Here is a 56,417-nt window from a genome sequence, read left to right as displayed (position 1 = left end):
GGAGATGGCGTCGAGGTCCAGCTCGGTGTCCGCGACGACGCTGACCGCGACCAGGCCGCCGCCGACCGTCACGGTGATCCGGGCCTCGCCCCGGGCCGCCGCGAGGGCCGCGATCGGCGCCTCGGTCAGCGCGCGGCGCACCGGTACCGGCAGCGGCGGCACCTCCCCGGCGGTGACGAGGTCGACGATGACGCCCTTGCGTTCGGCGATGTCGGCACAGGCGCGCAGTTCATGAACCAGCGGATCGGAGATGTCGTCGGTCTCCACCACCAGGCGGCGCAGCCGGGCCGCCTCCGCCGCGCAGCGGTGCTGGATGCGCACGTCCGTCGGGTCGGCGCCGTAGCCCAGTTCGGCCAGCACGTCGGCGGCTCCCTTGCGGAGCACCTCGTAGCGCTGGCGGCGGGCCAGGTGCAGCTCGTCGGCCGCGGCCCGGCGGGTGGCGGTCGCCGCCTGCGCGGCCGAGGCCCGGGCGGACCATCCGGCGGCGGTACGCAGCGCCCGTACCGCACCGGACAGCCCCAGCTGCAAAGCAGCGGTACCCACGACGATCATCAGCCACCGCGACACCCCGACCCGGCCGAACTCCCGGTCGGGTACCAGCACCACGAACGCCACCGCGGCATTGACCGCGAGGAACAGCGCCATTCCCCGGATCGGCTTGCGCCAGAACACAATGAGTACGAGCCAGCCCACCGCGCCCCAGGCCCAGTTGGACTGCGTCAGCATCCGGCCGGGGCTGCACAGGTCGACCGCCAGCGAGTCGGCCAGCAGGATGCCCAGCACCAGCCCGGGCAGCGGCAGGTGGCCGTCGCGGCGCAGCAGGTACCAGGCGCACACGCCGGTCAGCGCCGAGAAGACCAGCCAGCAGGCGGCGACCACGCCCGGCCACCGGTACGTGGACCAGCCGGTCAGTGTGGTGGGCAGGTCGTTGCCGATGTGCCAGATGATGACGATCACCACGACGGCGATCGCGGTGCCCCGGGTGTAGCCGCGTTCGACGAGTTCGGCGGGCTCGTCAGCCATTCGGGCCTCCGTTGCCATCCGGGCCTCCATGGTCCGCACCCTGGACGGTCGCGGTACGGGTGACGGCGCCGTTGCCATGGGGCATGGCGGCGGGCCAGGTCAGCGTGATCCGGGTGCCGTGCCCCGGGGACGAATCGATGGCCGCCTCGCCGCCGACCGCCCGCATCCGGCCGCGGATCGCTTCCCGCAGCCCGTAGCGGTGCGCCGGTACCCGGCCCGGATCGAACCCACGCCCGGAGTCGACGACTTCCACGAGGATCTCGTCGCCCCGGCGCCCCAGCCGGACCTCGGCGGCGTTCACCCCGGCGTGCCGTACCACGTTGGCCAACGCCTGGCCGGCGGCCCCGGCGAACGCCTCGGCGACCTCGCCGGGCACCACGCACGGCAGCAGGCTCAGCTCCACGTCGAGTTCGACGGGAGCCTGCGCGGCGACGTCGCGCAGGCGTTGGTCGAGCCGGCCGTGGTCGGCGTCGGCCTGTGCCGCCCGGCCCAGGGCGTCGATCACCGCGAGGTCGGCCACCGCCCGCTCGCGCAGGGTCGCGGAGCCCCGATCGATCGCGCCGGTGCCCACGATGGTCAGCGTGGCCAGCACGGTGTCGTGCAGGCGGCGGTTCTCCTCGCGTTCGTGCGCGCGCCGCGCGGAGGCCACGTCGGCGGCCCGGCGCACCCGCTCGTACCCGTCGAGAGCCCGGTCCGCCTGGGCGGTGGCGCGGCGGATCAGCGCCATCAGCACAGCGGCCAACGCCACCTGCACCACGAGGATCGCCGCCTGGACAAGGCCGTGGTCGGGCAGGTCCGCCAGCGCCGCACCGATCAGGTATCCGGCGACCACGACCAGCCCCGCCGGTACGGCGACCGGCAGCGGCCAGGCGAAGTTGGCGATCACGACGGTCATCGAGGCGAGTACCGTGACCCACCCGGCTCCGGCCGGCAGCGCGTCGGCGGCGGTCAGGTGACCGTGCAGCACGCACAGCGTGGTGGTCAGCAGCACCTCGACGGCCACGAGCCAGGCACGCAGTCCGCGGGTGAGCGCGACCCAGGTGAACAGCGCGGCCCAGCCGATGTTGAGCGCGACGGCCGGCAGCACCCAGGGCAGTGACCCCGGCCGGGCGACACCGACGAGCGCGGCGACGCTGCCGACGAACGCGACCGCGTCACGAAGCGCGCAGGCGAACCAGGCGGTGAGCTTTCGCAGCGCGTACGTCGCGGGCTTCTGCGAAGACGAGCCGGGTGTGTGCTCCGGGGCGTCCGGCGCCTGCGCGCCGGGCAGCAACGCGGTCGGCAGCAGGGCCGAGGGCAGCAGCCGTTCGGGCACCCGCCACCGGGGCCGGGGAGCGCGGACCGGGGCAGCGGATCCGGCCGAGGTCAACTCGGTCGCCATCGAAGCCTCCCGGTACTTGTACGCGAGGGAACCCGCTCTGACACTATGGCGCAAACCGGGGCGACTCGACAATCATCAATCAGGTCGAACCGCCCGGACGGATACCGTACGCCATCGGTTCGGTCCAGAATGGACCAGTGGTGCGGAGAGGAGCGCTCGGGTGACGGAGAGCCAGGCCAAGGTGCGGGTGGCGGTCATCGACGATCACCCGGTGGTGCTGGAGGGCATCCAGTCCTGGATCCGGACCGACGATGCGCGGCGCGTGGAGGTCATCGCCGTGGGCGGCAGCATCGACGAGGTGCTCGACGGGCCGGGCGGTAGCTGCGATGTCGTGCTGCTCGACCTCAACCTGGGCGACGGCCCGGTCATCGACCGGATCGAGGGGCTGACCGCGACCGGGCGGCGCATCGTGGTGTTCTCCCAGAGCAGCGATCCGGACACCATCCTGAAGGTGCTCGACGCAGGGGCGTGCGCCTACCTGGCCAAGCACGAGGGTCGCGACCACTGCGTGGAGACGCTGGTCGCGGTCGCGGCGGACCGGCCATATGTGACGCCCAGCGTGGCCGGTGCGATGGTCACCGACCAGCGCCCGGCCAGTCCCCGGTTGTCCGGGCAGGAGCAGGAGGCGCTGCGCCTGTGGTTCCAGGGCATGTCGAAGGCGTCCGTCGCCCGCCGGATGAGCATCCAGGAAAACACCGTGAAGCAGTACATCGACCGGGCCCGGATGAAGTACATCAAGGCGGGCCGGGCGGCGCCGACGACGTTCGCCCTGCTGGCCCGCGCGATCGAGGACGGCCTGATCGATTCCCGGGAGGTCGGGGAATACCGGTCGTTCGCCGCCGCGCCGGAGCGGGCCGGCCGGGACGAGATCGACGCCTGAGGAGCGGTCGTGGACGCCATTCGGCTGGACGTCGCCCGGCTGCTCGACGGCCTCGACCGTGATCTGGCCCGGCTGCGGGCGGTCGTGGCCGGCAACCCGGGGGCACCGGTACCCACATGTCCACAGTGGACGCTAGCCGACCTCGCCCGGCACGTCGCGGACCTGTACCAGAACGTCGTCGTACGGCGGCTGCGGATGCACGCGGCCACACCGCGCCAGGATCTCGCGGCCGAGGAGCCGGTGGCCGCGCTGGACCGCTGCTACGCGGCGATGACCACCGAGTTCGCCGACCGCGACCCGGATGAGCACGTCGGGCGCGAGCCGCACGAGACGGTACGGTTCTGGATCCGGCGGATGGCACACGAGACCGCCATCCACCGGGTGGACGCGGAGTTGGCCGGGGGCCGGGCGGTGACCCCGATCCCCCAGGATCTGGCCACGGACGGGCTCGACGAGTTGCTGATCGAATTCCTGGAGACGGTGACCCGGCTGTTTCCGGAGGAGTTCGCCGACCGGTTGAGCGACTGGGCCGGTCGCCAGGTGCTGGTGGCGGCGGGCGATGTCGCGTGGCGGGTCACGGTACGCCCGGACGGCGCCGAGGTGACTTCGGAAGTCGGATTCGTTGCGGCCGCCGCCACCGTCCGCGCCGCACCGGACGTCCTGCTGCGGTGGCTCTACAACCGCGACGGCGGGGACGGCGTGAGGATCGACGGCGACGGGGATCTCGTCGTCCGGTTGCGGCGCCTGCTCACCGCGGTTACCAACACCGCCTGACGGCCGCCGCGGTCGCCACCTGCCGGCGGGTCTCCGGCCGCGGTCGCCGGCCGTCGGCGGGGCGCCCGCCGGCAGTGGCGGGCGCCCCCGAGCGTTCTAGAACTTCAACTTCTGGCCCGGAAGGATGAAATTCGGGTCCGCGCCGATGACGCCCTGGTTCTGCTGGTACAGCCGCTGCCAGCCGCCATCGAGGCCGTGCTGTGCGGCGATGCCGGACAACGTGTCACCGGCCAGCACGGTGTAGTCGGCACCGGCCGGCGCGGCACCGCCGGTGGACGAGCCGCCGGTCGACGCACCACTGTGCGACGAGCCACCGGTCGACGAGCCACCGCCGGTCGACGAGCCGCTGTGCGACGAACCGCCGGACGAACCCGAACCCGAGCCGGTGGAGTGCGACGAGCCGTACCGGCCGCACACCGGCCAGGCGCCGATGCCCTGCCCGGCCAGGACCTTCTCGGCGACGGTGATCTGCTGCTGCCGGCTGGCCAGGTCGGCGCGCGAGGCGTACCGCTTGCCGCCGTAACCGGCCCAGGTGCTCTGGGTGAACTGGAGGCCCCCGTAGAAGCCGTTACCGGTGTTGATGCTCCAGTTGCCGCCGGACTCACACTTCGCGATCGCGTCCCAGTTCACGCTCGGCGCGGCACCGGCCGCGCCGCCGGTGCCGAGTAGTGTCGCCACGCCGGCCGCGCCGGACAGCGCGATCGCGGCAATGATTCCACCACGACGGCGGGCCCGGCGGTTGGCCGGATCGTGGCAGTAGTTGTTTTTGGACAATGCCATGGCAGTCTCCTCCACGCCTGCGGGGTGAGCTGTCGGGTTCGGGCCGAGGGTGTGCCCGGCCGCACGGAAGTGCCGGCCCTTCTCGCCAGTCCGCACGCGCGGAATCAGGCTCTATTGAGGGTCAACGAGGCGGCTTCACCCCAAGACGCGCGCCGTGGCGCGCCGGAGAACGTGGGTCCCCCGCTCCTGCCGTATTTCTGGTTGCGCCGACCGGTGGCAGGACTCGGCGTGCCGGCGGCGTGGTCCACGGATGCGGACCACGCGACGCTAGGCCCGTAGACCGCCTCCGTACAAACGGAATCGGGAAGTTGGTGAGACTGCTCACGAGATTCACCCGGTCGAGTGCGGTCGAGCCGGGGCGGAGGCCGATATTTACGACATTCAGGAAGCACGAGGTATTCACATGGCAGGATGGCGGTCGACCGGGTCGGGTCGGGTCGTGGCGCGGCGCCAGACGCGCCAGGCCTGCCTGGTCGGCGACTGGTCTGGGTCGTGGCGCGGCGCCAGACGCGCCGAGCCAGACCAGTCGAAGCGGAGTTCGCGCGGGACAAGGATTCCGGAGGCACTCGGCCGGATGACGCCCGGCCGGCGGTCGCTGTGTCCACTGTGGACGGACAGTGGACGCAACGGTGAGCAGGCCGTGGTGGGACGCGGCGACCGCTCAGGAACACTCCAGTACCCGCTGGAACGCCCGCAGGTAGCGGCTGTCCCCGCCGCGCTCGCGGAGCAGCCAGTACTCCGCGCCCCAGAACAGGTACGCGGACACCGGCGAGCGCGCCTCGCGGCTCCACCGCATGCACTGGTTGAAGTTGCCGATCACGTGCTCCGGCAGGCAGCTGTACATCCCGGCATGGTCCGGGCTGGGCGGGTCGGTCACCGCCTCCCACGGTTCCGCCTGCCCCTCCGAGACCATGACCTGCTTGCCGGTGGCCGCGGCACGGGCGAACAGCCGCCGGCGCCGGCGTTGCTGCCACGGCGTGCGGCTGCCGTCGAGGTACACGCTGCGCCCGGCCGCGGCGACCAGCGCGTGGCGCGGATAGAAGTCCACGCCGACGATGTCGGCCAGCCGCTGCGCCACCGACAGCGAGTCACCCTGGTCCCGGGTGCGCCAGCCCTGCTGCACGGCGACTGGAAGCGAGGTGGGTAGGAAGCCGTTCATCAGCACCGGCCGGGTCGGGTCGGCCGCGCGTACCGCGTCGACCTCGCGGCGCACGAAGTCCTCCGACAGGCGCCACGAGTGTTCCATGCCGAGCGGGTCGACGGCCTCGTGCTCGACCTGCCACGCCACGATCGCCGGCCGGTCCCGGTACCGCCGCACGATCTGGGTGACGAATCCGGTCGCCGCGCCCAGCAGTGCCGGGTGGTGTCCGGGTTCCACCAGGCGTCCCTCGCGCAGCGGCTGGGGCAGGTGATGGCCGGGTACGAAGAACTCGGGGTAGCCGAACGCCTTGACCGCGCCGACACAGACGATGATGTCCTTGCCGGCCTGCTCGGCGGCGTCGATCTGCCGGTCCAGTTCGTCTGGCTGGAAGCTGCCCGGCGCCGGCTCGATCCGATCCCAGTACGCGGCGAGCCGGATCACCTGGAACGGGTACGCCAGAAGTGTGCGTAGGCACGCATCGGATTCCAGTCCCATCGCCTCGGCCTGTCTCGGCCGGAAACTGAGGCCGAGCCTGGTCGCGCCGCGGCCGGCCACCGGCATGCCCGACCACCCGTCGGTCAGTGGCCGGGCCGCCCGAGCGATGCGTACCTGTGCCGCCACCGGAGCCACCAGCGCGGCGGCGATCGCGCCGGCTGTCGCGACACCGGCGGTCACCATCGCGGCTGTCATCGGATACCTCCACTGTTGCGACCGGTCAGGCTCGACGCGCCTGCTGCCGCGCGACGACCCAGACCAGTCAGGCTCGGCGTGCCTTCCGCCCCGCGGCGGTCCAGACCGGTCGGGACGGCGGGTGCGGGTACGCCGACGAGGTCGGCCAGCAGCGCCGCGATTTCGGACGCGGCACCGGGACGGCCCAGCCGCGCCGAGGCGGTACGCATCCGGTCGACGGCCGCTGGATCCCGGCGCAGCAGGCCGATCTCGCGCACCAGCCGCCGTACCGTCGGGACATGCCTGCCGGCCCCGGCGCCGACGACGAACTCGATGTTCCCGCTCTCCTGTCCCGGCAGGTGCGAGGTCAGCAGCAGCGGGGTGCCGCAGCAGGTGGCTTCCGCGATCGTGCCCGGGCCCGCCTTCCCGGCGAGGACGTCGGCGCACCGCAGCCAGTCCGCCATGTTGTCGACGAACCCGCGGACGGTCAACCGCCCGCCCCACCGGCCGGCGAGGCTGGCGAGCCGGTCGTGCAGCCGGCGATTGCGGCCGCTCAGCACGACCACGCCGACGTCGTCGAAGTGCCGCAGGATCGCCGTCGCCCGGGAGGCGATGCCGCCGCTACCCTCGCCTCCGCCGGTCAGCAGTACCAGGAACCGGTGCTCGTCCAGGCCCAACGACCGGCGCAGGGCCGCCCGCTCTGCCGGGCGCGGCGGACCCGCGGCGAACGCCGCCGCCACCGGCGGGCCGATGTCCACCCGCGCGCGCCCCGGGCGCCCGCCCGGAACCCACGCGGCGCTGGGTGGCACGACGATCCGGTCCGCGTCGCCGTCCCGCCACGTCGCGTGGATGCTCACCAGATCGGTGACGATCGTGACCACCGGGGCCCGCGGCGCCGCGACGTCCCGGATCCGGATCGCGGCCGAGCCGGTCAGCGGGTGGAACGACACGATCGCGGCCGGCCGGTGGCGTGCCACCGCGTCGGCGACCGGCCGGTCGGCGAGGGTGAGCAGCGTCGACCGCAGAATGCGTGCGGACGCACGGAAGTCGCAGCCGTGGTAGACCGCGCCCCAGGCCCAGGGCGCCAGCCGGATCGACGGGCCGTACAGGCCGGTGAGACGGCGCAGCACGGCGGCCGAACCCGGGCCGCCGAGCGGGTCGCACAGCACCGGCGCGAACGCGCCCGGGTAGTCGTGACGCAGCGCCTGCGCGACCGCGTCCGCCGCCGCCCGGTGGCCGCCGCCGGTGTCCGCGACGAGGAACAGCAGTGTCGCCGTCACCGGGTGCGCTCCCGGTACTCGAACACCGCCGCGCCGGCCGCCATCAGCACCACGAACAGGCCGGCGACCACGGCGACGTCGACCCGAGGATCGCCGGTTACGGCGGCGGCGTACCCGTGGCGGCCCGCGTAGAACGCCGCCCGGTTGAGGTCGACCGCGTACCGCACCGGCATCGCCGCCGCCACCACGTTCAGGTACCCGGACAGCCCGCGCAGCGGCGCCAGCACGCCGCCGAGCACGTACTGCGGGATGATGAGGAACTGGAACACCTGCATCGCGGCCCGCTGGTTGGGCAGGACGGCGACGGTGACCAATCCGAACGCGCCACCGAGCAGGCAGCACGCCAGACACACCGGGGCCATCCGCGCCACCTGCCCCGGGCCGAACCGCACGCCGACGGCGAGCGCGAATCCGACGACGCACACGCCCTGGATCAGTGCCACGGCCGTCTCGCCGAGCACCTTCCCGGCGACCAGCGCCAGCCGCGCGACCGGAGCGACGAACAGTTCCCGGGAGAAGTCGTTCTCGCGGTCCTCGACGATCGAGATCATGCCGGCCGCGGCCGACTGGAACAGCGTCGCCGCGAGCACCCCGCTGAACGCGAGCGTCACCGCGTCCAACCCGGTGACCTCGCCCACTGTGGACTGCAGGACGCTGCCCAGCCCGGCGATCAGCAGGACCGGGAAGGCGAGGTTCACGGCCATCCGGGGACGGTCCCGGAGCAGCTTCACGACGTCGCGCCAGGCGATGACGAGGACGGCCGTCAGCTGATGCCCGATCCGGGACACGGCCGCCGGCCGCGTCGGTCGCCCGGGATCCGTCGGCCGGCCGGGACCGGCCGGTCGGCCGGTGACCGCCGAGCCGCCCGGCGGGACGGTGTCGCGGGCCGCCGCGGACCGGCGGGTGGCCGCTGGGTTCACCGGTCGGCGCCTGTCCGCGCCGCGTGGCCGATCAGCCGCAGGTACGCGTCCTCCAGCGTCGGCTGCGCGATGTGCAGCCGGGTCAGTTCGGACTCCAGGCTCCGGACGATGTCCTGAGCGCTGCGCCCGTCCAGCGGGACGCGCAACGCCGCCCCGTCGCCCACCGCCCCGCCGTCGGGCGCTCCGGCGCCATCCGCTGAGGTGCCGGGCGTAGCCGGGCCGCCGCTCACCGGGTCGCCACTCACAGCGCCGTCGCTTGCCGGGCCGTCGCTTGGAGGGACGTCGCTTGCCGGGCCCGAGCGGACCGGCAGGCCGAGCCGCAGCAGCTCGCGGCGCAGCGCGTCCCGGTCGCGCGCGTCGAGCACCAGCTCCGGCCTCGTGTGGCGGGCCTTCAGGTCGGCGGGTCGCCCGCGCTCGACGACCCGGCCGCCGGCCAGGACGCAGACCGCGCCGGCGCTTTCCGCCTCCTGCAGGTAATGGGTGGTGAGGAAAATGGTCGTACCATCCTGCCGCCGAACCTGCTCGAGGTAGGACCAGACCGCGCGCCGGCTGTCCGGGTCGAGGCCCACGGTCGGTTCGTCGAGGAACAGCACCCGGGGCCGGTGGGTCAGCGCACGGGCGATCTCCAGCCGCCGGCGCATGCCTCCGGACAGGATCCGGGTGCGCCGGTGGAGGACGCCGGTCAGGCCGAGGACGGCTGCCAGGTCGCTGACCTGCCGGCGGTACGCGGCCGGCATCATCCGGTACAGCGGGCGCCACGGGTACCGGCCGTACAGCACCGCGTGCAGGCGGATGTTCTCCTCCGCGGTCAGGTTGAGGTCCAGCGACGGCTGCTGGAAGACGATCCCGATGTTCCGGCGCACCAGCGACTGCCGAGTCGCCAGGTCGTGGCCGGCGATGCGGGCCTGGCCGCCGGACGGGATGAGCGTCGTGGTGAGAATCGAGACCACGGTGGTCTTCCCGGCGCCGTTCGGGCCGAGGAGACAGAAGAACTCGCCGTACGGGACGTCGAACGACACTCCGCCGACCGCGTCAGCGGTGCCGCCCCGGTACCGCTTCACCAGGTCGCGGACCTCGATGGCGTTCACCGCGGAGCCGTCACGCGCCATCACGCGCCGGCGCGCAGCCGGCGGTACCGGGAGTCCCGGCCTCCCACCCTCGCCAGCCGGGCCACCGCGCGCATCGCCAGCCGTACCAACCCGACCGGCAGGTACGGCGCGCGGACCTCACGCTCGAAGTCGGACATGAACAGCGCCAGGTCGAACAGGTGCGGCAACCACCGCCCGGCGGCGTGTTGTTCCCGGGCCATCGCGGCGGCGGTCTCCAGGAGTTCCCGCATCTGGAGCGCGGGCGTGGTGGTGACGAGCACCCGGGCCGTCTCCGGGCCGGCGTTGGCAAAGCTGTGCACGGTTTCCGGCGGTACCACCACGGTGGCCCCCGGCCCGGCGAGGATCGGGTGACCGCCGACCCGGAACCGCATCCGTCCGGACACGACCGTGAACCGCTCCTCCTGCGCGGGGTGAGCGTGGCTGCTCGGCACCCGCCCGCCCGGGGCGAGCATCAGCTCCCAGGCCAGTTGCGACTCGCCGGACCCGGATCCGGTCTCGTGGATCACGATCCGCTCGCCGCTGATCGGGTTGGTGATGACGTGCGTGTCGAGGACCATGGTTGCCTCCCCCCTCAGGTCGACCCCGGCGCCCGCGCCGGCCGCGGCCACGCGGTATCGCGCGTTTCGACCGGTCTGGCTCGGCGCGTCTTTCGCCGCGCCACGACCCAGACCAGTCGACTACCGGCCAGCGTAGGTGCGTCGCGCCGGTCGGCCATCCCTCAGCGCACGTATCGCCCTCTACTCCCCGGGTCGGTCGTGGCGCCGCGGGCCTACCCCCAGCGGCGTACGGCGGCCGGCGGCCGGGACGGGTGAAACATTCTCGGGAGCGACGCCTTCCGCGCCGAGCACCCGGCAGCCGTCGGCCGGCGGGTCGGTGTCGCCGCCTCACCGGCGCACCGCCGCCGTCGCGCTGGCCGGCCGGTCGGTGTCACCGCCTTCGACGCCGGTGGGTGGCTCGTCTACTCCCCCTGACGTAGGCGGGGGCGGCCGTCAGGCCGGTGCGTCGGCCGCGTGGGCGCGTGCCTGGTCGGCGTCCCGGTAGAGCCAGCACCTGGCGGTGTGCGTGGCGTCGACCGCGAACACCGGTACCGGTTGGCGGCAGACCTCCATCGCGTGCGGGCACCGGTTGCGGAACAGGCAACCGCCGTCCGGCGCCGGCCGCCCGGAGCGGTTGCCCGCACCGCCGTTCGGTCCGCTACCCGCCGCGGCGAGGTCGCGGGGTGCGGTCGTCGCGCGGCGTGCGGTCGGGTCCGGGGCCGCGCTGGCCAGCAGCTGAGTGTACGGGTGCGCCGGGCGCAGGATGACGTCGTCGCTGGAGCCGGACTCCACGACCTGGCCCCGGTACATCACCATCGCCTCGGTGGCGAAGTAGCGCGCGGTGGCCAGGTCGTGCGTCACGTAGAGGACGGCCAGGTCGTCTTCCCGCTTCAGCCGTTCGATCAGGTTGAGGATCTCCAGCCGGATCGACACGTCCAACATGGACACCGGCTCGTCGGCGAGCAGCACGCGCGGCCGGGGCGCAAGTGCGCGGGCGATCGCGACCCGCTGCCGTTGCCCGCCGGACAGCTCGTGCGGGTACTTGCCGGCCATCAGCTCCGCGGGGCTCAGGTTGACCCGGGCGAGCAGACCGTACATGGCTTCCTGGGCGGCAGGCCGGTCCTCGGCGACATCGTGCAGGCGCAGCGGCCGGCGCAGGTGATACCCGACGGTGTGAGTCGGATTGAGCGAGGCGAACGGATCCTGGAAGATCATCTGTACGGTGCCCCGGTACCGGCGGACCGCCCGGTACCCGCCCGGCACCGGTACTCCGTCCAGCCGGATCTCGCCCGAAGTCGGCCGGACCAGCCGGGCCAGCATCCGTGCGATCGTCGACTTGCCGCTGCCGCTCTCCCCCACGAGCGCCACGGTGTGGCCGGAGCGCAGGACGAACGACACGTCGTCCACCGCGCGCAAGGGGACGCGCCGGCCCCGGTCGTGCGTCACGAAGGTCTTGCTGAGGTGGCTGACCGCGAGCTCCGTCATGACGCCGGCTCCACGGGCGAGTCCGCCGCTGAGCCCGCCGGCACCGACGCCGATGCCGACCCCAGCGCGTCGTCCGGGCCGTCCGGCCGCAGCGCCGGATCGTACTGGGCGCAGGCGGTCAGCGTACCGACGTCGAGCAGCGGCGGGACGGCGGCGCCGCAGGCACCGAACGCGTACCGGCAGCGCGGCGTGAACGGGCACCCGGACGGCGGGTCGGCCAGGTCCGGTGGGGTGCCCGGGATGCCGTGCAACACCCTGCGGTCCCCGCGCAGCGTGGGGATCGACCCGAGCATCCCGAGCGTGTACGGGTGGTGCGCTCCGGCCTGGATCTCAGTCGCCCGGCCCTGTTCCACGATCAGCCCGCCGTACATGATGATGAGCCGGTCGCTGATCTCCAGCAGCAGCGACAGGTCATGGGTGATGAAGATGACCGCGAACCCGAACACCGACCGCAGCCGGTCGATCTCCTCCAGGATCTCCCGCTGGACGACCACGTCGAGGGCGGTGGTCGGCTCGTCCAGGATCACCACGTCCGGGCGCAGCGCCATGGCCATCGCTATCATCACCCGCTGCCGCATCCCGCCGGACAGCTCGTGCGGGTACCCGGACATCCACCGCGCCTCGATGCCCACCAGGTCGAGCAGTTCGCGGCAGCGGTCCTCGCGCTCGCGGCGGGTCAGGTCCGGCAGGTGTGCCCGCAGGACGTCGCCGAGCTGCGCGCGCACCGACAGCACCGGATTCAGCGCGTTCATCGCGCCCTGGAACACCATCGCCACCCGCCGCCAGCGGAACGTCCGCAGCGCCTCGCCGGACAGCGCGGTCACGTCGATGGCGGTGCCGTCGGTGTCGTGGAACACCACGCTGCCGGCGGTCATCCGGGCCGGTGGACGCAGGAGGCGGGCGATCGCGTACGCGAGGGTGGACTTCCCGCATCCGCTCTCGCCGGCGATGCCCAGCACCTCGGAGCGGCCGAGGTCGAAGCTGACCCCGCGGACCGCGTGGACGGTTCTCGGACCGGCGTAGTCGACGGCGATGTCGCGCACCGACAGCACCGGAGCCGCGCCGCCCCCACCCGAACTCATGGCGTACCCGCCGTCGCTGGACGGTTCGCCTTGTCCCGAGGCACGCGCAGCCGTGGGTTGATCAGCTCGTCGAGGCTGAAGTTGATGAGTGCCAGGCCGGCACCCAGCACCGCGATGCACAGTCCCGGCGGGACGAACCACCACCACGCGCCCAGCGACAGCGCCTGGGCGTTCTGCGCGAAGTACAGCATGGTCCCCCAGGATCCGGAGCCGCCGAGCCCGAGGAACGCCAGCGCGGCCTCGGTCAGGATGCCGCCGAGCACCGCGAAGATGAACTGCGCGGCGATGATGGGCAGCAGGTTCGGCAGCACTTCAAAGCCGATGATGCGCCAGGCCGGTTCGCCGCTGACCCGGGCGGCGTCGACGTAGTCCCGGCCGCGTACCGACATGGTCTGCGCCCGCAGCACCCGCGCGGGCCCGGCCCAACTGGTCAGCGCGATGATGACCGCGATCATCGCGGCCCCCCGGCTGCCCAGGTAGTCGGTGACCAGAATGACCAGCGGCAGGCCCGGCAGGACCAGGAACACGTTGCTGAACAGGGACAGCCCCTCGTCCCAGCGGTTGCCCACGTACGCGCCGACCACACCGATGACGATGGAGATAAGGGTGGCCAGTACCCCGGTCACCAGCCCGACGGTCAGCGAGCCGCGGCTACTGACCACGAGGAGCTTGAACACGTCCTGCCCGGTGTTCGTCGTGCCCAGCAGGTGCGCCGCGGACGGGCCGAACAACTGGTCGTCGCTGACCCGTTCCGGGTCGTGCACGAACAGCGGCCCGATCAGGCCGGCAAGCGCGAAGAACAGCACGATGCCGAGCCCCGCCCGGAGTTTTCCGCTGCGCAGCAACCCCCTCCAGCCGGGCCGGCGGGTGCGCGGCACGACGACGGGCACGGTCTCACCGGTCACGTCCGCCTGCGTCTCGATGGTCACGCCGGCTCCCTCACGCCGCCTGCCGGGTACGCGGGTCGATGACCGCGTACAGCAGGTCCACGATGAAGTTCGCGCCGAGCACGGACAGCGCGATGACCAGGAAGAGGCCCTGCATGAGCGGGTAGTCGGCGTTGGAGACGGCGGCCACCAGCGTGGTGCCGACGCCCGGATAGGAGAACACGATCTCGGTGGCGATCGAGCCGCTGACCACGAAACCCAGCGAGATCGCGAACCCCGCCACACTGGGCAGCACCGCGTTGCGGGCGGCGTACTGCAGCATGACGCGAGCCGGCCGCAGCCCCTTGGCCTCGGCGGTGACCACGTAGTCCTCGGCCATGGTGGACACCATCATGTTGCGCATGCCCAGCATCCAGCCGGCGATCGATGCGACCACAATGGACAGCGCCGGCAGGATTCCGTGGTACAGGGCGCTTCCGATGAACGGGCCGTTGAATCCGATGGCCGTGGTGTCCACGTCGTACCCGCTGTTGAGCGGAAGCCAGTGCAGCAGGCCACCGAACAGGTACAGCAGCACCAGGGCCAGCCAGAAGTACGGGATGGCGGCCAGGAAGGTGGTGCTCGGGATCAGCGCGTCCGGCCAGGTGCCCCGGCGCCAGCCGGCGAGCATGCCCAGCCCCACCCCGATCAGGACGGCAAGTATGGTGGCCGTGCCGACCAGCGCCACGGTCCACGGCAGGCTCTGCTCGATGACCTTCGACACCGGCGCCGGGTAGTAGCTGACCGACAGGCCGAGCCTGCCATGCGCCAGGTTGCCGAGGTATTGCAGGTACTGCTTCCAGATCGGGTCGTGGGTGACCCCGAACTGCACCTCCAGGGCGTGCCGGGCGTCGGCCGACATCGGCGTCATGTTCTGCGTCTTGGCCAGGATGGCGTCGACCGGGTTGCCCTTCATCAGCTTCGGGATGAGGAAGTTGAGGGTCACCGCCGCCCACACCGCGATCAGGTAGAAGACGAGCTTCCGCCGCAGGTACCGCATGGGCCGGTTATCCCACCGGCTCCAGGTTCTTCGCCACGATGCCGATGTCCGGACCGTTGAACGGGGTGGCCAGAGCGTAGTGGTTCTGCTCGGTCGGGAAGTTGGTGAAGTTGTTCGTGCGGTACTCGATGAGCGCCGACGACTGCTGGATCGGAATGTACGGCTGCTGCGCCACGATGACGTCTTCGGCCTTGAACAGTTGGGCCTTGATGGCGTCCTTCTGGTCCGGTGGAAGCGCCTGGATAGCGGTCAGCGCCTGGTCCACTGTGGAGTCGCGGAACCGGCCGTAGTTGGAGCCCGCCTCCTGGCCCAGCGGCTTCGTCGTCCAACCCGCGAACGCTCGCTCGTACCAGCTGTACGGGTTGGGGCCGTCGGCGTACAGGTTCGTGATGATGACGTCGAAGTTGCCGGTCTGCTGGTCGGTGGAGAAGGCCGTGAAGGATTCCTGCTGCGTCTTGAGCTCGATGCCGGCCGACTTCAGCTCCTGCGTCATGATCTGCAGGGCGCTGATGTAGTCGCTGTAGCCCTGCACCACCTTGACGGTGAAGGACAGGCGCTTGCCACCCTTGGCGTAGAAGCCGTCCGCGCCCTTGGTGTAGCCGGCCTGCTGCAGGGTCTGCTCGGCCTGCTGCTGGTTGTAGGGCAGCGTCAGGTTCTGGTACTCCGGCTTGATGTAGTCGTCGTACAGCGGCCGGGGCAGTTCCACCGGGCTGGCCGGCTTGCCGTAGCCGGAGAAGGCCAACTTGATGAGCTGGTCCCGGTCGATGGCCAGGCTGACCGCCTTGCGGACGGCCGGGTCGTTGAACGGCGCCTTGGCCAGGTTGGGGATCAGGTTCGTGACGTACAGCTGGGACTCGTTGAGGTACTTGTTGTCCTTCGAGTCCTTGGCCACGTACTGCTTGTCGATGTCGGCGATGAACAGGCCGGTCCAGTCCAGCTGGCCGGCGGCCAGCGCGGCGATGGCGCTGTCGTTTCCGTTGTACTGGTGGAAGCGGATCCCCGCGATCTTCGGTTTGCCGGCGTCCCAGTAGTGCGGGTTGCGCGCGTACAGGTAGCTCTGCGGGCTCACCGACTTGACCACGAACGGGCCGGTCCCCACCGGCTTGTCGTTGGTGTACGCGGAGGCGTCGGTCACCTTCGACCAGATGTGTTCGGGCACGATCCAGGTGCGGCCGGCGATCAGCATCAGCCGGGTGTAGACCGGCTGGCTGAACGTGACGGTGACGTGGGTCTGGTCGGTGGCGGTCGCGCCGGTGACCGGCAGGCCCTGCAGGTTCGTCTTCGTGTTGTCCTTCAACAGGTTGAAGGTGAAGGCCACATCCTGCGCACTGAACGGCTGCCCGTCGCTCCACTTCACCCCGTCCCGCAGGGTGAAGGTCAGCGACTTGCCGCTGTCGCCGAAGGTGTACGCGGTGGCCAGCTGTGGCTGCACGTCGTCGGCCTTGCCGCCGTTGAAGTACATCAGGGCCTCGTAGAGCATGCTGTCCGTGCCGACCAGCGAGTTCTGCGAGAACGGGTTGAAGTTGGCCACGAATCCGGTGTTGGCCCCGGAGAACACGTTCAGGATCCGGTCGGCGGCCGCGGTCGAGGACTTGCCGCCGCCGCACGCCACCGTCGAACCGAGCAGGATGCCCGCCGCGCCGAGCGCGAGCAGCCGACGCGAGACGCGTCCACCCATCACCGTCACCCCGGGAAAGTTGGCCATCGAAGAATGTGACAGCGATAAGACCACTGAAACGGTTAAGTGTCAACCCTTGCATTCTTCGATGCGAATAGGTAAATGAGTAGCCTGTCGCGGTCGGGCAGCCACTCCCCGGGGTCCGGTTGACGCGCTGAAGCGTTCAAGCGGTGTCGTCGCGGGTGACGCGTGCCGGCCCGGGCCCGGTCACGTCCGCGACGATGCCGGCGGTCTCGCTCAGGAAGCGGTGGACGACGGCCAGCTCCGTTTCGCCGTACCCGTCGAGCATGCCGACCACCCGGGACATCAGCGGTCCGAAGAACGCCCAACCGAGCGCCTTCGCCTCGGGCGAGACGACCAGGCGCACCCGTCGCCGGTCGTGCGGATGGGGTTCGCGCCGGACCTGGCCCGCGCGTTCCAGCCGGTCGACCAGCGCGGTCACCGACGCGGAGTTGAGGCTCAGCCGCTCGCCGAGCCATCCGGGCGTGGCCATCACACTGGCGCGCTCGGCGTCGAGCAGGTCGATGATCGCCCGCAGGTCGGTGGGGTGCAGCCCGTTGGCGGCGGCGAACCGGGCGCCGAACGCGTCCAGGCTCACGGTCACCGCCCGCAGCAGGTGCACGATCCGCATGCCCGATGCCGATTCCGGGATCGGCGCCGGGTCCGCGGGGGGCGCCGAGTCCGCGGAAGGGGCCGGGCCCGGAGACAGTGCCGAGTCCGGGGAATGGGTCGGGCCGGGAGGCAGCGGCGGGTCCGGGGGTGGCGCCGGTGGCGTCGCGGGGCTCACCGCGCGTACCCCCGCCGTTGCCCGGCCGGGAGCGGCCAGATAGCTTGATGGTCGAGATACTTCATGACCGAGATACTAGATGAGGTGCCGATGTCTCACCAGAACGGGTCTCCCCAGGTCAACGACGCGTTCCTCGCCCGGTACGACGCGATGCTCGCCCGGTGGCCTGTGCCGCACGAGTCCGTCGACGTTCCGGGGCGCCACGGCACCACGCGGGTCAACGTGTGCGGCGTACCCGACGGGCCGGCGGTCCTGCTGCTGCACGGTGGCGGCTCGACGTCCACGGTGTGGTGGCGCACGGTGGGCGCGCTCGCCGGTACCCACCGGGTCGTCGCCGTGGACGTCATCGGCGACTCGGGACGCAGCGTCTACGACGGAGAACCGATCACCGGCCTGCCCGACCTCATGCGGTGGCTCGACGACACGCTCGACTCGCTCGGGGTCTCCGACGCCGTGGTCGTGGCCCACTCGTACGGCGGCTGGCTCGCCACGCAGTTTGCCCTGCACGCACCGCGGCGCGTCGGCGGACTCGTGCTGCTCGACCCGACCGAGTGCCTGTGCACCGAGAAGCTGAGCTTCCGGCTGCGCGCGATCCCGCTGTTCCTCAGCCCCAGCGACGCCCGACGGCGCTCGTTCATCCGGTGGGAGACGGGTGGACGCGAGCTGGACCAGCAGTGGCTCGAGCTGTGGTCGATGTCCTTCGGCGGCCCCACGAAACTGGTCTGGCCGAAGCTGATCCGGGGCGACCGGCTGGCCACGCTCGCCGCCCCGGTGTTGCTGGTCCTCGCCGGTGCGTCGCGGCAGAACCCGACCCAGAAGATGGCAAACGTGGCCAGCCGAGTCCTTCCCGCGGCGCGGGTCGTCACGCTTCCGGACGCCACCCACTTCACCCTGCCGCAACAGCATCCCGACGAGATCAACGCGCTGCTCCGCGAATTCCTCGACGAGCGGGCGGGCGCCCGGAAGCGGTGAAGGCCGTCAGGCGCTCGGGGCAGCGATGTTGACCATCCAGGAGATGCCGAAGCCGTCCTTGCACTGGCCGAACTCGTCGCCCCACATCTGCTTTTCCAGCGGTACGGAGATCGAGCCCCCGGCGGACAGCTTGTCCCAGTAGCCGCGCAACCGGTCGGCGTCGTCGCCGCTGAGGCTGATGGTGATGCTGTCGCCGTAGGTCCGGGACATCCCCGGCGGCGTGTCGGACGCCATCAGGGTGTATCCGTCGTCGGTTTCCAGCATCGCGTGCATGACCTTGTCGGCGATCGAGGCGTCCGGAGAACCGGCCTCGCCGAACGTGGCGATGGTGAGTTTGCCACCGAAGACCCCGTGGTAGAACTCCATGGCCGCGCGGGCGTTGTCGGTGAAGGCGATGTAGGGATTGAGGCGGGACGTCACAAGAGTCCTCCTTGACAGACGCGAACATACATCGGTGAGAACAACCTCCGCAGACTAACGCCGGGCACCGACGATTTCAGCGGTTGCCGCGCCGGCACCCCGCGCCCCGGCAAATCGACCTCCTCCGGCGATGGTGGGCCAGACCCGTACCAATAGATGATGTTCCCGAGTACGGTCGGACCGTGCCGGAGGAGGCTCACGAGTGAAGCGCGTCCCGGTGCTGCGATCGCTTGCCAGACTCCGCCGCCGCGCCCGTGATCTGCTGGGTGCCCTGCACCCGTACCGCCTCGTCATCGCGGGCGTCGCCGGTGCTCTCGGAGCCGTGCTCGGCACGATCTACGACCAGATCGACAACCGGCTGAAAATCGTGACGATCGCCGTGATCGGTGCGCTCACGGCGTTGTCCGTGATCCTCACGGAGCCCGGACGCGAAGGCCCGGACGAGCGCCCGACCCCGGAACGCAAGCCGGCGAGGCGCCCCGAGGGGGATGGGCTGCCTCGGGTCGTGGATGAGGTGGTCGAGGAGGTACTCGGGCTTCCCGAGACGGTCGCGTACCTGGGTGCCGATCCGCTCCGGGAGCGGCGCGCCGAGGTGGTCGACCTGGTGCGTGAGGCAATCGCCGACAACACCGACGCGGTACAGGAGACCAGCGAACAGCAGTACGTCAGATTTCAGGACGCGCTCGAACGGATGAGGCGCGGCTACGTCCGTCCCGTCTGGGCACGGCTCATCCCGGCGTACCGCGCGATCGTGTGGATGACACCGGGCGTCGCCCTGGGTCTGGCCATCGAGGAGGTGTCTCTCACCGCGATCGCGGCGGGGTTGAACGTTCTCCTCGTCGGCGTCGTCCTGCTGGAACGCAGCCACCGGACGTCATCCGCCGGCGGATCCCGGTGGTCGGCGATCGCGACAATCCCTTACTACGCTTGGGCGGCGGGCGCCGCCGGCGCAACCGCCTTCACGCCGGGGCTCACCGGGCACACGATCGGGATCGTCATGCGGTGGGACGCGCTCGCCTTTCCGGTGGCACTCATCCTGCTGGTCTTCTCTCTGCCCTATGCCGGGGATCTGGAACGGCTGCGCTCCGATCGCCCCACGGACTGGCCCGACCGGGTCGGCATCACAAGCTACCGGGACGCCGCGAGACAGGCCAGATCCGACTGGCTGGCGGCGCTCGCTCGCGACGGTGTGATGCCGTTGATCCGCGCCGACCTGATCCGGGATCGGGACGAGTACTCGCTCGTCCTGCCGGACGTCGATCCGGCGCGGCTGGGCGGGCTGCGGCGCTCCGATCAGTTGGTCAGAACGGCGGCAGCCGACCGGATCGAGTGGTTGCTCGGCCGGTTGGACAGCGCGAGCATCGGCTTGAGTGGCTCACGCGGGGCCGGGAAGAGCACCCTGTTGCGACAGTTCTGCACGCGGCAGTTCGCCACCGGAAGCGCGGATCTGCGGGTACTCGTGGAGGCCCCGGTCTCCTACGATCGACGGGACTTCCTGGTGTACCTGTTCGCCGAGGTGTGCCGGCGGGTGATAGACCGCGCGCCACCGGGTGGTGAGCGCGTCGCCCACCGGAGAAGCGGGATGCCGCGGGTGCTGCCCGCGGCCGTCACGGTGCTCGGCGTCATCGCCGTCGTCGGCTACATCATCGGCCCGTCGCTCGCGTCGCTGGCCAACCACGGGCATGCCGACCTACGCACGCTGCTGCTGGTGGTGGGCATCGTGCTGATCGTCGGCGGGACTGTGTGGACCGTCTGGGCTGGCCGCCCCTCCGTCGACCGGGCCTCGGCGATGAGCGGTGCCGCGATCGCCGCCAGCCACCAGCTCGACTCGCTGCGGTACCAGTCGACGCTGTCCCGGTCGCGGGACGGGAAGGTGCAACTGCCTGGCGCCCTCGAACTGTCGGCGTCGCGGCAGGTGCAGCGCGTGGAGTACGTGCCCACCTATCCGGAGTTGGTGGCGCAGTTCAGGAACCTCCTGGACCTCACCGGGCTGGAACACCGCGCCGCGGGTGGACGGGTCATCGTCGGGATCGATGAACTGGACAAGATCGCCTCGGCCGACGAGGCGGAACAGTTCCTCAACGACCTCAAGGCCATGTTCGGGGTGCGGGGCTGTTACTTCCTCGTGGCGGTCTCCGAAGACGCCCTCGCCGCGTTCGACCGCCGGGCCATGGGCGTCCGGACGATGCTCGACAGCGCGTTCGACGGCGTCGTCGCGGTGCGGCCGCTCCTGCTGACCGGCGCGGGAACGCTGCTGGGGCTGCGCGGCATCTGGCTTCCCCGGCCGTACCTGTTGTTGTGTCACGCGCTCTCGGGCGGCCTGCCACGGGAGCTGATCCGCGTTGTGCTGAGCCTGGCCGAGCTGATTTCCGAGGGGCTGCGTGGTGAGTTCCCGGTTCTGGCCCAGAGCCTGATCAGACGCGACATCGCAGCGGTCCTCAACGCGCAGATCCGCTACGCCGCGCAGGCAGCGGTCGCGCCCGCCGTCATCGATTGGCTCGCGCTCGCCGCGGAGACGACCAACGCCGGCGAGCTCGAACGGTTGGCGGTCGAGACTCCGCAGGCGTCCGGTCCCGGAACAGGCCGCACCGCGGCGGAGTCACTGCTCGTCGAGACGACGCGGGCCTACCTGTATCACACCGCCACGCTGATCCGCGCGTTCGCCGAAGACGTCGACGCCACCGTCAGGCTGCTGCGGTCCGGCACAACCGTGGCACAGCTCAGCGGTCTCGGATCCGCGAGGAACCAGATCATGACGGAGCCGAAGCTGGCCTGGCACGCCACGAGCCGGTTCCGGTCCCTGGGCGCCATGCCGCCGCTCGACCCGTCGGCGTGATCCTCAGACCGGTGGCGACTTCAGACCGGTGGTGACTGCGGGTACAGGCTGGCGTCCGCGCCGGAGAGCAGCCAGCCGGTGGCGCTCGTGACGATCGACTCCGGCACCTCGTGACCGCCGGTGAACTCGTCGTAGGTCACGCCGTACTCGAGCGTCCGCAACCATGGCACGATCCGGCGGCTGCAACGGTCGATGGGCAGCACGGAATCCCCGGTGCCGTGCGAGACGAACACGCGCGGCTGGCCGTGGGTGAGCAGCGGCGCGGCGAATCCGGGGGAAAAGGCCAGCACGCTGTCGAAGAAGTCGCCGTTGGTCAGCCCGAGGGACAGGGCGTACGAGGCGCCGTCGGAGAACCCGCCGATCGTCACGTGTTCCACCGGGTACGAGTCGACGACCTCCTCCAGCAGCCGGTCGATCCGGCGCACGTCGGGTCCGTAGCCGTCGAGGATGAGGTCCCAGGTGCTCGCCGACGACTGGGGAGCCAGCAGCAGGAACCGGTTCTGGTCGGCGACCGGCAGCAGGAGGTCGAGTGCCTGGCGGGGCGCGCCACCGGCGCCGTGCAGCAGCAGCACCAGACGATAGGGGCCGCCGTCCACCGGCGCGGGTACGTAGCTGGCCGCGAGCAGGTCGCCGGTCGGCCCCTCGTGGTGCCGCAACCCGGTCCGGGCGTCGCCGGCGACCGGTGGGCGCAGCCGTACCGAGAGGCGACCGTGCCGCGAGTTCTCCTCCGGCCGCACATGGGGCGACCCGGGTTCCTCGCTCACCGGCGCCTCATCCCTGAGCGTTGTCGCTGGGTGTCATCGCTGGTGGCTACCGCTGGGTGTTCAGGTGCTCCAGCAGTTCGCGGGATACCAGCTCGGGGTTGTCGAGCATGGAGTAGTGACTGCAGTCAGGCAGGATCTTCAGAGTCGCGTTCGGGATGGATTCCTGGAGTTTCTGACCCCAGAACGGCGTGGTGTAGGGGTCGTGCTGTCCCCACAGGAGGGTCACCGGAACCGACACGTTCGGCAGGTCCGGCACGATGTCTTCGGTCTGGTGGTGGTCGAGCGCGGACGCGGCGCGCGTGAGCTCCTCCGGACCGGAGGGAGAGGCGAACGGCGCGGTGAACGCCTCCAGCACCGCCGGAGTCACGACTTCGGGGTTGTAGACCCCGCCACGGATCATCTGCCCGATCAACGTGGTGCTCGGCTCGAACTCGGGTGCGGTGGGCCAGAGCATCGCGGAGACCTTCGGCAGCGGCCAGTTGGCGAAGCAGACCGCGTCGGCCGCGACCATGCTCAACACACGTTCCGGATGCTTGACCGACAGGATCTGGACGATCCCGCCGCCGAGGTCGTGACCGACGAAGTGCGCTTGCTGGATGCCGAGGGCGTCGAGCAGCTTCACCACGTGCTCCGCCTGGTTGGGCAGCGCCAACTCGTCCTGCGGCGCCCGGTCGGACGATCCGTAGCCGAGCAGGTCGGGCGCGATCACCGTGTAGGTCTGGCTCAGGTGGGGGATGACGCCGTGCCACAGAAAGGAATTGGTCGGGATGCCGTGCAGGAGAACGACGGCCTGCGCCCCCGAACCCGCCTGCTTGTAGTGAATCTGGTAGTCACCGACAGAGGCAGACTTGTCTTCCCATTGCATTCTGTCGATTCCCTTCCCTCGCCCGTCGCGGACATCTACCCCGAAAGGGGTACCCCAAACGGCCGCGACGTCCGGACCAAAACCCGGTCAACCGGTCGCGGCCGTCGAATTCAGGACAACTCCCCCGGGCCACGCTCCGGTCTCGCCGCGCGGCCAGACGGTGATCGCCGATGGATCGAGTCCGATCCGGCAGGCGTCGCCGGCCCGGAGGTCCCCGACTCCGCCCGAGCCGCCCGCTGACCCGCCGGCCGCACCGCCCAGCGCAGCGCCAGCCCCGCCGGAGCCACCGACCCCGCCGACCCCGGCCACGGTACGGACCGTCAGCGCCGGGCCACCGGCCAGTTCCACCGTCAGCAGCAGCGTGGTACCCGTGTCGGCACAGTCGAGGACCGTCGCCGGGTAGCCGCCCGATCCGCCGATCGTCACGTGCTCCGGCCGGACACACCACAGCACCTCGGTACCCGTCGGCAGGTCCCCGGCCTCGACCGCGATGGCCGTACCCGCGGCGGTCAGCTCGGCCGGTCCGGTGACCGTACCGTGGTGCAGGTTCTGGATCCCCAGCAGCCGCGCGACCTGCGGGGAGGCCGGCCGCCCGTACACCTGCGAGCGCGGCCCGGCCTGCAGCAGTACCCCGTTGTCGATGACCAGGATCTCGTCGGCGAGCAGCGCCGCCTCCTCCGGGTCATGCGTGACCAGCACCGTGGACAGGCCCATGTCCAGCTGGAGCCGGCGCAGTTCGCGGCGCAACTGTTCACGGACCGGGGCGTCGAGCGCGGAGAACGGTTCGTCGAGCAGTACCAGCCGTGGGTCGCGGGTCAGGGCCTGGGCCAGGCTGACGCGCTGCCGCTGGCCGCCGGACAGCTGGTGCGGCAGCCGGTGCCGCAGCCCGTCGAGGTGCAGCGTCCGCAGCCACCACGCGGCCAGGTGCGGGTCGGCGCCGTCGGCGAACAGCAGTTGCTGCCAGACCGTGCGGCCGGGCAGCAGGCTCAGTCCCTGCGGCACGTACCCGATGTGCCGGGCCTCGGTCGGGATCCGGGTGACCGCGTCCCCGTTGTACGACACCGTTCCGGCGGACGCGCCGAGCAGTCCGGCGATGCCGCGCAGCGTCATGGACTTGCCCGAGCCGGACGGGCCGAGGATCGCGATCCGGTGGCTGGTCGCCCGATGGTCCAGCCGCAGCCGGAACGTGCCCACCGCGACGTCGAGGTCGAACGCGACCGTGGTCGGGGCGGCCGGGCGCGGGGCGCGGGCCTCCGGCATCGGCGGGCGCCGGCGCAGCCGGGCGGGCCTGCGGAGCTGGCCGAGGATCAGGACGACGGCGGCGATCCCGAGGGCCAGCGCGGTGGGTGCCTGCGTCTGCGGGATGCCGGTGTCGGAGAATCGCACGTAGGTGAAGACCGGCATCGAGTACGGGTGGTAGGCCAGCAGGACCGTGGCGCCGTACTCGCCGATCGCCCGCAACCAGGTGAGCATCAGGCCGGCCCGGATACCGGGGCCGGCGACCCGCAGGTTGACCGAGAAGAACCGGGCGAGCGGCCGGTGTCCCAGGCTCGCGGCGACCTCCTCCAGCGCGGGATCGACGGCGGCGAAGGCCGACCGGGCGGCGATGATGAGGAACGGGGACGCGACGAAGATCTGCGCGATCACGACCCCGGCCACCGAGTCGGTCAGCCGGCCGCCGAAGAGCTGGCCCAGCTTCGTGTACGGCCCGACCAGGTAGATCAGGATGATCCCGCTCATCACCGGCGGCAGTGCCAGCGGGAGCTGGACGAGCACCCCGACCGTGGACGCCACCGGTCCCCGGGAGCGGGCCAGCCAGCTCGCCAGCGGAACGCCGACGATCGCGATGATGGCCGCGGAGATGGTGGCGCTCTCGACGGACACCCCGACCGCGGACCACAGTCCCGGGCTGTGGAAGCCCCGGTCGCCGGAGCCGGCGAACCGGACGGCGAACGCGACGACGGGAACCAGCAGGTACAACGCCAGCAGCCCGCCCAACCAGGTGAGCGGGCTGCGGGACGCGCGATAGATCACTGACCGGACAGTACGCCGCTCAGGCTGGCGGGCACCCCGCTACCGGTCACGGTCGGCGGCGTGACCAGGTTGAACCCGTCCTGCTTGAGAACCTTCAGCCCGTCGGGGCCGAGCAGGTAGCCGACGAACGCCTCGGCGCCGGCCTGGTCGGGAGCCTGGTTGAGCACGGTCACCGTGTAGGTGGCCTTGAGGTCCTGCCCGGTGACCGGCACGGTCGGGATGTTCGCCGCGACCGCCTCGCTGGAGTAGAAGAATCCGGCGTCGAGCTGGCCGGACTGCAGCCGGCCGACCAGAGTCTCCTCCGGGAACACAGTGGACTTGTTCGCCGCCACGGCCTTGAGCGCCGGCAGGTTCTCGCTCGTCGCGGCCGTGGTCATCGCCTGGGCGGCGAGCTTGCCCTTCGGGTCGGTCGCCGGGTCGGTGGTGCCCAGCTTGAACCCGGGCTCGGTGACCACCTGGTACCACGGCTTGGATTTCAGGTCGGCGGCGAACTTGCTGCCCGCGTTGTACCCGATGACCAGCGGCGACGACGCGTACGTCGCGTACCACGACACCCAGTTGCCGTTGGCCGCGCCCTCCAGCGAGGTGTTGACGGTGGGGCTCGCGCTGATGAACACGTCGCCGGGGTGCACCTTGCCCTTGATCTGGGTGGCCAGCGCGGTCGAGCCGGCCGAGAAGCCGGTGAACTTGTATCCGGTCGCGGTGGTGAAGGCCGGACCGATCTGCTTCTCCATCAGGTCGACGAGGGAACCGGCGTAGAGCACGTTGACCGGGCCGGAGCCCTTCGGGACGCTGCCCGCCGAGGCACCGCCGGTCGGGGCGGAACCGGTCGACGACGGGTTCGACGAACCGCAGCCGGCGACGGCGAGCGCTGCCGAGAGCAGCGCCACCGCGGCGACGGCACGGACGCGGCCGGGCACGGCGGTGCGCGGGCGGCCGGCGGTGCGTATGCGGCCGGGAGTGCGCATGCGGCCGGGAGTGGCTGTGTGGACGGCAGAGTGTGGGGAGATGCGAGACGACAGCAGCACGACCCGACCGTATCGTAGTAGTCACATGCTGACTACCGGACCCGGCCGCCGTCCTCAGCACGGTTGCGCAACGGTTTGAGATCGTCGCTATCGGCGAGGACCTGGTCGATGAAGTCCAGCGCCGCGCGGTAGGACGCCGACCGCCAGAGCGCCAGCGTGCGGTCGAATCCCCCGCTGCGTTGGCTCAGCGCGTCCAGCCGGGCCAGTTCCGGCTCGAGCCGCTGGCGCTGGGCGAGCAGCAGCGGACGGCTGTCGGTACCGGCGCGGTCGTGCAGCGCGAGCTTGAGCATGAACAGCGACCGTACGTCGCGGGCCCGGTCCACCGGCTCGACCAGCCAGCCCCGCACCTGGCCGGCGCCGGTCGCGGTGACCTCGACGATGGTACGGGTCGGGCCGCGGTCACCGGGTTCCGTGGCGCCCTGGTCGATCAGGCCCCGCTCGACGAGCTTGCCCAGTTCCCGGTACACCAGCGGACGCGGCACGGTCCAGATCCGCCCCAGGGCGCCGTCCGCCGCCAGCAGTTGCGCCACCGCGAAGCCGTGCGTCGGCCCCTCGGCGACCGCGCCCAGCACCGCCCACGCGGTGGGCGACATGCCGGCGGTCTGGCTCGGTGCCACACGCGGAGCGTATACCTGCCGCCGAGCCGGGCTCAGTCCTCGACGAGGTCGGCCCAGTCGACGCCGTTCTGGCCCAGAAAGTACTCGACCGTACCGATCACCAACCGGTCCTGGTAGATCCGGTCGACGTGCCACAGCCGGTACCAGAAGCGGTTCCGCTCCCGGATCGCCTCCACGCGCCACAGCCCGTCCGGGGTGCTGAAGCTGCCCTGGATCCACTCGGCCACGCCGACGACGGTACGGCGGGATCTCGCCGCCGGCGAACCCACCAAACGGCACTTCACCTGCACAAACGACGGCTACTCGCACCACGGGTCATCGACTGGTACCGACTCCATGCGGTCCAGGTCGACGCCCAGTCCGGCCAGCAGCCGCCGCAGTTCCTCCGGCCCGGCCGCCTCCCCGACCGGAGCGCCGTCCGCGTCCCACAGCCGGTACTCGACCCCGGGCTCGTCGACGACCTGGTCGAGCAGGTACCGCCGGTCGTCGCTGCGCCAGGACCGGTCCACCGCCATACTTTCCGACGCTACGGCCGCGACCCGGTGCCGGGGCGCGGTTCACGTCGCCGCCTCACCCGGAGTGGACCCGGCCGGCCGGCAACCGGAGCCGCCCTCCCGGTCCACTCGACCGGCCCGCACCGCCGCCGAGCGTCCCGCCGGGTCACTGTCCGATGTGGACAGACCCGGTGAGGTCGCGTTGCATCAGTACCGTGTCGACCCACCGGCCGTGCTTGTACCCCACGCCGACCAGCCGGCCCGCGTCGGTGAACCCGAACGACCGGTGCAGCGCCGCCGACGCGTCGCTGCCGGTGTCCGCGATGACGGCGACGACCTGCCGCACCCCGGCTCGCGGGCAGCCGGCCAGCAGCGCGCCGAGCAGGGCCCGGCCCAGTCCCTGGCCGGTGCGTCCCGGAGCCAGGTAGATCGAGTCCTCGACGGTGTGGCGGTACGCCGGTTTCGGCCGCCACGGGCCGGCGTACGCGTAGCCGGCCACCTCCCCGCCCACGGTCGCGACCAGGAACGGCAACCCGCGCCCTGTCAGGTCGTCCAGCCGCTGCCGCCAGTCGGCGACGCCCGGCGGTACCTCCTCGAACGTGGCGACGCTGCCGAGCACGTAGTGCTCGTAGATGCCGGCGACCGCCCCCAGATCCCCGGGCTCCGCCGGCCGGACCAGCACGTCCACGCCGGGTACGGCAACCGCCATTCGCTGTCCCCTCCCACTGTGATAGCGACTCGCTCATCGGAGGGCCCGGCCACCGACCCCGCGGTGGCGTCCCCCGTGAGTCGTCGAGTCTAGAGATCAATTGTTTCGGGAGGGAAAACTGCGGCTGTTCGGGTGGCCGCTCAGTCCAGCTTGGCGCGGTCGTCGTGCCGGGCCAGCCGGCGCAGCAGGTAGTCCACCTCCGCGATCGCGGCCGGCGACAGCCGGCTGGCCGGTGTCCGCTGCGTGGCCGTGGTCAGGACGCCGCGCTGGGCCAGCACGTACTTGCGCACCGCGAGGCCCAGGCCGGGCTGCTGCTCGTAACGCAGCAGCGGCAGGTGCGCGTCGAACAGGTCGTGTGCCTCGTCCCGCCGCCCGGCGGCCGCCATCGACACGACGTCGACGAGCATCTCCGGAAAGCAGTACCCGGTCATCGCGCCGTCGGCGCCCCGCTCCGTTTCGAAGTCCAGGAACAGGCCGCCGTTGCCGCACAGCACGCTCAGCCGGGGCATCCGGTCCTCGGCCTCGAACGCCCGCAGCGCCGAGATCTTCTCCAGGCCCGGCCAGTCCTCGTGCTTGAGCATCACACAGTTCGGGTTGTCGACCGCGATCCGGCGGATCACCTCGGGCGTCATGACCACACCGAAGGTGAGCGGGTAGTCCTGGATGACGAACGGGGTGCCGGCACCGATCGCGGCCGCGGCACCGGCGTAGTAGTTGACGATCTGGTCGTCGGTGCGCAGCGTCGAGGGCGGGGCGATCATCACGCCCGCCGCGCCGAGGTCCATCGCGCTGGCCGACAGCGAGCGCATGGACGCGAACCCGGGCGCCGACACCCCCACCACGACCGGGAACGGGGCACGGGTGACCACCCGTTCCACCACCGCCAGCGCCTCGTCGTGGTCCAGCTTGGGTGCCTCGCCGAGCTGGCCGAGGATGGTCAGCCCGGTCACGCCCGCCGCGGTGTAGAACTCGACCATCCGGTCCACCGACGCCAGGTCCAGCCCGCCGTCCGCGGTGAACGGGGTGGGCGCGATGGCGTACACGCCGCGGGTCTCGCGGGACAGCGTCATGGTGTACCTCTTCCTTCGGACGGGGCCGTTCCCTCCGGCCGGATCAGCGGATCCGCGACGACCGGGTTGGTCAGCGGTGTCAACGGGCCCACCCGGGCCTGCGCCCGGTCGCCCGGCCGGATGACGCCCGCGCCCGGGGTGCCGGTGGAGATGATGTCGCCGGGGAACAGCGGCATGAGTTCGCTGTGGAAGCTGACCAGCCGGCGCAGGCCGTGCGCCATGTTGGCGACCGTGTTCGCCCGCACGGTGCGGCCGTTGACCACGGTGGCGATGTCCAGCCGCTCCAGGTCCGGACCGTAGCCGGCCAGCTCGTCGAGCGTCACCACCTCCGGGCCGAAGGAGAAGAACGTCGGGAAGTTCTTCGACCGGGTCAGGTAGCGCGGGTTCTGCGCGAGGATGTCCTCCGCCGTCTGGTCGAGGATCGCGCACACGCCGAAGATGTGTGCGAACGCATCCTTCTCGGGGACGTCGCGGGCGGTGCGGCCGATGATGACGCCCAACTCCGCCTCGGCCGTGACGCGCTGGCTCTGGCGCGGAAGCACGATGTCGTCACCCGGGCCGACGATGGTGTGGTCGCCCTTGAGGAACGAGGCGGGCTGTTCGGGATGCGGGGCGCTCAGGTCGGCGGCGTGTTCCCGGTAGTTCAGGCCGATGCCCCAGATCTTGCGCGGCCTGCGGTACGGCGACCGGAATACCGCTCCGCCGGCGGATACCAGGTCGCGCTCCGGCAGCGACCGTGCCCGGTCGGCGAGGGCGGCCAGCGTGCCGGCGTCGGGTACCCGCTCGACGAGCCGGAGCAGGTCACCGGTGAGCCCGGAGTCGACGAGGTTCAGCGGCGCCCATCGTCCGCCGGGTACGGCGACAACGGACTGCTCGACGCCGTCACACAGCAGAGTCGCGAAGCGCATCGACGCCCTTTCTCGAACGGGCCCTCTCTCGGACGGCGGGCCTGGTGCCGCGGCGCCGGAGCCGCGTCGCCGGTGCCACGGCAGCCGCCGGTGCCACGGCAGCGGTCGCGGCTGCCGCAGTGGCGCCGGTGCTACGGCAGCGTCGCCACCATCCCGCCGTCGACCAGGATGCACTGCCCGGTGACGTAGGACGCTCCACGTGACGCCAGGAACGCGACGCACGCGGCCAACTCCTCGGGGCTGCCGTACCGTCCCATCGGGATCTGGCTCTCCGAGTCGCGGCGTACCTCCTCGGCCGTCACACCCCGGCGGGCCGCGGCCCCGGCGTCCAGCGCGCGCACCCGGTCGGTGTCGATCCGGCCGGGCGCGACCATGTTGACCGTCACGCCCAGCGGGGCCAGTTCCACCGAGAGGTCCTTGACCAGGCCGTCGATCGCCGGCCGGAAGACGTTGGAGAGCATGATGTTCGGGATCGGCCGCCGGACGCTCGACGAGCCGATGACGACGATCCGGCCCCGCCCGGAGGTGCGCATCCCGGGCAGCACCGCGTGCGTCGCGCGGACCACGCTCATCAGGGTCAGCTGGTATGCGGTGTCCCAGTCCGCGTCGGTCGCGGTGAAGAAGTCCCCGGGCGGCGGGCCTCCGGCGTTGGCGACGAGGACCCCGATCGGGCCGAGCTTGTCCCGCACGGCCACGACCGCGTCGTTCAGCGCGCTCGCGTCGCTCACGTCGGCGACCACGCCGAACGCGGGCCCGTGCCGTTCGAGCCGCGTCACCGCCCGCTCGACGTCGTCCGCCGTGCGGGCACAGACGGCGACCGGATGGCCCTGCTCGGCGAGCGCCACCGCCGAGGCGAGGCCCAGGCCGCGCGTGCCGGCCATCACGAACGCGACATCGGCCGTGTCCACCACGTCGGCGCCTCCACATCACCCGTGCCGTGCGGCCGCCGGCCACCGTCGGGCGGCTGGTCGGCCGTCCCGCCGACCGGGAACCGCCGGCAAGACGCAGGCCACTATATACAACCTGGGGTGCGGTAACGGATCGTGTGCTCGGCAGCACGGCCCGGGCCCGCAGCGGCGGCGCGGGCCCGGGTGCGCGGTTGTGCGTCAGGTGCGGTCGTGCGTCAGGCGAACTTGTACGTCTTCCAGGAGTGGCCCGCGTCGGTCGTGGTGAGCACCGCCGCCGACCCGAGGACGCAGCGGCCGGTCTGCGCGTTCTCGAAGCCGATGACCGGGTGGCCGTCGCTGTTGGCCGGCGGCGCGGGGGCGTGCGACACCGCCGCCCACGAGGCGCCAGCGTCGGTGCTGCGGTAGAGCACCGAGGCCACCGTGACGATGATCGTCGTCGGGCTGGCCGCTCCGACAGCGTCCGGGCGGGTACTCGGGGTGCGGTGGTGCGGTCCGAACGTCGCGCCGCCGTCGGTGGACGTGATCACGTACCCGCTCGCGTCGCCGCGTACCAGGCACAGCACGGTCAGCGATCCCTCGGGCCCGACGGCCAGCTGGGTCGTGTCGCCCTCCTTGCCGGCGTCGGTGCCGCACGGGTCGCCGCGGGTCGTCCAGTGCCGGCCGTCATCGGTGGACGTGGCGAGCGTCGCCTGGGCGTTCTCCGCGCCGCCGGCCGGGTTGCGGTACACCGCCAGGTAGGCGTGGTGCCCCGCCCGCAGCAATTGCACGGCGTTGCCGGTCAGCGTGCCGGGTGCGGTGACGGCCTGCCAGTTGGCGCTTCCGACCGGCGCTGTGGAGACCTCGTACCCGCAGCCGGGCGGGCAGCCCTGGGTGTCGTGGCTGACCCGCAGGGCGGTGCCGTTGGCGAGCTCGACCGCGTCCGCCTGCCCGGACTGCTTGGTCCAGGTGAGCCCGCCGTCCCGGGTCAGGTACAGCGCCGTGGAGCCGTAGGCGTATCCGGTGGTGGAGAGGGCGAACCTGAGGGCGCGCACACAGAGTTGGTTCGCGTCGCAGCCGTTCTGTCCGTTGGGTTCCAGCTCGGCCTTGGGTGCCGGGATGCCGACCCAGGTGCGGCCCCCGTCGGTGGTACGCACGATGGACGTGCAGGGCTTCGTCGAGCACGGCGCCGTACCCAGCAGCCAGCCCTGGTCCGCGCTGGCGAACGTGAAGTCCTGGGCGACGAACCCGTGCGGTACCGGCCCGCCCGGTGGCTTCGCGGCGGCGGAGCTGCCGGCGGCCCCGGTCTCGGTGCCGGCCGCCAGGGAACCCGTCGCCGACGCGGACGGTCCAGCCTGTCCCGGAGAACTCGGAGAGCCCGGCGATCCCCCGGACCCCGAGCACGCGGTCACCTGTGCGGTGACGGTGGCGGCCAGTACGGCCAGCGCCAGCGACGCGAGCAGCCTCGAACGGCGCCGCGCGGGCGGGCCGTGCACCGGCACCGGTTCGTTCGTCGAACGTACGCGTTCCTCGATCCGCATCGCGATCCCCTCCCCTACCAGTCATTGCCGGTTGCCTCGTTGCCGGTCCCGTATCCCCGGTCGCCGGGTCGCCGACCCGGGTCGCCCGACTCTTGTCGCCGGTCACCGCGGGTCACGCCCGACTGCCCCCACCTGATGCCCGTTATACCTGTCCTCGATGCCAATGTCTCGAAGTGTCCGTCGTTCCCGGGCGCCAGGCTGCCCAAACTTGTCCTCGTTGTCCGGCGTGTCGCACCCGGGTGAGGCTCGCCGGGTATGACCCACTTACCAGCTACACGCCGCAGCCGCCCGACACGTTGCACGGCCTTCAACGACGGGCCCCACCTCCGACAACTGCGTCGGCTTCAACGCGGCCACCAGCCCAGTGAGGCCACCAGCTCACTGGGCCAGTGCGACCCAGTGAGCCAGTCCGCCATCTCAGCTGGCCGCCGGTAGTGCGGACAGGCCCAGCGCGCGGGCCACCATCCGGTCGCGCAGGCCCATCGGGAGCCTGGCCAGCATCGCGAACACCCGGGCGTTGCCGGCCACGTAGTGCGTCTTCGGCCGCGCGTCCAACGTCGCCGAGAGCACCGCCCGCACCGCCGTCGCCACCGGGTCCAGCCGCTGCCTCGCGGTCGCCGCGGCGACCGCGTCGAGCGCCGAGCGGTAGAGCCCGACACCGTCGGGGTCCACAGTGGCCAGTGCCTCGACGCTTGCCCGGTCCGCCTTGGCGAAGATCTCCGTGGCCGTGCCGCCCGGTACCACCTGAACGACCGGCAGGCCCCAGGGGGCGAGTTCGAGCCGGACCGCGTCCGACAGCGCCGCGAGCGCCGCCTTGCTCGCCGAGATCGGGGCCGCGAACGGTACCGCGACTCGCGCCGTCGGTGCGGTGACGTTGACGATGCGGCCCCGGCCCTGCCTCAGCTGCGGCAGAAACGATCGCATCACCCGTACCGGGCCGTACACGTTGACCTCGAACTGCCGGCGCAGTTCCGCCTCGGGTACCAGTTCCAGCGGCCCCTGCACGATCACGCCGGCGTTGTTGACGATCGCGTGCAGCCCCTGGCCGCGCTGGCGGTCGGCGACCTGCTCCGCTGCCCGCGCCACGCTGTCCGGGTCGGTGACGTCGAGAGTGACCGGTACCGCGCCGGCAAGCTCCGCCGGAGCCGGGCCGCGCAGCCCCGCGTACACCGTGAACCCCCGCTCGACCAGGGCTCGTGCGGCGGCGAGGCCGATGCCGGCGCCCGCGCCGGTGATCAGGATCGCTCGTGAATCGGTTACCACTTGGTCCTCCAGTCATGTACTAAGGGACATGTCCTTGGGTACAGGTGATACTGATCCACGGGCGGCGCACCGGTCAAGCCACCCGCGTGTGACCGGCGCCACTAGGGAGGAACGGCATGTCGCTGCGACACGGCCTGTTGGGGCTGCTGGCCGAGGGGCCGGCGAGCGGGTACGACCTGTCCCGCCGCTTCCAGGAGGTACTCGGCGCGCTATGGCCGGCGCAGCACCCGAAGATCTACGCCGAGCTGGGGCGGATGGTCGACGGCGGGCTGATCGACATCGACAGCCACGGGCCGCGCGGTCGCAAGGCGTACCGGATCACCGAGGCCGGCCGCGCGGAGGTACGGCGGTGGCTGACCCAGGTGGACGTGGACCACACCGTACGGCTGGAGGCGTTGCTGCGCTCGTACTTCTTCTGGCTCATGGAGCCCGACGACCTCGCACGGCACCTGGCCAGGGAGGCGGAGTTCTACACCGAACAGGCCGCGATCTACCGCGCCTACGCCGAACGTAAGGACGCCGGCGAGTTCGGCTCCACGCCGCAGGTGCAGTCGATGCGCATCACGATCGAGGGCGGGGTACGGGTGTACGAGGCGCTGGCCGAGTGGGCCCGTTGGGCGGCGACGTACAAGCTGCCGGCCGCCGCGGACGGCGGTGCGCCCGAGGACGGCACCGCCAACAGCGACGACGGGTAGACCCTCAACAGCGGCGACGGGTAAGCCCACAGGCGGGTTCGCGGCGCCGGCCCGGATGGTTCGGCGCTACGCGTCCAGCGCTCCCCGGACAACGCGGACCGACGGCTGCGACAGCAACGGCGGCTGCGCTTGCGGTTGGGGTTGGGGTTGCGGTTGGGGTTGGGGTTGGGGTTGCGACGGCAGCACGAGGTAGGTCACCGTCTCCGCGGCGCCACCGCGATGGCGCATCCTCCCCACGACCGCGTCCAGGTCGGCGAGGCTCGCACAGGACACGCGCACCACGGCGTCGATGTCCGCGGCCACCCGCCACACCTGTGCCACGCAGGGTTCGGTCCGCAGGTACGCCGCGAACTGGGCCGGATCGGTACGGGCGGCGGTGCGCACGCACACCAGCGCCTCGATGTCGGTCGCCCCGGAGTCCTGCGGTCCGGTTCCCGGCACTCCGACGCCCCCGGGCCCGACCTCCGCCACGTCGACGGTCGCCGCCCTGGCTTGCGCCGCGCCAGCCTGCGCCGCCACGGCTCCCGGTGTTCCTACGTGCGGTGTCACGGTGCCCCCGGCCCGGTCGCGGCAGGCGATACGGTCGGCGTTCGCCAACGGCCCGCCCCCGGTGCCGGGCAACCCCGGCCGCACGCCCGGTGCCGTCCGCAGCCGGCGCACGCTGCCCTCGTCCGGGCACCGCCGGCTCCCGTCCGCGCCGGAACGCCCGCTACCCCGAGAAGCCACACCACCATGCTGGAACCCGGTCGGGCCACCGCCAACCCTCCCTGACGGGATAACCACGCCAGCGAACCGGATCCTGACACTGCCTTGACGCCTGGCCGCGAGCGCCGCCGTACCGCGTAAAAAGGGTGTAGAGATTGGCTTCGCAGCCTTGTGCCGGCCGCCGACCGGTTCGTTGACTGGGTTCATGACAGGCTTCACGGCCTCACCCCGACCGCCCCGCCCCGGCGACGGGGAGCACCCGCAGAACCGACCGGGGCAGGCCGTGCTGGACCTCATCCGCCGGCCGTACGTGGCCGAGATCCTGGCCGCCCTGGACGCAGGCCCGCACAGCCTGACCGAACTGCGCCGCGCGACGGGCGCGTCCCGCCGGCTGGCCGCCGCCGCGCTCGGCGCGCTGGCCGCTCACGGCACCATCGCCCGGCAGCGCGGCGCCGGCAGTTGGGACAGTCTCGACCGGGACCCGGTACGGTACCGCGTCACGCCGGCCGGTGAGGAACTCATCGACTGCCTGTTCCTGCTGGACGCGTGGCTGGCTGTGTACGACATCGACCCACCCGAGTGACGCGGGTCCACCGCTGCCTGTGCGGAGGCCGCCGATGAGCCGCCCGTCGGCCGGTGCCGTTACGGACCGATCGAACGAACCAGCATCGGCACGGCCGACCCGGGGCGCAGCGTGATCAGTGGCCGGGGCGGTATCGGATCGGTCGACGCCGGCGCGAACGACCAACTCCGGCACAGGGTCGCCAGCGCCATCACGGCTTCGGACTCGGCGAATCCGTTGCCGATGCACTGGCGGGGACCGCCGCCGAACGGGAAGTACGCGTACCGTGGCCGGTCCGAGGTTTCCAGCCACCGTTCCGGCCGGAAACTCTCCGGCTCCGGCCACCAGGTCGGGTCACGGTGCACGACCCAGGAACTGAACACGAGCATGGAGCCGGCCGGCAGCCGGCGCCCGCAGACTTCCCGGGACGCGAGCATCCGGCGGGCGACGACCCAGGCCGGCGGGTACAGGCGCATCGCCTCGCGTACCACCGCCAGGGCGTACCGCAGTCTCGGCAGATCCGCGGCGCCCGGCCGGCCGCCGCCTGTCGTTTCTCCGCCTGTCGTTTCTCCGCCTGCCGCGTGCCCGCCTGCCGCGTGCCCGCCTGCCGCGTGCCCGCCTGTCGTTTGCCCGCCCGGCTCCCGGTCCGCGCCGAGCACCTCGTCCAGTTCGGCCCGCAGCCGGGCCTGCGCGTCGGGATGCGTGCCGAGCAGGTGCAGGCTCCAGGCGAGTGCGTTCGCGGTCGTCTCGTGCCCGGCCAGCAGCAGAGTCACCGCCTCGTCCCGGACCTGGCTGTCCGGCATGGCCTCACCGGTCTCCGCGTCCCGCGCCGCGAGCAGCAGGCTCAGCAGGTCGCTCCCGGACCCGCCGGCCGCGCGCCGGTCGGCGATGAGGTCGTGCACCATGCCGTCGAGCTTCCGACGGTCGGCGTTCCAGCGCCGGGTGGACGGCAGCGGCAGCAGGTCGAGGAAGCGCATCCACGGCAGGTCGGCGCCTCGGCGCGCGGTGGCCATGTTCTCGCCGAGCCACTGGCGGATCTGCGCCACGATGGCGGCGTCGAGGTCGATGTCGAAGACGGTACGCGCGACGATCGCGAGCGTCAGCTCGGTCATGTCGGTGTGCACCTCGCGCACCTCGCCGTCGCGCCAACCGGCGCCGGTGCGGGCGGCGAGTCGGGCGAACACGTCGCAGTACTCGGCGATGCGTGCGTGGTGGAACATCGGCTGGATCAGCCGCCGTTGCCGGCGCCACAACGGGCCGGCGCTGGTCAGCAGCCCCTGGCCGAGTATCCGTTGCAGCGGCTGGAACCCGGGCTGGTCCGGGTCCTTCGATCGGCTCTGCCCCTTGGCGAATTCACGGCCGGTCGCGGTCAGCGCCCGCTGAATCTCCGCCGGGTCGCTCACCAGGTAGTGCCGGGGACCGGGCGTCGGCAGTTGGGCGATCATGCCGCAGTCGCGCCGTACCTGGGTGAGGAATCCGAGCGGGTCGCGGCGCATCTCCCGCAGCGCGTTGAGCCTGCCACCCGGGGCGCGAGGAACCGTCACCGATCCATCATGCTCGCGCGGGGGCCGCAAACCGTGGACGACGCGGTCTGCGGCGCGGGGTGTCCGGCGATATGCACCGGGCGGATCGGCAAGGTTTGCCGACTCGACACCGTGCCGTCGAGAGGCCCGCGCCCATCGTGGTCCCGGACAGCGTTCTGGGCGGCGCCTATCGTCCGGATCAGCCCGCCGGACGACGGGTGACGCTCGACTCAACCCGGCGGCTGCGCCCGCACCGGTCGTTACCCTGCCGACACGTGTGTGGCAAGCTTGCCGCACAAGCGAGTCGGAGGACGGAGCGCAGATGACTGAGCCGGTGCGGCCGGTACCGCAGGCCGTCCTCGCTCCACTGACGTCAGCCGCCATCTTTCTGGTGATGACCGTGCGAGAGGGTGGCGAACCGGCGGTCCGCGAGCTGCTGTCCGATCTGGGCGGGTTGCAGCGTTCGGTCGGGTTCCGCGCCGCCGAGGGCGGGCTGTCCTGTGTGGTGGGAATCGGAGCGACCGCCTGGGATCGGCTGTTCGACGCGCACCGCCCGGCGGAGCTGCACCCGTTCCGGGAACTGGTCGGCGACCGACACACCGCCGTGTCCACACCCGGTGACCTGCTGTTCCATCTGCGCGCGTCCCGGCTGGACCTGTGCTTCGAGCTGGCGAGCCTCATCACCGCGCGGCTGGGCGAGGCGGCCACGGTCGTCGACGAGGTGCACGGGTTCCGGTACTTCGACCGGCGCGACCTGCTGGGTTTCGTCGACGGTACGGAGAATCCGACCGGGCCGGCCGCCACCGCGGCGGTCACCATCGGCGCCGAGGACCCGGACCACGCCGGTGCCAGCTACGTCATCGTCCAGAAGTACCTGCACGACGTGGCCGCCTGGAACAGGCTGCCGGTCGACGCGCAGGAGCACGTCATCGGGCGCACGAAGCTGTCCGACGTCGAGCTGCCGGACGAGGTCAGGCCGACCAACTCGCACGTGTCGGTGAACACGATCGTCGACGCCGACGGCACAGAGCGGGAGATCCTGCGCGACAACATGCCGTTCGGCAGTGTGGGGCGCGGCGAGTTCGGCACGTACTTCATCGGGTATGCCGCCACCCCGTCGGTCATCGAACGGATGCTGGAGCGGATGTTCCTCGGCGAGCCGCGCGGCAACTACGACCGCATCCTGGACTTCTCGACCGCGGTGACCGGCAGCCTGTTCTTCGTGCCGACCGCGGACTTCCTCGAGGACCTGCCCGCCCCGTTGCCGTCGTCGGCTGAGTCGCTGTCGGCTGAGACGCTCTCGGCTCAGTCGTCGTCGGCCCAGTCGCTGTCGGCTCCGGCGGACACCGGACCGGAGCCCGCCGAGTCGGACGGCTCGCTGGGGATCGGCGACCTCAAGCTCACTGTGCCGAAGCCCAGTGTCTCGAAGCTCGGTGTGCCGAGGCCCCGCGCGTTCGGCGCCGACAGCCTGACAGTGACCGACAAAAACGGACCGACAAAAACGTGACCGACAGTGCGTGACCCGGAAGGACAGGACCGGCCATGAACAACCTGCAGCGCGAACTCGCCCCGATTTCGGCCCCCGCCTGGGCGGACATCGAGAGCGAAGCCCGGCGTACCTTCACCCGGCACCTGGCCGGCCGTCGCGTGGTCGACGTGCACGGGCCGGCGGGTACCGAGCTGTCCGCTATCGGCACCGGCCACCTGCGTGACATCGAGGCCCCGGCGTCCGGCGTACTGGCCCGTGCGCGCGAGGTGCAGCCGCTCGTCGAGCTGCGGGTCCCGTTCACCGTGTCCCGGCAGGCCGTGGACGACGTGGAGCGCGGCGCCAAGGACGCGGACTGGCAGCCGGTCAAGGACGCCGCGCGGCAGATGGCGTTCGCCGAGGACCGGGCGGTGTTCGAGGGGTACCAGGCCGCCGGCATCACCGGTGTCCGGGGCGCCGCGTCGAACCCGGCGCTGGCGCTGCCCGCCGACGTGCGGAGCTACCCGGACACAATCAGCCAAGCGGTCAGCGCGCTGCGGCTGGCCGGCGTGGACGGGCCGTACACGCTGCTGCTGTCCGCCGACGCGTACACCGCGGTGAACGAGACGGCCGACCACGGGTACCCGATCCGCGAGCACCTGAACCGGGTCCTGGACGGCGACATCATCTGGGCGCCGGCCATCGACGGGGCGTTCCTGGTGTCGACCCGGGGTGGCGACTTCGCGCTGCACCTCGGCCAGGACCTGTCGATCGGGTACCTGTCCCACGACGCGACCAGCGTCCACCTGTACTTCCAGGAGACGCTGACCTTCCTGGTCTACACGGACGAGGCCGCGGTGCCGCTGACCGCCGGCTGACCGCCGCTCAGGGGGCCGCTGGCGTCTCCGGTCGCTGGCGTCTCTTCGGGGCCGCGCTGAGGCGGTCCCCACACCGCGACGTGGGGACCGCCCCGCACCCAGAGGGTCCGACTCCGACGCCGGATATCTTGGGAGGTGCCGGCCCGCGTACACGTCCCGGCACTGGGAACCTAACCACCGCGCCCGCGCCCACCGTCGGACACACTGTGCGTCCCCTCCGGACGACGGTCGCTCCGCGAGGACGGTCGTTCGCGGGGAGAGCCGCTCGCGACGACGGGGGCACGCTTCGGTCAAGCGGCTCTGCCGGCGCGCCGAGGATCGGTATGGTGAGGCGATGGGCCTCATCCGTCCCCTTGAGTTCCCTCGTTGTGGGCTCCGTTCTTCCGATCCGGTGCGGGCAGTCCGCGCGGGATCCGGAGCCCACCGCCAGGTGGCCTGATGGACCGGTACGACGTGGCGATCGTCGGCGCCGGTCCGGCCGGATCGGCCGCGGCGCTCGCCGCGCGACGGTACGGCGCCAGCGTCCTCCTGCTGGACCGGGCGGCGTTTCCGCGCGACAAGGCATGCGGCGACGGCATCGCGGCGCACACCCTCGACCTCCTGCGCGACCTCGGCGTCACCGGGGTGGCCGACGGGTACGCGCCGGTGCCCGCCCTGCACCTCGTCGGTCCGGGCGGCTCGGCCGTCGCGCGCCGGCTGTCGCGGCCCAACTACACCATCCCGCGTGCCGTCTTCGACGCCCGCCTGGTCGACGCGGCCGTCGCCGCCGGCGCGACGCTGGTGCGGCACGCGGTCCACACGATCGAGGAGCGCCCGGACTCCATCGTCCTGGACGGGGAGATCTCGGCGGGCACCGTGGTCGGCGCGGACGGCGCCTATTCCCTGGTACGCCGCAGCCTCGGCCAGCCGGCCAACCCGGACGGGTACGTCGCGCTGGCGATTCGCGGGTACGCGCCCGCGCTCGACGCCGCCGAGCAGCTCATCGTCACCGCCCCGACGGCGCAGTGGCCGGCGTACGCGTGGAGTTTCCCGATCGGCGACGGCCGGGCGAACATCGGGTACGGCGAGGTGCTCCGCGGCACCGCGCTGTCCCGGGCGCACCTGCTCGACCGGCTCGCCGCGCTGCTGCCCGACGTGGACACCGGCGGGGCGGACGGGCTGCGGGCGCACCACCTTCCGCTGTCCACCCACCGCCCGATCCCGGGACGGAACCGGCTGCTGCTCGCCGGGGACGCGTACTCCCTGATCAATCCGTTCACCGGCGAGGGCATCTTCTACGCGGTGCTGTCCGGCTCGCTCGCCGGGCAGGCCGCCGCGCGCGCCGCTGGCTTGGGCACGGCCGGCGGGGGTACGGCAAGCGGTGCGACCGACGGGGGTACGGCCGGCGCCGCGCCGGCCCGGCTCTACACCGAGGCGCTACGCCGCCGGCTGGGCCGGCACCTGCGGCACAGCCGGCTGGCCGCCCGCCTCACCGGTCGCGCGAGAGTGGTCGACGCCGCCGTCCGGGCGGCCGCGCGGGATCAGCGTGCCTTCGACTCCATCGTGGACCTGGGACTGGCCGACGGGCTGCTGCGCGCGAGGACTCTCGCGACGATCGCGCGTCACCTGCGCTGACCGGCTTCGACCGACCTGGCCCGGTGCCTGGCCCGGCGTCTGACACCGCGCGACGACCCGGGCCGGCCGCCGGCTGCCTCTGGCCCGGCGTTGCTGATCTTTCGTGTCGGCTCCGGGTACGCGAGGATGGGTTTGCCCGATCGTCGCTCGGCCTGGGAGGAGGCCCATGGCCCCGCACGCATCCACTCGAAGAACGCCAAACCAACGACTCGTCGGCCGACGGCTCGCCGGCCGACGGCTCACCGGCCGGCGGCTTGCGGCGGCGACGGCGGTCTCGCTGATCGCGGCGGTTGCCGCGACGTCCGCGCTACCGGCGTCCGCGTACGCATCGACGAGGTACGTGGCCGGATCCGCCGGCCTCGGCGACCCGCTGTTCCCGCTCGCCGGCAACGGTGGGTATGACGTGTCGCACTACGACCTGCACCTGAACTACCAGCCGTCGAGCCACCGCCTCGCCGGGACGGTGACGGTCAGCGCCACCGCGACCGAGAACCTGTCCCGGTTCGATCTGGACCTGCGCGGCTTCACCATCTCCCGGCTCACCGTCGACGGTCGTGGCGCGTCGTTCCATCGGGACGGGCAGGAACTCGTCATCACGCCGCGGTCGCCGCTGCGCGACCACCACCGGTTCACCGTCACCGTCGAGTACGCGGGCGTTCCGGAGGTCGTCACGGACCCGGACAACTCCATCGAGGGTTAGGTACCCACCAACGACGGCGCCTTCGTGGTCGGCGAACCGCAGGGCTCCCCCGGCTGGTACCCGGTCAACGACAACCCGCGCGACAAGGCGACGTTCGACTTCACGGTGACCGTACCGGCCGGGCTGACCGTGATGGCCAACGGTGTGCTGGTCGGTCACCAGACGACTGCCGGTGCGAGCATGTTCGTGTGGCGGGAACGCGATCCGATGGCGCCGTATCTGGCCACCGCGACACTGGGGAAGTTCGACCTCACACAGTACAAAGTGGACGGGCGGATCCCGGCGTACGTCGCGGTCGATCCGGCGTTCACGAACCGGACGGTACTCGACGAGCTACCGTCCATTGTGGACTTCTACTCGTCCGTCTACCGCAAGTACCCGCTCGACGCGGTCGGTGCGATCGTCGACAACGCGCCGGACGTCGGGTACTCGCTGGAAAGCCAGACGAAGCCGAACTTCGACCATATGCCCAGCGAAGCGACTCTCGCCCACGAGCTGTCGCACCAATGGTTCGGCGACACCGAGGCGCTGGCCGCGGGCATCGAACCGGCCCGACGCCTGGTCGACGTGGACGGCGCGGCGCGGACGCTGCGCGAGTTCGCCAGGAAGTCCGCGCGTGAGCAGATGCACGGACCGTGGACGTACGCGAGTCCGCGGCCGAAGCTGCCGGCCTTTGACCTGCCGAGCATGGCCGCGCGGCCGGAACTGGCGGGGTACGTGGCCGCAGCGTCGTCGATGCTGGCGAAGTACGCCGCGATCGTCGAAGACGCGGAGGCGCTGTGCCGCGCACTGAGCACCGGCCGTCCCCTGCGGTTCGCGGAGGATGCGGACGCGTCGGTGCTGTCGCTGGTCAGCCTGGCGGAACGGGACGGCTTCCCGGCACTAGCCCTGCCGGCGCTGGCGGACGCGCTCGGCGTGCCGTTCGGGCTGCACATGACCATGCGGCCGGCCGAGACGCGCCCGCCGGTCGGGAAGCGCAGCACCGACGAAATCGCGGCCATGGGGCGGGCACTCGACGAGGCTCGCGCCTCCGCGGCGCAGATGCTGGGCTGAGAACGAAAAGAGGATCATCCATGGCAAACACACTCCCCGCGCACGTGCAGATCGGCGACGCCGCCGACCTGCTGGGCGTGCCGAATTCGGCGGTGGTGTATCTCGTGCGGTTCGGCAAGCTGACCGGCGAGACCTCGCCCGAGAGTCACTTGCCGGGACTGCTGTACACGGTCTACGGCGCCAGCCTTGAGACGTACATCAGCGGTCTGGTCGACGCTGCCGGCATCTCGTAAGCCGCGTGCCCTCGCGCCGGCCGTCAACGTCACCGCTACCGGGGCGGAGCGATGGCCGGCGAGCGGCGTCACTCCTTTCCGCCGCACAGACCCGACCAGCGGCAGGCGCGAGGGCATGGAAGCCGGGTTGGCTAATGACATTAGCTTGGAGGAGACATGCCCAGGGGAACCATCGTTTCGGATACGTTCACGCGCACGGTTTCCAGCGGCATCGGCCCGACCGACACGGGCAGGCGTACACGCTGTTCGGCACCGGCACCGACTTCAACGTAGGCAGCGGCGTGCTCACCATCAGCCAGTCTGAGACGAACACGTGGCGCGGAGCCTATTTGGCGGGCGTCAGTGAGCCGGACGTTGACTTGTCCATCACTGGCATTGCGCAGACTGCCACCGGTGCGCCGCTTGAGTTCCTGAACCTCATGACGAGGGGGCAGAGCGCCGACAGCTACTACCTCGGTCGCGTGCAGATCGAAGTTACCGGCGTTTCTGACCGCGTTCCTGTTCGCGCCGGACGGGTCCACATTGGCCACTGTCGCCGTGCCGATCCCGCCTCCGGCCAGCGGCACGCGTGTGAGCATGCGCATGCAATCGATCGGGCGCCGCCACCGGCTCAAGGTGTGGGTCGGAACCGAACCGCCGCACTGACTGTTGTTCGCCAGCGACGATGGCTACACGGAAGCGGGCTGGATTGGCTACCGGGTCGGCATCGCGTTCGGCAACACCAACGCTAAGCCGGTCGCGTTCGTGCTGGACGATTTCACCTCGGCACAGGTGACCGACTACGCCACCGACAACGTGCCCGTACAACTGCTCTGGGCGCCCGGCGCCAACCTCGCCGACGACTACCGCACGTGACCCTGGGAGGACATCACTGCGTACCAGCGTGCCGCGAACCCGATCAGCATCCGGCTCGGGCGCGGCGATGAAGCTTCGACTACGCAGCCGGCAAGCTGCCAACTGTCGCTGAACAACCCGGACCTGAAGTTCTCCGCCTACCATCCGGCGAGCCCGAACTACCCGAACGTCAACAAGAACACGCCAATCTGGGTACTGATCAACGGGGTCACGCGCTTCTTCGGCTACGCCAACGGTTTCCCGCAGTCCACATTGGACACGTCCGCCAACGTGCCGATTGTCTCTCTGCAGGCGTCCGGCACCCTGCGTCGGCTGATCCAGCGAAATAAGCCGCTCAAATCCGCGCTGTACCGCGCGATCTCCGCCTCCAACCTCGTCCAGTGGTGGCCGCTGGAGGACGGGATAGACGCGACACAGGCGGCGTCTGGTCTCGCCGGAGGCGCACCGATGCGGGTGGACATCGGCATCATGGATTTCATTGACGGTGGACCCGTCGGCGGCGCGGGGGCGGCTCAACCCAATGTGGCCGCGGACAACAACATGAGCGTCCCACTGGTGGGCCTGTCCGCCACGGCGTGGCATGTGTCGCTGTGGATGCGCGGCGAGCCGGACGACCCGGGGAGCGTCGCCTACTTCGTTCCGTTGGAGGTGCGGACCGACAACGGCAAGATCTATCGGGTTGTCACTCAATGGCAGTCCGGCACTGTCAATGTGGGTATCGCTCGGTATGAATCCGAGGCAGACGCTAGTGAGTCCCATTTCGCCGGACTCGATCTCCCGGTCATGGATGGCAACTGGCACCTCCATCAGATCGCTCTGGCGCAGTCCGGCAGCAACGTGAGCGTCACGTTTGTGCTCGACGGAGACTCCACCGATGCCGAGACGTGGACAGGCGTTACTCTGGGGCAGCCCGTTCGGGCTACCCGCATTGGGCGGTTCGGCGGCGGTGGCGAGGTGTCATCCAACGCCAAGAATCTCGCCGTGGCGCACATCGCGTTTTTCAACGGCACGACCATGCCCGATCAGTACGCGGCCGGACTCGGCTACGTCGGTGAGGCGGCAGTTGACCGGCTGACCCGGCTGTGCGCGGAGGAAGGCGTACCCATCGACATCACGCAGCCGGACAGCGATCCGGGCGTGGCGATGGGGCCGCAAGGTGTCGACACGTTCGTCAACCTGCTGCGCGAGTGCGAGGCGTCCGATCAGGGTCTGTTGTATGACGGGCTGGGCCCCGGACTTGGATACATCGCCCGTACCTCCACGTACAACCAACCGGTGACGCTCATTCTTGATGCGTCGCAAGGCGACATCGCGCCGCCGTTCACACCGACAGACGACGATCAGGGCCTCGTCAACAAGGCGACAGTCAGTCGCAAGGGCGGCTCATCGGCCACATACGAGGTCGTTGACGGTCCACTGGGGACGGACACCATCGGCACGTACGACGCCTCAAAGACGCTGAGTCTGTTTGACGACAGCCGGTTGCAGCGGTACGCCGAATGGCTGGCGCAGGCGGGAACGGTTGAGGGTTTCCGGTATCCGAACCTGAGCCTCAACTTGCGCTCACGGCCGGCGCGGTCTGACGCGTGGCTGGACACGCCGCTCAATGGCCGAATTGACGCTACCAACGTGATCGACGCAACGAAGCAACATCCGCCCGGCGACGTGTCGCTGCTCTTGCAGGGGTACGGCGAGACTGCCAGCTCGAAGAAGTGGACGGTCGCCGGCAACACGTCGCCCGCTCAGTCGCGCGTCGTCGCGGCGCTCAACACGAGCTTCCGGCTGGAAGCGGTGGGGCAGACGCTGGCGTCCAGCCTGGCGCCGGGCGCTACGTCGCTGAGTCTGGCAACAGCGGCCGGGCACGCGTTGTTCTCCACCACGGCGCAGTATCCGGCCGACTTTCCTTCGGACCTGGACGTGGGCGGTTGGCAGATACGCGTGACGGGCGCCAGCGGGTCAAGCTCACCGCAGACGCTGGACATCGAGGCGTCTGCCAACACGGTCACGATCCCGGCGGGGGCAACGGTCAAGCTCTGGCGCCCGGCCGGCCTGGCGCTGTAGGCGCTGAACGGAACAGCCCCCGTCCGGACTACCGGCGGGGGCTGTTGACGCGGCTGCGGCTTACTGAGCGGGCGGGCTGCCCATCAGCGCGAGTAGGCGTGGTGATTCGGCGCGGGCCGCGCAGGGAACGCGTCCGGGCAGCCCGACGGCGACGCATCCGGGGCACGGCTGGCCGGCCAGCTGATCGGGGGTGCACGCGGAGACTGACCTCGGTTAGGTGCTGGCGGGCGGCGGCGTCAGCTCCACAGCGTCTCCCCGGCCGCCAGGTCGACGCCGGCCAACTCGAGCTGTCGCCGTGCGTCCTCGCGCGTCGGGCACGGATGCGGATAGCTACAGCTCGAGCAGATCAGGTAGCCGTCCAGTCGATCATGCGCGATGTACAGCGCGACCAACCATCGCTCCGCCTCCGGCGTGAGTTCGTGCTCATGATCAGGGATACTCATGTCCAGCCCCTTCTCTGGTGGGGTTAGGCCCGGGATCACGGCGTTGACGCGCCGCCCGGGCCGACTTGTTCCGTGACTTCCTCAAGGTACGCAAGGAGGTTAAGGAGCACAACGTACCCATGGTTATCACGCTCCGTACTGGGCATGATCGGCGGCGTGCCACAAATCCCCATGACCGCCGAACAGATCGCGCAAGATCTCACCGAACGCATCCGGGCCGGCGAGCACGGCGAGCCCGGTAGCCAGCTACCGACGTATGCCGCGCTGGCCACGCTCTACTCAGTGGGCGAGTCGACGATCACGAAGGTGATCGGACTGCTGCGCGAACGGCAGGTAGTCGTGGGCGTACCTGGCCGCGGCACGTTCATCGCGCCGCCGAAGTAAGGGACGCCCGCCCCCGGCTGGCGGGGACGGGCGTCGGGCGTGTGCGGTCAGCGAGGCAGGATGCGCGGCCGGTCGAGGTCGGACGGTTCGGCGGCCGGCGACCGGTCGGGGCGGGGCAGCACTCTCGGCCGCCCGCCCGCGTTCCTGAAGGCCATCACGTCGACCGGGCGTCGATTCAGGTCGGCCGGTACCGCCTCCAGCCGCGGGGCGAGGTCGCCGGGGATGTTGCCCACATGATCGACCAGCACGACATCGGCCGCGCCGGACCACGCCAGCCGCCAGCCGGCGGCGATGCCCTCCGGCGTCGAGTCGACGATTCCCACGACCTCGTATCCGCGGCGCGTGGCGAAGTCGGTCACCCGGAGTTGTGCGGCCCGGTCGCCGATCGGGACACAGATGATCACTCGCTCGCTCACTTCGTGATCCTTTCAAGCTCGCCGGCCGCCGCGAGCACCAGGGCGGCGACCTCTCGAGCCTCGGCCGCGGCCATGCGCTCGCCGCCCCAGGCGTCGATCCATGGCGCGCCGTCGTCGTGAGCGGTGATGGCGACCAGCGCGCCGGCCGTATCGCCGATCGTACGGCTGTGGATGACGACCTCGCTGCCGTCCGGGCGGACGCCGTCCGCTCCGTCGCGGTGGTCTGCCGTGCACCAAGTGGGCTCGATCATCGCCCGCCGCCACGCCGAGCGTGGCGGACCTGCCAGGGCAGTAAGGCGACCAGAGGCAGCGTGGTCCAGTAGTGCGTGCTGAGCTCTACCGCACCGATGATCACGGACATGATGGCGATTCGGCCGCTCACGCAGCCCCAGACCAGGCGTGCGGCGCGTAGCACGCGTCTGGGCGCGTGCTTGGCGGTGGTGGATGCTGGCATGCGCGTCTCCCGTGAGTAATCGGGAGACACCCATTAAGGTGACCTCAGTAACCTGGCGTCACTGTGTCCGTTCCACCATGTCCTGGTTCATGAGCACGGGTGGACCATCCGCCTCGACGCCGAAACCGGCGAAGTCTCAGCTACCAGACCGGACGGTGCCCCTTATGAGCTCCGGGACCACCGCATCGGACTCGGCCCGATCGCACGAACCGGCTAGAGCCGAACGCGGCAGCGGCAGAAGTTCACCGTCTTCGGCGAAGACCTCCGGTGCTCGGGCCTACCCGAGCACCGTGACCGACGAGTGCGCCCCGACCGTGCCGTTCACACCGCCCTGATACGGGCTCGGCCGGTTGGGGTCCGACACCAGTTGCGCCATCACGTAGTCGACACCCGACGCCAGATAGAGCGACCATCGCATGCCGGTCGCACCCAGCCAACTGGCCCCGCCACCCGCCCGCTGGTACGCGCATCCCTGCACGTTCACCGCCGAGCTGCCGATGTAGAAGCCGGCCGAGTACCGGTCGTTGCCCGTCGTACCGATCCCGGTGGAGTCGGCGGTACACCCGGCAAGACTGCTGCCCCGTCCGGTGACCTCGAACCCGCAGCCCCAGGTGTCTTGCGCCTCGCAACCGACCACGGTCGCCCGGGCCGAAGACAGCCGGAACGCCGGGCCGGGAGCCGAGCCGTTGCCGGTCCCGTACGCCTTGCAGCCCCACATCTTCGTGTTGCCACCCGCGATCAGGTAGCCACCCGCCTTACCGCCCTGCGCGGAACAACCACCGATGAAGCCGTCCGAGGACTCGATGTTGTACGCCCAGCCGCCGGCGTTCTCCACCCGGCAGTCGGTCACCTTCAGCTCCCGCTCACCGCCGGAGTATGCGCCCCCGAGGTAGATGCCGTCGGACACGGTGTTCGACACGAACACCCGGGACAACCAGGGAGCCGGATCCGGCCCGTACGTCGTGGGCTTCGCGCCGATCTGCAGGTTCACGCCGTACCCGGCGATGCCCGACGCCTCCAGGCCGATGTCACGCACGCACATCCGCGCACCGGTGAACGCGCCGGACGGCGTCGTTATCATGCCCGTCCCGCTGAATCCCGAGACCGCCCGCAACACGGTCGACACCGGCCCCGCACCGATCAGCGTCTGCCGGTCGCCGAGCACCACCGGACCCTTCACCGGGTACGTGCCGCCCGCGACGAACACCGCACCCTGCCCGGCCGCCGCGAGCGCGGCGTTGATCGCAGCCTGTGCCCCAACCGTCGGATCGACCTCGAAGGGGGCGCCCGAGTCGGCCGGCCCCACCCACGGCATCGCCCCGGAAACCGCAGCGAGGGCTGCGTCAGAGCCGGCTGCGCCAGAGACGGCGGCGTCCGGCGCGCTCGCGCCGGCAGCGGATCCTGAACCAGCGCCGGCGGCAGCCGCGGCGGGACCGATGCCGCCGATGAACGGAGCGGCGACCGCAGCACCGGCAGCCATCCCGGCCCCGCGCAGCAGTGCTCGTCGATCCGACGGTTTGCGGTCCATAACCCCTCCTGCGGAGCCCCTCCTTCGGAGTCCCTCCGCGGGAACTCCTTCTCCGGCCCCGAGCAGACGGTACGAGGTTGACCGCCGGGCACGCGTCATCCGCCAGTTCGAGGAGGTTGTCATACCTACGCGGTACCGTCCTGCGCGGGCAGCGCGTGCAATGGCTGCCCGAAACAGCCGCTCGGAACAGCCGCCCGGAACAACCAGCGGCTATCACCACTGGCAGCGGAATAGCTGGCAGTGATGATAGCTGGCAGTGATGATAGCTGGCAGTGATGATAGCTGGCAGTGGAATAGATTGAGCCGATGCTGATCCAGCACCGGCTCATCGACGCTGTCCGCGAAGCGTGCCATGCCGACCCGCGACTCGACGCCGCCCTGATGTACGGTTCGTTCGCGACCGATGAGGCCGATGCTCACAGCGACATAGAGTTCTGGCTGTTCTTCCTGCCGCACGAACTCGCCGACATCGATCGCCGCGCGTGGTGCGCGCAGATCGCACCGGTGACCCATCTGGTACGCAACGAGTTCGGCACCGACGTCGTGTTCTTCCCCGGCCTGATCCGCGGCGAGTTCCACTTCGTCACCACCGACGACATTCCCACGGTACGCACCTGGCCCGCGCGTGGCGCGACAGTGGACCGCATGATGGTGCTCGACCGACGCGGCAGGTTGCGCCCGGTCCTGGAGGGCGTGCCCGACCATCCCCCGGTACCCGACGCAGGCGACGACATCGAGGCGCTCTGCGGCCGGTTCGCGAACTGGCTCATTCTCGCCCACCACGTCGCCGCCCGTGGCGAGATCCTGCGAGCCTGGGACGCCCTGGGGCACGCGCACCGTCACCTGCTCTGGATGACCCGACGGGCCGAGGACAGCACCGCTCACTGGCTGACTCCGTCGCGCGCCGCGGAGGCGGACCTGCCGCCGCGAGTAGTGGCCGAGTTACAGGGCACCACCACCGCCGCCGAAGCCGACGGGATCCGGGAAGCACTGCGGGCGGCGTGGAGCTACGGCCACGGGTGCTGGATCCGGCTCGCTCAGCGGTACGGCCGGCCGCTGCCCGACGAGCTGTTCGACGAGATCGAACGCGCCCTACGCTGACCCGCACGTCGGCTGGGCCCCCGACGCGCCATGACATGGCAGCAGCTTCCGCCACCCGACAACACCGGCCACTTGCCATACCGGCCAGGAATCAGCCCACGAACGGGAGGTCCAGCGTGTGCGCCCCGTGGGTCGCCTTCGCCGCAAGGTAGCCCGCGTTGGTCGGGGACAGGTGCACCCGCGTCGGTACCCGTTCGGTCACTGTCACTCCGAGCCGGTCGAGCTGGTCGGCCTTGTCCGGGTTGTTGCTCAGCAGCGCGAGGCGGTCCACCTCCAACGCGAGCAGCATCTGGGCCGCGACGGTGTAGTCCCGCTCATCCTCCGCGTGCCCGAGAGCCACGTTCGCCTCATACGTATCCAGGCCCGCGTCCTGCAACGTGTACGCGTCGAGCTTCGCGTACAGGCCGATACCCCGGCCCTCCTGCCGCAGGTACAGCAGGAAGCCCCCCGAGCCGGTGATGCGCTCGACCGCCTCGCGCAACTGTGGGCCGCAGTCGCAGCGCTGGCTGCCGAAGACGTCCCCGGTCAGGCACTCGCTGTGCAGCCGGACGAGCGGGGCCGGCCCGTCGGTCGAGGCACTGTACTGCGACCCCGCCCAGTCGCCGAGTCCCAGCGCGAGGTGCTCCCGGTCGTCGAGCAAGCCCGTGAAGGTAAACACCCGTGCGGTCGTGGCGTACCCGTCCGGAAACCGCAGCGGTACCCTCAGCTGAGCCCGGATCGTCGCGACCGGCATCGTCTCCACCATCGCCCCCTCGTCTCACCCGGCACCGAGACTCGCCGAGTCCGCCCGCGAAAAGTCCGGCTCACCCCGCAGTGGACCCGGGTCCCGCAGAGAATCCGCCCCACCCCCCAGCGGATCACGGGCCACCGGATCGCAGGCCATCGGATTGCTCAGCGGAGCACCGTCATCACCCAACGAAGCACCGCCCAACGGAGCATCTTCCCGCGTCGCCGAGATCGGCGAGTCGAACCGCCCCGAGCCGAACCGGGCCGACAGCGCGTAACGCAGCAACACCACGTCACCGATCTGGCGTACCTCCACCAGCGTCGCCCGCCGGCCCGGATTCCATGGGAAGCTGCCGTCACCGACGAATCGCCGGGCGCGCGAATCTCCGACGAAGAACGGTGCGACCACCAGGTGCAGTTCGTCGACCAGGTCAGCGGTCAGGAACTGCGTGTGCACCGTCCCGCCGCCCTCGACCATCAGCCGGCTGACGCCGCGAGCGTACAGGTCCTCCGTCACCCTGCGGAGGTTCACCGGGTCACCGCCATCGACCACCGTCGCCACCGGGCCGAGCCGCCGGCGGGCGTCGTCGACCGCGGTACTCGCGCAGTACACGAGCTTGTCCGAGTCACCGGTCGCGAAGAAATGCGCGCACGGATCCAGTTGCGCTCGCTGCGTGACCGTCACCTTGACCGGTGATGGCCGCAGTCCGCGGGCCACCCGCTCCTCCCGTCGGGCCTGCGAGCGCACCAAGAGCCGAGGGTTGTCCTGCCGGACGGTCGCCGCGCCGACGAGGATCGCGTCGCACTCCGCCCGTACCCCGTCGACGCGGTCGAAGTCCGCGTCATTCGACAGCAGCAGGCGCTCATCGGTCGCGCCGTCAAGGTAGCCGTCGATCGACATGCCGCAGCTGAGAAGGGTGTACGGACGCCTACCCATGTATGGCATTCTCCTGCCGTACCCCTGCCGGCGCACATCGAATCGGAGGCTGCGGAGTGGAACGCCCCACCCGTATCCGCGCCATCCACCGCATCACCAGCACACCCGCACCGGGAGCGGTGGCGACCAGCGCCAGTACCCCGTACACCACCGCGGTCGAGACGCCCAGCGTCGCGGACAGCCCGGCGGCCCCGAACGCCCACGCGGCCGCGCCTTCCCGCGGGCCCCAGCCACCGACGTTCAGCGGCACGGTCATGGCGAGGAGGATCAGCAGCCCCAGCGGCGCCAACCGGGTCAGCGGCGCGGTCGCGCCCGCGGCACGCGCCGTCACCAGAAACGTGGCGAGATGGCCCGCGACGACCACGGCCGACGCCAACACGATGCCGGGTCCGTTGCGGCGGGAGAACAATCCGCTACGCAGATCCGCGGCCGCGGTGCGCAACGCCCGCGCGACCCGCGATCCCGTTGTGCCGGGACGCATCCAAGCGAGGAGTACGGCGCCGAGTCCCACCACGGCCAGCACCGCGGCCGCCTCCGGCATCCGCGACCGTACCGGCGACGGCAGCGCCAGCAGCATCACCACCGCGATCGCGACCTGCACCACCTGGCCGGCGAACCGCTCCAGTACCACCGCCCGGACGGCACGCCCGACGTCACCGACGTCGCGGCCGTGGCGCAGCGCGCGGTGGACGTCGCCGAGCACCCCGCCGGGCAGCGTGGTGTTGATGAACTGGGACCGGTAGTAGGCGGCGACGGCGGTACGCAGCGGTAGCCGGACCCCGAGGCCACGCGCGACCAGGCGCCACCGCCAGGCGCAGGCGACGGTGGTGAGTACGCCGATGCCGGTAGCCGCGAGCAGCGCCCAGACGTCGATACCGCGCAGCCCGTCGAGGAACGGCCCGGTACCCAGCCGCCACAGTAGGAAAGCGATGATGCCGGCACCGCCGAGCACACGTACCCACGCCCAAACCGCTCGCGCCCGCACGGCCTTCGCCCACACCGTCCGCGCCCACACAGCCCGCGCCCACACCACTCGCGCCCCAACGACCCGCGCTGACAGGTTCCTCACGCGTCGCAACATCTCGTTGCGCAGCGTCATCGAATCGGCGCGTTCCATCGGCGCCGCCGCGGTGTCCCGCGGCGTTGCCTGCCCGGCCGCAGTGCCTCGCAGCTTTGCCGGCGCGTTCGCGGCGGCGCCGAGCCGAGCGGACCCCGCCGTAGCGGGCTGCCACCGGACCGATTCAGCCGGTAAGACGTCAGGACCGGCCGGGGCCAGGGCCGCGGGCGATGCCGGGGCATTGGGCAAGCAAACCTCCGTGGACGTACGCCTCTCTCTCATGAACGTAGTACGCATTAGGGTGCTCACACGGTTCATTCATAAGGGCCGGGGAGATCATCGACGAAGACACCCCGATGAGGGGATCATCGACGAAGAATCAGCGAATGAACAGGTCACTGTGGTCAAGCGTGACCCCCAGGCGACCGGCGGCACCCTCCGCCCGGCGCCGCGCGGCGTACTCCACCCCCGCCTCGGTCAGGTCCGGTCGCTGCTCGCACGCCGCGCCCACCCAGCCCGTGAGCCACTCAACGATCAGCTCGGCCTGCTCCCCCGCATAACCCTCCGCCCCGCTCAGCGCCGCGTTCACCGCCCCGCTCGCGGCTCCACTCACCGCCCCGCCCCCGGCTCCGCTCGGTGCTCCGCCGCCCACCGTCCGGCCCGCCGGCTCATCCGCCGCCCGAGCCGCTGGCTCATCCGCCACCCCGACCGGGCCGAGCCGCCACGGGCTGGGCCGGACCAGTACCTCCGCGCCGAGCCGGCTGAACAGCTCGATGGCGGCGTCGACCGCGTCCGGCCCGAGCAGCCGCCGATCGCGAACCGTACGCCGCTGGTGGGCGTTGAAGGCCGAGGCGACCTCCGCGTCCATCGGATCGCCGGGGGTCAGCTCCACCAGACCGGTCACGGAGATCGTCAACAGGGCCGGGCAGCCGGCGCCCACACACGCCGCCGCGACCGCCCCCAACTCCTCCTTCGTCAGCAGGTCCAGCAGAGCGGACGCGGTCACCAGAAAAGCGCCGCTCAGATCGGCCGCGGTGAGCCGGGAGATGTCGCCGACCCGGGTCTCCACCGTGACCGGTGCGCCATCGGCCGCGCTGTCGATCATGTTCGCCGCAGCGATCCGCAGCAGCTCGGCGTCCCGGTCGTGCAAGATCCAGTGCTGAGGTCCGGGCAGTCGGGCGGCGAGCCAGCGGCCCATCGATCCGGTACCGCTGCCCAGATCGTGGATCACCACAGGCCGCCCGGCCCTACCGTGGCCAGCAGCCGAGGTCTCACGACCGGCGGCTGAGGCATCGCGGCCTGCGGCCGACGTATCACGGCCGGCGACCCTACCGTGGCCAGCAGCTGAGCCGTCCAGCCGTTCCCGCACGAGGTCCACGAACTCCGGCACGCGTGCGGCGGCGTCGGCGGCCTCCCGCAGCCTGAGCCAGGCAGGACTGACCCGGGGCATCGCCTCCGTCACGCCGCTACCCCGCTCAAGACCGTTGCGATGCGGTCCGACGTGGTCGCCCAGCCAGACAGCGTGGTACGCCGCTGCCGAGCCGAACGTCGCAGCCGATGGCGCAGATCGGCGTCGTCCAGCCAACGGCGCAAGGCACCGGCCAGCGCCGTCCGGTCATCGGGGCGTACCAGCATCCCGGGGAGGCTACCGTCCGGCGCGCGACCCAGCGCCTCGGGCAGCCCGTTGGCGGCCGTCGCCAGCACCGGGATCCCGCGCGCCAGTGCCTCGGTGACCACCATCCCGTACGTCTCCCCACGCGACGCGAGGACCAGCAGGTCGGCAGCCGCATACGTGGCGTCGAGTTCCCCTCCGGTACGCGGCCCCACGAAACGCAGCCGCTCCGTCAGCCCGCACGTCCGCGCCCGCCGCCGCAGCCGCTGAACGAACCCCGGATCCCTGGTCAACGATCCGGCGCACACGCAGCTCCACGACAGGTCGGCGACCGTTGCCAGGGCCTCGGTCAGCACATCGTGCCCCTTGTGCGGCGCCACCGCCGCGACGCACAGCAGCCGAGTACCGGCGTCCGTCGACGCCGTCAGCGGAGCCGCCTCCACGCCGGGAGTGGCGACGTGTACCCGATCGGCCGGCAACCCGTACAGGTCGAGCAGCCGCTGCCGCGCCCAGGCACTCGTCGCGATGATCGCGGTCGCGGCCGACAGTGCCACACGCTCCGCGTCGGCCAGGTCCGCCGACTCATCGGCCAGCGCCATGTGCACCAGGACGACCAGGCCCAGCCGGCCGGCCTCACCAACCAACTCCTCCGGTACCGTCGATGCGATCAGCCCGTCGATCAAGACAGTCGCACCGTCCGGCAGCGCCGCGAGCACACCGGCGAGTCTGCCGCGCTGCGCCGCGTCGGGCCGGGGCCAGGTACCGGGTACGGCGTGCTCCGCCACCGACCAGCCCGCGCCGGCCAAGCCGTCGCAGATCCGCCGGTCGTACGCGTTGCCGCCGCTCGGCGTCGCCGGATCGTCGATGTCGTTCGGGAGGACGACGTGCAGTTCGGGTACTGCGATGGCTCCGCCCCCACCGCCAGCCCGACCCACAGCGGCCGCCCGACCAACGGTGCCCACCCGACTCACAGCGCCCGCCCGACCCACAGCGCCCACCAGACTCACAGCGCCCGCTCGTAACTCGCCCAGGCGATGTGCGACTCATGCAGCGTCACGGCGATCCCGGTCAGCCCCCTGGCACCATCCCCGAGCGCGCCGGCCTCGATGCGCTCCACGAGGCGGTCGGCGATCACCCTGGCTAGCGCCTCGGTCGAGGTGTTGATGCCTGCGAACGCCGGATCGTCGTCGAGATTGCGGTACGTGAGCTGACCGAGCACGGCATTCAGCTCCTGTGCGGCACGGCCGATGTCCACCACGATGTTGTCGGCGTCCAGATCGGGGCGACGGAAGGTCGCGTCGACGACGAACGTTGCCCCGTGCAGCCGCTGCGCGGGTCCGAAGACCTCACCGCGGAAGCTGTGCGCGATCATCATATGGTCACGGACGGTCACACTGAACAAGATTTCACTCTCCGCTAGTTGACGGCTGGCAGATGACGAACCGGCGTGGGCGACGTCGGTATAGGTGACGTCGCCGTGGGTGACGTCGCCGTGGGTGACGTCGCCGTGGGTGACGTCGCCGTGGGTGACGTCGCCGTGGGTGACGTCGCCGTGGGTG

The 56,417-nt window shown here is 71.2% G+C and carries 57 protein-coding genes, 1 pseudogene and 1 riboswitch (1 of these 59 running past the window's edge); of the genes and pseudogenes, 16 read left to right on the top strand and 42 right to left on the bottom strand.

Annotation, left to right across the window (positions count from 1 at the left end; translation table 11 throughout):
• Together Raf01_RS22185 and Raf01_RS22180 are read right to left on the bottom strand one after the other, a co-directional pair.
• Positions 1–1,023, bottom strand: the 5' portion of a protein-coding gene (locus tag Raf01_RS22185) for a hypothetical protein (RefSeq protein WP_203919889.1). It extends 129 nt beyond the left edge of the window; only the first 1,023 of its 1,152 coding nucleotides appear in the window; it begins with the start codon at positions 1,021–1,023; its stop codon lies off the left edge, out of view.
• Complete coding sequence (locus tag Raf01_RS22180; RefSeq protein ID WP_239133806.1) at positions 1,016–2,404, bottom strand: sensor histidine kinase; 1,389 nt, start codon at positions 2,402–2,404, stop codon at positions 1,016–1,018. The genes Raf01_RS22185 and Raf01_RS22180 overlap by 8 nt, the downstream gene beginning before the upstream one ends.
• 160 nt (positions 2,405–2,564) lie before the next feature.
• On the opposite strand from Raf01_RS22180, the gene Raf01_RS49720 reads away from it, so the two are divergent.
• A complete protein-coding gene (locus Raf01_RS49720; RefSeq protein WP_239133805.1) occupies positions 2,565–3,284 on the top strand; it encodes a response regulator in 720 nt (239 codons plus the stop codon).
• Between the two features lie 9 nt (positions 3,285–3,293).
• Complete coding sequence (locus Raf01_RS22170; protein ID WP_203919887.1) at positions 3,294–4,058, top strand: maleylpyruvate isomerase N-terminal domain-containing protein; 765 nt, start codon at positions 3,294–3,296, stop codon at positions 4,056–4,058.
• Positions 4,059–4,154: 96 nt separating this feature from the next.
• Here the strand turns inward: Raf01_RS22170 and Raf01_RS22165 are convergent, their stop codons facing one another.
• The 12 genes from Raf01_RS22165 to Raf01_RS22110 form a co-directional block, all read right to left on the bottom strand.
• Positions 4,155–4,838, bottom strand: a complete 684-nt coding sequence (locus Raf01_RS22165; protein WP_203919886.1) for a LysM peptidoglycan-binding domain-containing protein — start codon at positions 4,836–4,838, stop codon at positions 4,155–4,157.
• Positions 4,838–5,057, bottom strand: a riboswitch (cyclic di-AMP (ydaO/yuaA leader). It overlaps the preceding gene by 1 nt.
• A 442-nt stretch (positions 5,058–5,499) precedes the next feature.
• Entirely contained in the window at positions 5,500–6,669 is a 1,170-nt protein-coding gene (locus Raf01_RS22160; RefSeq protein WP_203919885.1) for a beta-galactosidase, read from the bottom strand.
• Positions 6,666–7,928 (bottom strand): MGDG synthase family glycosyltransferase, encoded by a 1,263-nt coding sequence (locus tag Raf01_RS22155; protein WP_203919884.1) that lies wholly within the window; start codon positions 7,926–7,928, stop codon positions 6,666–6,668. The genes Raf01_RS22160 and Raf01_RS22155 overlap by 4 nt, the downstream gene beginning before the upstream one ends.
• Positions 7,925–8,848, bottom strand: a complete 924-nt coding sequence (locus Raf01_RS22150) for an ABC transporter permease (protein ID WP_203919883.1) — start codon at positions 8,846–8,848, stop codon at positions 7,925–7,927. The genes Raf01_RS22155 and Raf01_RS22150 overlap by 4 nt, the downstream gene beginning before the upstream one ends.
• Entirely contained in the window at positions 8,845–9,936 is a 1,092-nt protein-coding gene (locus tag Raf01_RS22145) for an ABC transporter ATP-binding protein (protein WP_203919882.1), read from the bottom strand. The genes Raf01_RS22150 and Raf01_RS22145 overlap by 4 nt, the downstream gene beginning before the upstream one ends.
• 20 nt (positions 9,937–9,956) lie before the next feature.
• Positions 9,957–10,514 (bottom strand): cupin domain-containing protein, encoded by a 558-nt coding sequence (locus Raf01_RS22140; RefSeq protein WP_203919881.1) that lies wholly within the window; start codon positions 10,512–10,514, stop codon positions 9,957–9,959.
• Between the two features lie 432 nt (positions 10,515–10,946).
• Positions 10,947–11,978: an ABC transporter ATP-binding protein gene (locus Raf01_RS22135; RefSeq protein WP_203919880.1), complete on the bottom strand. Its 1,032-nt coding sequence runs from the start codon at positions 11,976–11,978 to the stop codon at positions 10,947–10,949.
• The gene (locus tag Raf01_RS22130; protein ID WP_203919879.1) at positions 11,975–13,060 is read right to left on the bottom strand and encodes an ABC transporter ATP-binding protein; all 1,086 of its coding nucleotides are present in this window, start codon (positions 13,058–13,060) and stop codon (positions 11,975–11,977) included. Before Raf01_RS22130 ends, Raf01_RS22135 begins: the two co-directional genes overlap by 4 nt.
• Positions 13,057–13,989 carry an ABC transporter permease gene (locus Raf01_RS22125; protein ID WP_203919878.1) on the bottom strand — a complete coding sequence of 311 codons (933 nt, stop codon included), beginning with the start codon at positions 13,987–13,989 and terminating at the stop codon, positions 13,057–13,059. Before Raf01_RS22125 ends, Raf01_RS22130 begins: the two co-directional genes overlap by 4 nt.
• 10 nt (positions 13,990–13,999) lie before the next feature.
• Positions 14,000–14,986, bottom strand: a complete 987-nt coding sequence (locus Raf01_RS22120) for an ABC transporter permease (protein WP_203919877.1) — start codon at positions 14,984–14,986, stop codon at positions 14,000–14,002.
• Between the two features lie 7 nt (positions 14,987–14,993).
• Positions 14,994–16,691 (bottom strand): ABC transporter substrate-binding protein, encoded by a 1,698-nt coding sequence (locus tag Raf01_RS22115; protein WP_203919876.1) that lies wholly within the window; start codon positions 16,689–16,691, stop codon positions 14,994–14,996.
• 136 nt (positions 16,692–16,827) lie between these two features.
• On the bottom strand, positions 16,828–17,295 hold the full coding sequence (locus tag Raf01_RS22110) for a MarR family winged helix-turn-helix transcriptional regulator (protein ID WP_203919875.1): 468 nt from the start codon (positions 17,293–17,295) through the stop codon (positions 16,828–16,830).
• 246 nt (positions 17,296–17,541) lie between these two features.
• Here Raf01_RS22110 and Raf01_RS22105 point away from each other — a divergent pair, with 246 nt between their 5' ends.
• Complete coding sequence (locus tag Raf01_RS22105) at positions 17,542–18,423, top strand: alpha/beta fold hydrolase (RefSeq protein WP_203919874.1); 882 nt, start codon at positions 17,542–17,544, stop codon at positions 18,421–18,423.
• Between the two features lie 6 nt (positions 18,424–18,429).
• Here the strand turns inward: Raf01_RS22105 and Raf01_RS22100 are convergent, their stop codons facing one another.
• Positions 18,430–18,843 carry a VOC family protein gene (locus tag Raf01_RS22100; RefSeq protein ID WP_203919873.1) on the bottom strand — a complete coding sequence of 138 codons (414 nt, stop codon included), beginning with the start codon at positions 18,841–18,843 and terminating at the stop codon, positions 18,430–18,432.
• Between the two features lie 202 nt (positions 18,844–19,045).
• Here Raf01_RS22100 and Raf01_RS22095 point away from each other — a divergent pair, with 202 nt between their 5' ends.
• On the top strand, positions 19,046–21,679 hold the full coding sequence (locus Raf01_RS22095) for a hypothetical protein (protein ID WP_203919872.1): 2,634 nt from the start codon (positions 19,046–19,048) through the stop codon (positions 21,677–21,679).
• A gap of 20 nt (positions 21,680–21,699) precedes the next feature.
• Here Raf01_RS22095 and Raf01_RS22090 read toward each other — a convergent pair whose 3' ends face one another.
• The 13 genes from Raf01_RS22090 to Raf01_RS22030 form a co-directional block, all read right to left on the bottom strand.
• Entirely contained in the window at positions 21,700–22,443 is a 744-nt protein-coding gene (locus Raf01_RS22090) for an alpha/beta hydrolase (RefSeq protein ID WP_239133804.1), read from the bottom strand.
• A 46-nt stretch (positions 22,444–22,489) separates the two neighbouring features.
• Positions 22,490–23,308: an alpha/beta fold hydrolase gene (locus Raf01_RS22085; protein WP_203919871.1), complete on the bottom strand. Its 819-nt coding sequence runs from the start codon at positions 23,306–23,308 to the stop codon at positions 22,490–22,492.
• 87 nt (positions 23,309–23,395) lie between these two features.
• Positions 23,396–25,342, bottom strand: coding sequence for an ABC transporter ATP-binding protein/permease (locus Raf01_RS22080; RefSeq protein WP_203919870.1), 1,947 nt, complete (start codon positions 25,340–25,342; stop codon positions 23,396–23,398).
• Positions 25,339–26,310, bottom strand: a complete 972-nt coding sequence (locus Raf01_RS22075; protein ID WP_203919869.1) for an extracellular solute-binding protein — start codon at positions 26,308–26,310, stop codon at positions 25,339–25,341. The genes Raf01_RS22080 and Raf01_RS22075 overlap by 4 nt, the downstream gene beginning before the upstream one ends.
• A 92-nt stretch (positions 26,311–26,402) precedes the next feature.
• Positions 26,403–26,987: a PadR family transcriptional regulator gene (locus Raf01_RS22070; RefSeq protein WP_203919868.1), complete on the bottom strand. Its 585-nt coding sequence runs from the start codon at positions 26,985–26,987 to the stop codon at positions 26,403–26,405.
• A 32-nt stretch (positions 26,988–27,019) separates the two neighbouring features.
• A complete protein-coding gene (locus Raf01_RS22065; protein WP_203919867.1) occupies positions 27,020–27,214 on the bottom strand; it encodes a hypothetical protein in 195 nt (64 codons plus the stop codon).
• A gap of 72 nt (positions 27,215–27,286) precedes the next feature.
• Entirely contained in the window at positions 27,287–27,502 is a 216-nt protein-coding gene (locus Raf01_RS22060) for a hypothetical protein (RefSeq protein WP_203919866.1), read from the bottom strand.
• Between the two features lie 145 nt (positions 27,503–27,647).
• Positions 27,648–28,190 (bottom strand): GNAT family N-acetyltransferase, encoded by a 543-nt coding sequence (locus tag Raf01_RS22055; protein WP_203919865.1) that lies wholly within the window; start codon positions 28,188–28,190, stop codon positions 27,648–27,650.
• Between the two features lie 140 nt (positions 28,191–28,330).
• Positions 28,331–29,260 carry a dihydrodipicolinate synthase family protein gene (locus Raf01_RS22050; RefSeq protein WP_203919864.1) on the bottom strand — a complete coding sequence of 310 codons (930 nt, stop codon included), beginning with the start codon at positions 29,258–29,260 and terminating at the stop codon, positions 28,331–28,333.
• Complete coding sequence (locus Raf01_RS22045; RefSeq protein ID WP_203919863.1) at positions 29,257–30,168, bottom strand: fumarylacetoacetate hydrolase family protein; 912 nt, start codon at positions 30,166–30,168, stop codon at positions 29,257–29,259. The genes Raf01_RS22050 and Raf01_RS22045 overlap by 4 nt, the downstream gene beginning before the upstream one ends.
• Positions 30,169–30,299: 131 nt before the next feature.
• The gene (locus Raf01_RS22040; protein WP_203919862.1) at positions 30,300–31,079 is read right to left on the bottom strand and encodes an SDR family oxidoreductase; all 780 of its coding nucleotides are present in this window, start codon (positions 31,077–31,079) and stop codon (positions 30,300–30,302) included.
• Positions 31,080–31,291: 212 nt separating this feature from the next.
• Entirely contained in the window at positions 31,292–32,593 is a 1,302-nt protein-coding gene (locus Raf01_RS22035; RefSeq protein WP_203919861.1) for a WD40/YVTN/BNR-like repeat-containing protein, read from the bottom strand.
• A gap of 417 nt (positions 32,594–33,010) precedes the next feature.
• Positions 33,011–33,856 carry an SDR family NAD(P)-dependent oxidoreductase gene (locus Raf01_RS22030; protein WP_203919860.1) on the bottom strand — a complete coding sequence of 282 codons (846 nt, stop codon included), beginning with the start codon at positions 33,854–33,856 and terminating at the stop codon, positions 33,011–33,013.
• A gap of 116 nt (positions 33,857–33,972) precedes the next feature.
• On the opposite strand from Raf01_RS22030, the gene Raf01_RS22025 reads away from it, so the two are divergent.
• Positions 33,973–34,551 (top strand): PadR family transcriptional regulator, encoded by a 579-nt coding sequence (locus Raf01_RS22025; RefSeq protein WP_203919859.1) that lies wholly within the window; start codon positions 33,973–33,975, stop codon positions 34,549–34,551.
• A gap of 66 nt (positions 34,552–34,617) precedes the next feature.
• Here Raf01_RS22025 and Raf01_RS22020 read toward each other — a convergent pair whose 3' ends face one another.
• Positions 34,618–35,277: an Lrp/AsnC ligand binding domain-containing protein gene (locus Raf01_RS22020; protein WP_203919858.1), complete on the bottom strand. Its 660-nt coding sequence runs from the start codon at positions 35,275–35,277 to the stop codon at positions 34,618–34,620.
• Between the two features lie 184 nt (positions 35,278–35,461).
• On the opposite strand from Raf01_RS22020, the gene Raf01_RS22015 reads away from it, so the two are divergent.
• Positions 35,462–35,839, top strand: a complete 378-nt coding sequence (locus Raf01_RS22015; protein WP_203919857.1) for a winged helix-turn-helix transcriptional regulator — start codon at positions 35,462–35,464, stop codon at positions 35,837–35,839.
• Between the two features lie 59 nt (positions 35,840–35,898).
• Here Raf01_RS22015 and Raf01_RS22010 read toward each other — a convergent pair whose 3' ends face one another.
• Positions 35,899–37,362, bottom strand: coding sequence for a cytochrome P450 (locus Raf01_RS22010; RefSeq protein ID WP_203919856.1), 1,464 nt, complete (start codon positions 37,360–37,362; stop codon positions 35,899–35,901).
• 301 nt (positions 37,363–37,663) lie between these two features.
• Here Raf01_RS22010 and Raf01_RS22005 point away from each other — a divergent pair, with 301 nt between their 5' ends.
• The 6 genes from Raf01_RS22005 (at position 37,664) to Raf01_RS21980 (ending at position 43,284) form a co-directional block, all read left to right on the top strand.
• Positions 37,664–38,848, top strand: coding sequence for a Dyp-type peroxidase (locus Raf01_RS22005; protein ID WP_203919855.1), 1,185 nt, complete (start codon positions 37,664–37,666; stop codon positions 38,846–38,848).
• Between the two features lie 35 nt (positions 38,849–38,883).
• Positions 38,884–39,684, top strand: a complete 801-nt coding sequence (locus Raf01_RS22000; RefSeq protein ID WP_203919854.1) for a family 1 encapsulin nanocompartment shell protein — start codon at positions 38,884–38,886, stop codon at positions 39,682–39,684.
• A gap of 438 nt (positions 39,685–40,122) precedes the next feature.
• Positions 40,123–41,298, top strand: coding sequence for an NAD(P)/FAD-dependent oxidoreductase (locus Raf01_RS21995; protein ID WP_203919853.1), 1,176 nt, complete (start codon positions 40,123–40,125; stop codon positions 41,296–41,298).
• Positions 41,299–41,464: 166 nt separating this feature from the next.
• The gene (locus tag Raf01_RS21990) at positions 41,465–41,998 is read left to right on the top strand and encodes a gluzincin family metallopeptidase (protein WP_203919852.1); all 534 of its coding nucleotides are present in this window, start codon (positions 41,465–41,467) and stop codon (positions 41,996–41,998) included.
• A 24-nt stretch (positions 41,999–42,022) separates the two neighbouring features.
• On the top strand, positions 42,023–43,051 hold the full coding sequence (locus tag Raf01_RS21985) for a gluzincin family metallopeptidase (protein ID WP_203919851.1): 1,029 nt from the start codon (positions 42,023–42,025) through the stop codon (positions 43,049–43,051).
• Between the two features lie 20 nt (positions 43,052–43,071).
• Entirely contained in the window at positions 43,072–43,284 is a 213-nt protein-coding gene (locus Raf01_RS21980; protein WP_203919850.1) for a hypothetical protein, read from the top strand.
• Between the two features lie 140 nt (positions 43,285–43,424).
• Here Raf01_RS21980 and Raf01_RS21975 read toward each other — a convergent pair whose 3' ends face one another.
• Positions 43,425–43,868: a hypothetical protein gene (locus tag Raf01_RS21975; protein WP_203919849.1), complete on the bottom strand. Its 444-nt coding sequence runs from the start codon at positions 43,866–43,868 to the stop codon at positions 43,425–43,427.
• A 64-nt stretch (positions 43,869–43,932) separates the two neighbouring features.
• Here Raf01_RS21975 and Raf01_RS21970 point away from each other — a divergent pair, with 64 nt between their 5' ends.
• Together Raf01_RS21970 and Raf01_RS21965 are read left to right on the top strand one after the other, a co-directional pair.
• Positions 43,933–44,139, top strand: coding sequence for a hypothetical protein (locus Raf01_RS21970; protein ID WP_203919848.1), 207 nt, complete (start codon positions 43,933–43,935; stop codon positions 44,137–44,139).
• A 270-nt stretch (positions 44,140–44,409) separates the two neighbouring features.
• Positions 44,410–46,200, top strand: coding sequence for a hypothetical protein (locus Raf01_RS21965; RefSeq protein WP_203919847.1), 1,791 nt, complete (start codon positions 44,410–44,412; stop codon positions 46,198–46,200).
• Positions 46,201–46,436: 236 nt separating this feature from the next.
• On the opposite strand, the gene Raf01_RS21960 is transcribed toward Raf01_RS21965, so the two are convergent.
• Complete coding sequence (locus tag Raf01_RS21960; protein WP_203919846.1) at positions 46,437–46,643, bottom strand: hypothetical protein; 207 nt, start codon at positions 46,641–46,643, stop codon at positions 46,437–46,439.
• Between the two features lie 156 nt (positions 46,644–46,799).
• Between Raf01_RS21960 and Raf01_RS21955 the strand changes: the two genes are divergently transcribed.
• Positions 46,800–47,027, top strand: a complete 228-nt coding sequence (locus tag Raf01_RS21955; RefSeq protein ID WP_203919845.1) for a GntR family transcriptional regulator — start codon at positions 46,800–46,802, stop codon at positions 47,025–47,027.
• Between the two features lie 47 nt (positions 47,028–47,074).
• On the opposite strand, the gene Raf01_RS21950 is transcribed toward Raf01_RS21955, so the two are convergent.
• The 4 genes from Raf01_RS21950 to Raf01_RS21935 all read right to left on the bottom strand — a co-directional run bounded on the left by Raf01_RS21950 (position 47,075) and on the right by Raf01_RS21935 (position 49,212).
• Positions 47,075–47,443 carry a hypothetical protein gene (locus tag Raf01_RS21950; RefSeq protein WP_203919844.1) on the bottom strand — a complete coding sequence of 123 codons (369 nt, stop codon included), beginning with the start codon at positions 47,441–47,443 and terminating at the stop codon, positions 47,075–47,077.
• On the bottom strand, positions 47,440–47,694 hold the full coding sequence (locus Raf01_RS21945) for a hypothetical protein (RefSeq protein ID WP_203919843.1): 255 nt from the start codon (positions 47,692–47,694) through the stop codon (positions 47,440–47,442). Before Raf01_RS21945 ends, Raf01_RS21950 begins: the two co-directional genes overlap by 4 nt.
• A complete protein-coding gene (locus tag Raf01_RS21940) occupies positions 47,691–47,897 on the bottom strand; it encodes a hypothetical protein (protein WP_203919842.1) in 207 nt (68 codons plus the stop codon). Before Raf01_RS21940 ends, Raf01_RS21945 begins: the two co-directional genes overlap by 4 nt.
• Before the next feature lie 277 nt (positions 47,898–48,174).
• Positions 48,175–49,212, bottom strand: coding sequence for a glycosyl hydrolase family 28-related protein (locus tag Raf01_RS21935; protein ID WP_203919841.1), 1,038 nt, complete (start codon positions 49,210–49,212; stop codon positions 48,175–48,177).
• Between the two features lie 519 nt (positions 49,213–49,731).
• Here Raf01_RS21935 and Raf01_RS21930 point away from each other — a divergent pair.
• The gene (locus tag Raf01_RS21930) at positions 49,732–50,526 is read left to right on the top strand and encodes a hypothetical protein (protein WP_203919840.1); all 795 of its coding nucleotides are present in this window, start codon (positions 49,732–49,734) and stop codon (positions 50,524–50,526) included.
• Positions 50,527–50,617: 91 nt separating this feature from the next.
• Here the strand turns inward: Raf01_RS21930 and Raf01_RS21925 are convergent, their stop codons facing one another.
• The 6 genes and pseudogenes from Raf01_RS21925 to Raf01_RS21900 form a co-directional block, all read right to left on the bottom strand.
• Entirely contained in the window at positions 50,618–51,271 is a 654-nt protein-coding gene (locus Raf01_RS21925) for a GTP cyclohydrolase II (RefSeq protein ID WP_203919839.1), read from the bottom strand.
• 240 nt (positions 51,272–51,511) lie between these two features.
• Positions 51,512–52,189 (bottom strand): annotated as a pseudogene (locus Raf01_RS21920) (RibD family protein); the annotation flags it as partial.
• A complete protein-coding gene (locus Raf01_RS21915; RefSeq protein WP_373319548.1) occupies positions 52,182–53,204 on the bottom strand; it encodes a lysylphosphatidylglycerol synthase transmembrane domain-containing protein in 1,023 nt (340 codons plus the stop codon). The pseudogene Raf01_RS21920 and the gene Raf01_RS21915, both read right to left, overlap by 8 nt.
• 421 nt (positions 53,205–53,625) lie before the next feature.
• Positions 53,626–54,696 carry a class I SAM-dependent methyltransferase gene (locus Raf01_RS49715; RefSeq protein WP_373319547.1) on the bottom strand — a complete coding sequence of 357 codons (1,071 nt, stop codon included), beginning with the start codon at positions 54,694–54,696 and terminating at the stop codon, positions 53,626–53,628.
• Between the two features lie 8 nt (positions 54,697–54,704).
• Positions 54,705–55,748 carry a glycosyltransferase family 4 protein gene (locus Raf01_RS21905; RefSeq protein WP_203919904.1) on the bottom strand — a complete coding sequence of 348 codons (1,044 nt, stop codon included), beginning with the start codon at positions 55,746–55,748 and terminating at the stop codon, positions 54,705–54,707.
• 113 nt (positions 55,749–55,861) lie between these two features.
• The gene (locus Raf01_RS21900; RefSeq protein WP_203919903.1) at positions 55,862–56,260 is read right to left on the bottom strand and encodes a 6-pyruvoyl trahydropterin synthase family protein; all 399 of its coding nucleotides are present in this window, start codon (positions 56,258–56,260) and stop codon (positions 55,862–55,864) included.
• Positions 56,261–56,417: the final 157 nt, after the last annotated feature.

The organism is Rugosimonospora africana, assembly GCF_016862975.1.
GTDB lineage: Bacteria > Actinomycetota > Actinomycetes > Mycobacteriales > Micromonosporaceae > Rugosimonospora > Rugosimonospora africana.
This window is presented reverse-complemented; position numbering and strand designations above follow the sequence as displayed.

Excerpts from the sequence above, each read along its gene's own strand:
- Raf01_RS22105 (WP_203919874.1), top strand. The coding sequence starts at position 17,542 with ATGTCTCACCAGAACGGGTCTCCCCAGGTCAACGACGCGTTCCTCGCC.
- Raf01_RS21945 (WP_203919843.1), bottom strand. The coding sequence starts at position 47,694 with ATGATCGAGCCCACTTGGTGCACGGCAGACCACCGCGACGGAGCGGAC.
- Raf01_RS22120 (WP_203919877.1), bottom strand. The coding sequence starts at position 14,986 with ATGCGGTACCTGCGGCGGAAGCTCGTCTTCTACCTGATCGCGGTGTGG.
- Raf01_RS21975 (WP_203919849.1), bottom strand. The coding sequence starts at position 43,868 with ATGCGCATGCTCACACGCGTGCCGCTGGCCGGAGGCGGGATCGGCACG.
- Raf01_RS21935 (WP_203919841.1), bottom strand. The coding sequence starts at position 49,212 with ATGCCGTGGGTGGGGCCGGCCGACTCGGGCGCCCCCTTCGAGGTCGAT.
- Raf01_RS22130 (WP_203919879.1), bottom strand. The coding sequence starts at position 13,060 with ATGAGTTCGGGTGGGGGCGGCGCGGCTCCGGTGCTGTCGGTGCGCGAC.
- Raf01_RS22005 (WP_203919855.1), top strand. The coding sequence starts at position 37,664 with ATGACTGAGCCGGTGCGGCCGGTACCGCAGGCCGTCCTCGCTCCACTG.
- Raf01_RS21990 (WP_203919852.1), top strand. The coding sequence starts at position 41,465 with ATGGCCCCGCACGCATCCACTCGAAGAACGCCAAACCAACGACTCGTC.
- Raf01_RS22160 (WP_203919885.1), bottom strand. The coding sequence starts at position 6,669 with ATGACAGCCGCGATGGTGACCGCCGGTGTCGCGACAGCCGGCGCGATC.
- Raf01_RS22115 (WP_203919876.1), bottom strand. The coding sequence starts at position 16,691 with ATGGCCAACTTTCCCGGGGTGACGGTGATGGGTGGACGCGTCTCGCGT.
- Raf01_RS49715 (WP_373319547.1), bottom strand. The coding sequence starts at position 54,696 with ATGCCCCGGGTCAGTCCTGCCTGGCTCAGGCTGCGGGAGGCCGCCGAC.
- Raf01_RS22045 (WP_203919863.1), bottom strand. The coding sequence starts at position 30,168 with ATGCGCTTCGCGACTCTGCTGTGTGACGGCGTCGAGCAGTCCGTTGTC.
- Raf01_RS22015 (WP_203919857.1), top strand. The coding sequence starts at position 35,462 with ATGACAGGCTTCACGGCCTCACCCCGACCGCCCCGCCCCGGCGACGGG.
- Raf01_RS22110 (WP_203919875.1), bottom strand. The coding sequence starts at position 17,295 with ATGCGGATCGTGCACCTGCTGCGGGCGGTGACCGTGAGCCTGGACGCG.
- Raf01_RS22180 (WP_239133806.1), bottom strand. The coding sequence starts at position 2,404 with ATGGCGACCGAGTTGACCTCGGCCGGATCCGCTGCCCCGGTCCGCGCT.
- Raf01_RS21995 (WP_203919853.1), top strand. The coding sequence starts at position 40,123 with ATGGACCGGTACGACGTGGCGATCGTCGGCGCCGGTCCGGCCGGATCG.
- Raf01_RS22140 (WP_203919881.1), bottom strand. The coding sequence starts at position 10,514 with ATGGTCCTCGACACGCACGTCATCACCAACCCGATCAGCGGCGAGCGG.
- Raf01_RS22135 (WP_203919880.1), bottom strand. The coding sequence starts at position 11,978 with ATGACGGAGCTCGCGGTCAGCCACCTCAGCAAGACCTTCGTGACGCAC.
- Raf01_RS21925 (WP_203919839.1), bottom strand. The coding sequence starts at position 51,271 with ATGGTGGAGACGATGCCGGTCGCGACGATCCGGGCTCAGCTGAGGGTA.
- Raf01_RS21980 (WP_203919850.1), top strand. The coding sequence starts at position 43,072 with ATGGCAAACACACTCCCCGCGCACGTGCAGATCGGCGACGCCGCCGAC.
- Raf01_RS21940 (WP_203919842.1), bottom strand. The coding sequence starts at position 47,897 with ATGCCAGCATCCACCACCGCCAAGCACGCGCCCAGACGCGTGCTACGC.
- Raf01_RS22060 (WP_203919866.1), bottom strand. The coding sequence starts at position 27,502 with ATGGCGGTGGACCGGTCCTGGCGCAGCGACGACCGGCGGTACCTGCTC.
- Raf01_RS22050 (WP_203919864.1), bottom strand. The coding sequence starts at position 29,260 with ATGACGCTGTCCCGCGAGACCCGCGGCGTGTACGCCATCGCGCCCACC.
- Raf01_RS22025 (WP_203919859.1), top strand. The coding sequence starts at position 33,973 with ATGTCGCTGCGACACGGCCTGTTGGGGCTGCTGGCCGAGGGGCCGGCG.
- Raf01_RS21930 (WP_203919840.1), top strand. The coding sequence starts at position 49,732 with ATGCTGATCCAGCACCGGCTCATCGACGCTGTCCGCGAAGCGTGCCAT.
- Raf01_RS22165 (WP_203919886.1), bottom strand. The coding sequence starts at position 4,838 with ATGGCATTGTCCAAAAACAACTACTGCCACGATCCGGCCAACCGCCGG.
- Raf01_RS22035 (WP_203919861.1), bottom strand. The coding sequence starts at position 32,593 with ATGCGGATCGAGGAACGCGTACGTTCGACGAACGAACCGGTGCCGGTG.
- Raf01_RS22000 (WP_203919854.1), top strand. The coding sequence starts at position 38,884 with ATGAACAACCTGCAGCGCGAACTCGCCCCGATTTCGGCCCCCGCCTGG.
- Raf01_RS21960 (WP_203919846.1), bottom strand. The coding sequence starts at position 46,643 with ATGAGTATCCCTGATCATGAGCACGAACTCACGCCGGAGGCGGAGCGA.
- Raf01_RS22085 (WP_203919871.1), bottom strand. The coding sequence starts at position 23,308 with ATGCAATGGGAAGACAAGTCTGCCTCTGTCGGTGACTACCAGATTCAC.
- Raf01_RS22055 (WP_203919865.1), bottom strand. The coding sequence starts at position 28,190 with ATGGCGGTTGCCGTACCCGGCGTGGACGTGCTGGTCCGGCCGGCGGAG.
- Raf01_RS22075 (WP_203919869.1), bottom strand. The coding sequence starts at position 26,310 with ATGCGCACTCCCGGCCGCATACGCACCGCCGGCCGCCCGCGCACCGCC.